The 57,671-nt window shown below is 60.0% G+C and carries 50 protein-coding genes and 2 tRNA genes (2 of these 52 only partly in view); 34 read left to right on the forward strand and 18 right to left on the reverse strand.

Features of this window, described 5'->3' with window-relative positions; genetic code table 11:
- A protein-coding gene (locus VOY09_RS06280) for a hypothetical protein (protein ID WP_322893544.1) crosses the window boundary here: on the reverse strand, positions 1-59 show its start. The gene continues 1,246 nt to the left of window position 1, outside the view; 59 of the gene's 1,305 nt are visible here — the first part of the coding sequence; its start codon is at positions 57-59; its stop codon lies off the left edge, out of view.
- A 254-nt stretch (positions 60-313) separates the two neighbouring features.
- Here VOY09_RS06280 and VOY09_RS06285 point away from each other — a divergent pair, with 254 nt between their 5' ends.
- Genes VOY09_RS06285 through der form a run of 3 tightly spaced genes read left to right on the forward strand, consistent with a single transcriptional unit; the run spans position 314 to position 3,777 of the window.
- On the forward strand, positions 314-973 hold the full coding sequence (locus tag VOY09_RS06285; RefSeq protein ID WP_322893545.1) for a tetratricopeptide repeat protein: 660 nt from the start codon (positions 314-316) through the stop codon (positions 971-973).
- Between the two features lie 17 nt (positions 974-990).
- Positions 991-2,286 (forward strand): PQQ-binding-like beta-propeller repeat protein, encoded by a 1,296-nt coding sequence (locus VOY09_RS06290; protein ID WP_322893546.1) that lies wholly within the window; start codon positions 991-993, stop codon positions 2,284-2,286.
- A gap of 48 nt (positions 2,287-2,334) precedes the next feature.
- Positions 2,335-3,777, forward strand: coding sequence for a ribosome biogenesis GTPase Der (der, locus tag VOY09_RS06295; RefSeq protein ID WP_322893547.1), 1,443 nt, complete (start codon positions 2,335-2,337; stop codon positions 3,775-3,777).
- Here der and VOY09_RS06300 read toward each other — a convergent pair.
- Positions 3,767-4,477 (reverse strand): hypothetical protein, encoded by a 711-nt coding sequence (locus tag VOY09_RS06300; protein ID WP_322893548.1) that lies wholly within the window; start codon positions 4,475-4,477, stop codon positions 3,767-3,769. The two genes, der and VOY09_RS06300, sit on opposite strands and share 11 nt — an antisense overlap.
- 118 nt (positions 4,478-4,595) lie before the next feature.
- Between VOY09_RS06300 and VOY09_RS06305 the strand changes: the two genes are divergently transcribed.
- Positions 4,596-5,756, forward strand: a complete 1,161-nt coding sequence (locus VOY09_RS06305) for a DUF2235 domain-containing protein (RefSeq protein WP_322893549.1) — start codon at positions 4,596-4,598, stop codon at positions 5,754-5,756.
- Here VOY09_RS06305 and serS read toward each other — a convergent pair.
- The gene (serS, locus tag VOY09_RS06310; protein WP_322893550.1) at positions 5,744-7,036 is read right to left on the reverse strand and encodes a serine--tRNA ligase; all 1,293 of its coding nucleotides are present in this window, start codon (positions 7,034-7,036) and stop codon (positions 5,744-5,746) included. The two genes, VOY09_RS06305 and serS, sit on opposite strands and share 13 nt — an antisense overlap.
- 250 nt (positions 7,037-7,286) lie before the next feature.
- Positions 7,287-8,546, reverse strand: a complete 1,260-nt coding sequence (locus tag VOY09_RS06315; RefSeq protein WP_322893551.1) for a pentapeptide repeat-containing protein — start codon at positions 8,544-8,546, stop codon at positions 7,287-7,289.
- A 194-nt stretch (positions 8,547-8,740) separates the two neighbouring features.
- On the opposite strand from VOY09_RS06315, the gene yajC reads away from it, so the two are divergent.
- The 10 genes from yajC to VOY09_RS06365 are packed head-to-tail and all read left to right on the forward strand — an operon-like array spanning position 8,741 to position 15,687.
- Positions 8,741-9,022, forward strand: coding sequence for a preprotein translocase subunit YajC (yajC, locus tag VOY09_RS06320; protein ID WP_322893552.1), 282 nt, complete (start codon positions 8,741-8,743; stop codon positions 9,020-9,022).
- A 22-nt stretch (positions 9,023-9,044) separates the two neighbouring features.
- Complete coding sequence (gene secD / locus VOY09_RS06325) at positions 9,045-10,706, forward strand: protein translocase subunit SecD (RefSeq protein WP_322893553.1); 1,662 nt, start codon at positions 9,045-9,047, stop codon at positions 10,704-10,706.
- 4 nt (positions 10,707-10,710) lie between these two features.
- Positions 10,711-11,679, forward strand: coding sequence for a protein translocase subunit SecF (gene secF / locus VOY09_RS06330; RefSeq protein WP_322893554.1), 969 nt, complete (start codon positions 10,711-10,713; stop codon positions 11,677-11,679).
- An 8-nt stretch (positions 11,680-11,687) separates the two neighbouring features.
- A complete protein-coding gene (locus VOY09_RS06335; protein WP_322893555.1) occupies positions 11,688-12,041 on the forward strand; it encodes an Mth938-like domain-containing protein in 354 nt (117 codons plus the stop codon).
- Entirely contained in the window at positions 12,042-12,656 is a 615-nt protein-coding gene (gene ccmA, locus VOY09_RS06340) for a heme ABC exporter ATP-binding protein CcmA (protein WP_322893556.1), read from the forward strand. It abuts the gene before it with no gap.
- A complete protein-coding gene (gene ccmB / locus VOY09_RS06345) occupies positions 12,653-13,309 on the forward strand; it encodes a heme exporter protein CcmB (RefSeq protein WP_322893557.1) in 657 nt (218 codons plus the stop codon). Before ccmA ends, ccmB begins: the two co-directional genes overlap by 4 nt.
- Before the next feature lie 42 nt (positions 13,310-13,351).
- Positions 13,352-14,080 (forward strand): heme ABC transporter permease, encoded by a 729-nt coding sequence (locus VOY09_RS06350; protein ID WP_322893558.1) that lies wholly within the window; start codon positions 13,352-13,354, stop codon positions 14,078-14,080.
- Complete coding sequence (gene ccmD, locus VOY09_RS06355) at positions 14,073-14,216, forward strand: heme exporter protein CcmD (RefSeq protein ID WP_322893559.1); 144 nt, start codon at positions 14,073-14,075, stop codon at positions 14,214-14,216. Before VOY09_RS06350 ends, ccmD begins: the two co-directional genes overlap by 8 nt.
- Positions 14,209-14,751 carry a DsbE family thiol:disulfide interchange protein gene (locus tag VOY09_RS06360; RefSeq protein WP_322893560.1) on the forward strand — a complete coding sequence of 181 codons (543 nt, stop codon included), beginning with the start codon at positions 14,209-14,211 and terminating at the stop codon, positions 14,749-14,751. Before ccmD ends, VOY09_RS06360 begins: the two co-directional genes overlap by 8 nt.
- A 12-nt stretch (positions 14,752-14,763) precedes the next feature.
- Complete coding sequence (locus VOY09_RS06365; RefSeq protein ID WP_322893561.1) at positions 14,764-15,687, forward strand: pirin family protein; 924 nt, start codon at positions 14,764-14,766, stop codon at positions 15,685-15,687.
- 14 nt (positions 15,688-15,701) lie between these two features.
- Here VOY09_RS06365 and VOY09_RS06370 read toward each other — a convergent pair whose 3' ends face one another.
- Positions 15,702-17,888 (reverse strand): fused MFS/spermidine synthase, encoded by a 2,187-nt coding sequence (locus tag VOY09_RS06370; RefSeq protein ID WP_322893562.1) that lies wholly within the window; start codon positions 17,886-17,888, stop codon positions 15,702-15,704.
- A 197-nt stretch (positions 17,889-18,085) separates the two neighbouring features.
- Between VOY09_RS06370 and VOY09_RS06375 the strand changes: the two genes are divergently transcribed.
- Together VOY09_RS06375 and VOY09_RS06380 are read left to right on the forward strand one after the other, a co-directional pair.
- A tRNA-Asp gene (locus tag VOY09_RS06375) sits at positions 18,086-18,162 on the forward strand.
- Positions 18,163-18,268: 106 nt separating this feature from the next.
- Positions 18,269-18,345, forward strand: a tRNA-Asp gene (locus VOY09_RS06380).
- 84 nt (positions 18,346-18,429) lie between these two features.
- On the opposite strand, the gene VOY09_RS06385 is transcribed toward VOY09_RS06380, so the two are convergent.
- Positions 18,430-19,506 (reverse strand): aldo/keto reductase, encoded by a 1,077-nt coding sequence (locus VOY09_RS06385; protein ID WP_322893563.1) that lies wholly within the window; start codon positions 19,504-19,506, stop codon positions 18,430-18,432.
- Between the two features lie 84 nt (positions 19,507-19,590).
- Here VOY09_RS06385 and VOY09_RS06390 point away from each other — a divergent pair, with 84 nt between their 5' ends.
- Entirely contained in the window at positions 19,591-20,244 is a 654-nt protein-coding gene (locus VOY09_RS06390) for a TetR/AcrR family transcriptional regulator (RefSeq protein WP_322893564.1), read from the forward strand.
- Between the two features lie 27 nt (positions 20,245-20,271).
- On the opposite strand, the gene VOY09_RS06395 is transcribed toward VOY09_RS06390, so the two are convergent.
- The gene (locus VOY09_RS06395; protein ID WP_322893565.1) at positions 20,272-21,645 is read right to left on the reverse strand and encodes a M20/M25/M40 family metallo-hydrolase; all 1,374 of its coding nucleotides are present in this window, start codon (positions 21,643-21,645) and stop codon (positions 20,272-20,274) included.
- 240 nt (positions 21,646-21,885) lie between these two features.
- On the opposite strand from VOY09_RS06395, the gene hemA reads away from it, so the two are divergent.
- The 8 genes from hemA to VOY09_RS06435 all read left to right on the forward strand — a co-directional run bounded on the left by hemA (position 21,886) and on the right by VOY09_RS06435 (position 34,569).
- The gene (gene hemA / locus VOY09_RS06400; RefSeq protein ID WP_322893566.1) at positions 21,886-23,109 is read left to right on the forward strand and encodes a 5-aminolevulinate synthase; all 1,224 of its coding nucleotides are present in this window, start codon (positions 21,886-21,888) and stop codon (positions 23,107-23,109) included.
- A 113-nt stretch (positions 23,110-23,222) separates the two neighbouring features.
- On the forward strand, positions 23,223-24,413 hold the full coding sequence (locus tag VOY09_RS06405; RefSeq protein ID WP_322893567.1) for a helix-turn-helix domain-containing protein: 1,191 nt from the start codon (positions 23,223-23,225) through the stop codon (positions 24,411-24,413).
- A 72-nt stretch (positions 24,414-24,485) separates the two neighbouring features.
- Positions 24,486-25,610, forward strand: a complete 1,125-nt coding sequence (gene ispG, locus VOY09_RS06410; RefSeq protein WP_322893568.1) for a flavodoxin-dependent (E)-4-hydroxy-3-methylbut-2-enyl-diphosphate synthase — start codon at positions 24,486-24,488, stop codon at positions 25,608-25,610.
- A gap of 31 nt (positions 25,611-25,641) precedes the next feature.
- Positions 25,642-26,787 carry a pyridoxal phosphate-dependent aminotransferase gene (locus VOY09_RS06415; RefSeq protein WP_322893569.1) on the forward strand — a complete coding sequence of 382 codons (1,146 nt, stop codon included), beginning with the start codon at positions 25,642-25,644 and terminating at the stop codon, positions 26,785-26,787.
- Entirely contained in the window at positions 26,784-27,953 is a 1,170-nt protein-coding gene (locus VOY09_RS06420; RefSeq protein ID WP_322893570.1) for an N-acetylmuramoyl-L-alanine amidase, read from the forward strand. The genes VOY09_RS06415 and VOY09_RS06420 overlap by 4 nt, the downstream gene beginning before the upstream one ends.
- A gap of 123 nt (positions 27,954-28,076) precedes the next feature.
- Entirely contained in the window at positions 28,077-30,593 is a 2,517-nt protein-coding gene (locus VOY09_RS06425) for a PBP1A family penicillin-binding protein (RefSeq protein WP_322893571.1), read from the forward strand.
- Between the two features lie 65 nt (positions 30,594-30,658).
- Positions 30,659-31,783, forward strand: coding sequence for a peptide chain release factor 2 (gene prfB, locus VOY09_RS06430; protein WP_322893572.1), 1,125 nt, complete (start codon positions 30,659-30,661; stop codon positions 31,781-31,783).
- A 128-nt stretch (positions 31,784-31,911) separates the two neighbouring features.
- Positions 31,912-34,569, forward strand: a complete 2,658-nt coding sequence (locus VOY09_RS06435; protein ID WP_322893573.1) for an autotransporter outer membrane beta-barrel domain-containing protein — start codon at positions 31,912-31,914, stop codon at positions 34,567-34,569.
- Between the two features lie 128 nt (positions 34,570-34,697).
- Here VOY09_RS06435 and VOY09_RS06440 read toward each other — a convergent pair whose 3' ends face one another.
- The 4 genes from VOY09_RS06440 to bcp all read right to left on the reverse strand — a co-directional run bounded on the left by VOY09_RS06440 (position 34,698) and on the right by bcp (position 37,943).
- Entirely contained in the window at positions 34,698-35,210 is a 513-nt protein-coding gene (locus tag VOY09_RS06440) for a polymer-forming cytoskeletal protein (protein WP_322893574.1), read from the reverse strand.
- Entirely contained in the window at positions 35,200-36,492 is a 1,293-nt protein-coding gene (locus VOY09_RS06445) for a M23 family metallopeptidase (protein WP_322893761.1), read from the reverse strand. The genes VOY09_RS06440 and VOY09_RS06445 overlap by 11 nt, the downstream gene beginning before the upstream one ends.
- 177 nt (positions 36,493-36,669) lie before the next feature.
- On the reverse strand, positions 36,670-37,464 hold the full coding sequence (locus VOY09_RS06450) for a ferritin-like domain-containing protein (protein WP_322893762.1): 795 nt from the start codon (positions 37,462-37,464) through the stop codon (positions 36,670-36,672).
- A gap of 11 nt (positions 37,465-37,475) precedes the next feature.
- Positions 37,476-37,943, reverse strand: a complete 468-nt coding sequence (gene bcp, locus VOY09_RS06455; RefSeq protein WP_322893575.1) for a thioredoxin-dependent thiol peroxidase — start codon at positions 37,941-37,943, stop codon at positions 37,476-37,478.
- A gap of 92 nt (positions 37,944-38,035) precedes the next feature.
- Between bcp and VOY09_RS06460 the strand changes: the two genes are divergently transcribed.
- The 5 genes from VOY09_RS06460 to lpdA all read left to right on the forward strand — a co-directional run bounded on the left by VOY09_RS06460 (position 38,036) and on the right by lpdA (position 45,876).
- Positions 38,036-41,323 (forward strand): AsmA-like C-terminal region-containing protein, encoded by a 3,288-nt coding sequence (locus VOY09_RS06460; RefSeq protein ID WP_322893576.1) that lies wholly within the window; start codon positions 38,036-38,038, stop codon positions 41,321-41,323.
- On the forward strand, positions 41,320-42,375 hold the full coding sequence (queA, locus tag VOY09_RS06465; protein WP_322893577.1) for a tRNA preQ1(34) S-adenosylmethionine ribosyltransferase-isomerase QueA: 1,056 nt from the start codon (positions 41,320-41,322) through the stop codon (positions 42,373-42,375). Before VOY09_RS06460 ends, queA begins: the two co-directional genes overlap by 4 nt.
- 81 nt (positions 42,376-42,456) lie before the next feature.
- Complete coding sequence (locus tag VOY09_RS06470) at positions 42,457-43,734, forward strand: MFS transporter (RefSeq protein ID WP_322893578.1); 1,278 nt, start codon at positions 42,457-42,459, stop codon at positions 43,732-43,734.
- A gap of 75 nt (positions 43,735-43,809) precedes the next feature.
- Positions 43,810-44,391, forward strand: coding sequence for a DUF924 family protein (locus tag VOY09_RS06475; protein ID WP_322893579.1), 582 nt, complete (start codon positions 43,810-43,812; stop codon positions 44,389-44,391).
- Positions 44,392-44,481: 90 nt separating this feature from the next.
- A complete protein-coding gene (lpdA, locus tag VOY09_RS06480; protein ID WP_322893580.1) occupies positions 44,482-45,876 on the forward strand; it encodes a dihydrolipoyl dehydrogenase in 1,395 nt (464 codons plus the stop codon).
- Positions 45,877-45,948: 72 nt separating this feature from the next.
- On the opposite strand, the gene VOY09_RS06485 is transcribed toward lpdA, so the two are convergent.
- Positions 45,949-46,800, reverse strand: a complete 852-nt coding sequence (locus VOY09_RS06485; RefSeq protein WP_322893581.1) for a DUF4394 domain-containing protein — start codon at positions 46,798-46,800, stop codon at positions 45,949-45,951.
- A 280-nt stretch (positions 46,801-47,080) separates the two neighbouring features.
- On the opposite strand from VOY09_RS06485, the gene uvrA reads away from it, so the two are divergent.
- Positions 47,081-49,945 (forward strand): excinuclease ABC subunit UvrA, encoded by a 2,865-nt coding sequence (gene uvrA, locus VOY09_RS06490; protein WP_322893582.1) that lies wholly within the window; start codon positions 47,081-47,083, stop codon positions 49,943-49,945.
- A 59-nt stretch (positions 49,946-50,004) separates the two neighbouring features.
- On the opposite strand, the gene mmsB is transcribed toward uvrA, so the two are convergent.
- The 4 genes from mmsB to VOY09_RS06510 all read right to left on the reverse strand — a co-directional run bounded on the left by mmsB (position 50,005) and on the right by VOY09_RS06510 (position 54,610).
- Positions 50,005-50,871, reverse strand: a complete 867-nt coding sequence (gene mmsB / locus VOY09_RS06495; protein ID WP_322893583.1) for a 3-hydroxyisobutyrate dehydrogenase — start codon at positions 50,869-50,871, stop codon at positions 50,005-50,007.
- 2 nt (positions 50,872-50,873) lie between these two features.
- A complete protein-coding gene (locus tag VOY09_RS06500) occupies positions 50,874-51,887 on the reverse strand; it encodes an enoyl-CoA hydratase/isomerase family protein (protein ID WP_322893584.1) in 1,014 nt (337 codons plus the stop codon).
- Positions 51,884-53,020: an acyl-CoA dehydrogenase family protein gene (locus VOY09_RS06505; protein ID WP_322893764.1), complete on the reverse strand. Its 1,137-nt coding sequence runs from the start codon at positions 53,018-53,020 to the stop codon at positions 51,884-51,886. Before VOY09_RS06505 ends, VOY09_RS06500 begins: the two co-directional genes overlap by 4 nt.
- A gap of 90 nt (positions 53,021-53,110) precedes the next feature.
- Positions 53,111-54,610: a CoA-acylating methylmalonate-semialdehyde dehydrogenase gene (locus VOY09_RS06510; RefSeq protein ID WP_322893585.1), complete on the reverse strand. Its 1,500-nt coding sequence runs from the start codon at positions 54,608-54,610 to the stop codon at positions 53,111-53,113.
- Between the two features lie 96 nt (positions 54,611-54,706).
- On the opposite strand from VOY09_RS06510, the gene VOY09_RS06515 reads away from it, so the two are divergent.
- The 3 genes from VOY09_RS06515 to coaD all read left to right on the forward strand — a co-directional run bounded on the left by VOY09_RS06515 (position 54,707) and on the right by coaD (position 56,626).
- A complete protein-coding gene (locus tag VOY09_RS06515; RefSeq protein ID WP_322893586.1) occupies positions 54,707-55,600 on the forward strand; it encodes a LysR family transcriptional regulator in 894 nt (297 codons plus the stop codon).
- Positions 55,601-55,633: 33 nt separating this feature from the next.
- Positions 55,634-56,068 (forward strand): CBS domain-containing protein, encoded by a 435-nt coding sequence (locus VOY09_RS06520; RefSeq protein WP_322893587.1) that lies wholly within the window; start codon positions 55,634-55,636, stop codon positions 56,066-56,068.
- Between the two features lie 63 nt (positions 56,069-56,131).
- The gene (gene coaD, locus VOY09_RS06525; RefSeq protein ID WP_322893588.1) at positions 56,132-56,626 is read left to right on the forward strand and encodes a pantetheine-phosphate adenylyltransferase; all 495 of its coding nucleotides are present in this window, start codon (positions 56,132-56,134) and stop codon (positions 56,624-56,626) included.
- Here coaD and VOY09_RS06530 read toward each other — a convergent pair.
- Positions 56,623-56,781, reverse strand: coding sequence for a hypothetical protein (locus VOY09_RS06530; protein ID WP_322893589.1), 159 nt, complete (start codon positions 56,779-56,781; stop codon positions 56,623-56,625). The genes coaD and VOY09_RS06530 overlap by 4 nt on opposite strands.
- 162 nt (positions 56,782-56,943) lie before the next feature.
- Positions 56,944-57,671, reverse strand: partial view of a type I glyceraldehyde-3-phosphate dehydrogenase gene (gap, locus tag VOY09_RS06535; RefSeq protein WP_322893590.1) — the 3' portion only. Its footprint extends 274 nt past the window's final position; the window shows 728 of its 1,002 coding nt (coding positions 275-1,002); its start codon lies beyond the right edge, outside the window — the gene reads right to left on this strand; the stop codon is at positions 56,944-56,946.

The raw sequence follows: 57,671 nt of genomic DNA on the forward strand, positions 1-57,671 counted from the left end.
TTGGCGGTGCGCAGGCCCTTGGTTTCCGTTGCGGTCAGCCGCCGTTCCGGTTTGGTCATGGGGCAGATCCTTTTGCGATTGTCAGGGCAATAGTTAACATGCCGCTGACAATAGCCCAGCCCGATCTGATCAAATAGCCGACAGCGGCGCGCCGGATACTCCATTGTTCACATTGTGGTCATATGAGCCCATCAACAGGCCGGATTCCGGCCAAGTCTTGCGGCGATCTGCGGTCTGCTCTTGTCCCAAGCGCGCGCTTCACGATATGAACGCGACAAACAGGGTGCCGCTTGGGCACAAATTGGGGGTCCGGGTGAGCGATTCAGACAGCTTTATCAATGAAGTCACTGACGAAATGCGCCGTGAAAAGCTGTTTGGCTATTTGCGCCGCTACGGCTGGATCGCGGTTGTCATCGTGCTTGGGATCGTCGGCGGCACCGCCTGGAACGAATACCGCAGCGCGCAGGACCGTGCCGCAGCAGAAGCAGCAGGCGATGCGCTGTTGACGGCCTTGGCAGAAAACGACCCCGCCGCCCGCGCGACTGCCATCGCCGATGTATCGGTCAGCGGCAATTCCGCTGTCATTACCGCGATGCTGACCGCCGCCACGCAGGAAGAGGCCGAAGATTTTGAGGCTGCCGCCGCCACTTTGGGTGATCTGGCCAGCCAGTCCGACGTGCCCGCGATTTACCGCGATCTGGCGGCAATCAAGGCTGCAATGATGCCGGTCGGCGATCTGCCGACCCGGTTGGCGGCTTTCGAGGCGCTGGCCCAACCCGGCCAGCCGTTTCGCCTGTTGGCGCTGGAACAGATCGCCTATCTGACACTGGAAAGCGGTGACAGCGCAGGTGCCATCGCCGTGCTGCGCCAGATCGAAGAAGATGCCGCCGTCACACGCGGCTTGCGCGAACGCGCGCAAACGCTGATCATCGCTTTGGGCCAAGAGCCTGCCACCGCGACGCAAACGCAATAAACCGGATTGGACCGACCATGAAACTCAGATCATATATCGGCGCTGCCGTGGTCCTGTCGGTTCTGGCGGCCTGTGGCGAAGAACAGGTGGTCCTGCCCGGCGAAAGGTATGACCTGCGCCCGACGGCGGCAACGATGAATCAGGCCGTGCCGTTCAGCCTGCCACAAGCACAGGCAAATGCCGACTGGACCCATCGCAATGGCAGCCCTGCGCATCTGATCGCGCATCCGGCGCTTGGCGCGGCGCTGCAACCGGTCTTTTCTGTTGATATCGGAGAGGGCGACAGCCGCCGTGCGCGGATCACCGGTGAACCTGTCGTGGCCGGTGGCGTGATCTACACCGTTGATGCCCGCGCGACTGTGACCGCGACATCAAGCAGCGGTCAGCGCCTCTGGTCGCGCAACCTGATCCCGGAACGGTTCAACCCGAATGCGGCTTCTGGCGGGGCCGTGTCATTCGGCGGCGGGCGGCTCTATGTCACCAACGCATTTGGTGAAATCACAACGCTCAACCCCGCCAATGGTGAGGTGATCTGGAACAAGAACCTGAATGCCCCTGTCAATGCGGCGGCTACCTTTAGCGGTGATCAGGTCTATGTGGTCGGGCGTGACAGTACAGCCTGGGCGCTTGACGCGGCCACTGGCCTGACCCGGTGGCAGCAAAGTGGCACGCCATCTGAAACGACATTCGGCGGCAGTGCCTCGCCTGCGGTGAGCGGCGACAACGTGGTCATCCCGTTCCCATCGGGCGAAGTGTTTGCGACCTCGCCGCGCGCGGGTGTGCCGCGCTGGAACAATGTCGTCTCTGGCGACCGTGTGGGCCGGGCCGTCAGCCTGATCAGCGATATCGCGGGTGGCCCGGTGATCGATGGCAACCGCGTCTATGTCGCGAGCTTCGGTGGACGCAGCGTCGCGTTTGATGTCACGGATGGCAGCCGTCTGTGGACCGCAGATGAAGGCGCTGTCGGGTCGATCTGGCCTGCAGGCGGGTCGGTCTTTTTGGTCAATGACATCAGCGAACTGGTCCGGCTTGATGCCAGCACCGGCGCACCGGTCTGGCGCACGGAACTGCCTGATTTCCTGGGTGAAAATACCCGCCGTCAGCGGAGCGTCGTGGCGCATTTTGGGCCCATTCTTGCCGGTGGACGCCTGATTGTGGCGTCGTCCGATGGCTTGATCCGGCAGTTTGACCCGACCTCTGGCGCGCTGATTGGCACCGTAGAACTGCCTGATGGGGCGGCATCCGCGCCGGTCGTGGCAGGCCAGACGCTCTATGTGATCAGCAAAACCGGGCAATTGCACGCTTTCCGTTGACGCGCGAATGGTGTAGCGGACGGGTTTAGACCCGTCTGGAGCCGTATCATGACCTTTACCCTCGCCATCGTGGGCCGCCCGAATGTGGGCAAATCCACCTTGTTCAACCGTCTGGTTGGCAAAAAGCTGGCTTTGGTCGATGATCAGCCCGGCGTCACCCGCGATCTGCGCGAAGGCGAAGGGCGGATCGCTGATCTGCGCTTTACCGTGATCGATTCTGCCGGTCTGGAAGAGGCGACTGATGACAGCCTGCAAGGCCGGATGCGCCGCTTGACCGAACGCGCCGTGGAAATGGCCGATGTCTGCCTGTTCATGATCGATGCGCGGGCAGGGGTCTTGCCCGCAGATCAGGTCTTTGCCGATATCCTGCGCAAGAAAAACGCCAATGTGATCCTTGCTGCAAACAAGGGCGAAGGCCGCGCTGCTGATGCCACCATACTTGAGGCTTATGCCCTTGGTCTGGGCGAGCCGATCCGCATTTCCGCCGAACATGGCGAAGGTATGGGCGAATTGATGGATGTGCTGCGTCCGATCGCCAATGCATTCGAGGAACGTGCCGCCCTTGACGCGCCCGAAGTCGATGTCGATGTGGGCGAAGATGACGAAGACGCCCCGCGCGTCCCGACCATCGCGAAACCCTTGCAGATTGCTGTGGTGGGCCGCCCCAATGCCGGCAAATCCACGCTGATCAACAAGATCATCGGCGAAGAACGCCTGCTGACCGGGCCAGAAGCCGGGATCACCCGCGACGCGATCTCCGTCAAGCAGGTCTGGGACGGCGTCCCGATGCGGATTTTTGACACGGCGGGGATGCGCAAAAAAGCGCGGATTCAGGAAAAGCTAGAAAAACTGTCGGTCTCTGACGGGTTGCGCGCGGTGAAATTCGCCGAAGTCGTGGTCGTGCTGCTCGACGTGGAAATCCCCTTTGAACAGCAGGATCTGCGGATCGCCGATCTGGCTGAACGCGAAGGCCGCGCCGTGGTCATCGCGGTGAACAAATGGGATACCGAAGACGACAAGCAGGATAAATTGCGCGAACTCCGCGAAAGTTTCGAACGCCTGTTGCCGCAATTGCGCGGCGCGCCTTTGGTCACGGTCTCGGCCAAGACTGGTAAGGGTCTGGATAAATTGCAGCAGGCGATCATGCGCGCGCATGACGTCTGGAACCGGCGTGTGACGACCGCACAGCTGAACCGCTGGCTGATCGGTATGCTGGAACAGCACCCGCCGCCCGCGCCCGGCGGCAAGCGGATCAAGATGCGTTATGCCACGCAGGTCAAGACCCGTCCCCCCGCTTTCGTGGTGATGACGTCGCATCCTGATCTGATGCCGGAAAGCTATAAACGCTATCTGGTCAATGGGTTGCGGGCTGATTTTGACATGCCAGGGACACCGATCCGGCTTTATCTGCGCGATCAGGGCGACAAGAATCCTTATAAAGACAAGAAATCCTCGCAGCCCTCGCGCCTGTCAAAACACCTCAAGAAATAGGGCGGCCCGCGGTGGTGATCGTGAGCAAGGTCATCACCGCGATCCCGCCACCGGCCAGCAGGCTGACACCAAGCTGGCCCATGCCATTGGCCATGATAATCGCGAATAAGGCCCAGATTATGGTCAACCCATAGCCCGGCGCCCGGCTGCGGATCTGCACGAAAGCCGCCACGCCAAGTGCTGCGATAATCCCCAGATAGGCCCAGCCAAGCGCGCCCATCAGCACGCCGTAACCCGCCGCCGTGCTGCCGAGCGACACGAAAGATGCCGCCGTCAGCCAGCCGGCATAGACCGACACTGGCGCGCGCAGCCAATACCGATCCGCCCGTGGCGCTGCCAGCACCGCTGCAATTGCCGCCGCTGCCATCGCGAAGATCAGCACGGTCGCCCAGATCGCATTCATATTCGCCACCGCCAGCCATGGCGTGCCAAGGGCGAGGCTGATGATCAGCGGATCACGCACCTTGTTCCATGATTTGTTGCGCGGACGTTTCCAGATCCCGTAAATTGCCGAAACCAGCAGCCAGCCATAGATCAGCCCCCAGATCGCGAAAGCATAGCCCGCAGGTTGAATCGGCGGGTCGATCTGGGGAACAGGCAGTTGATCCGCCCGAAAGCCCGAAAACGGGCTGGTGAAATAGGGTGAGACCACGAAGGTCACGGTGAACAAAAGGGTCAAGACCGCGCGTATATTTTTCATATTTCTACCATACCATGCCCGTCAAAGTTGAAAAGGCCCCAAAGACAGGTCGCAGCACATAGACTTGTCGTGCGGGCAATTTCGCGCAAGATGTCATTAACCTGAACGGGAGCAAGCCATGAAACGCATCGCGATCTTTTGTGACGGCACGTGGAACCGCGATGATGCGCCTTATCCGACCAATGTGCTGCGGTTGGCGCAGGCGGTCAGGCTGACGGCCAGTGACGGGCATAAACAACAGGTCTTTTATATCGCCGGTGTCGGGACGGGCCGTGGCTCGAACTGGCTGGCGCGGGTGATCGACCGTTTCGCTGGCGGGATTCTGGGCTGGGGCTTGATCGAAAATATCGCAGATGCCTATCGGTCGCTGATCTTTTGTTATGAGCCGGGGGATGAGATTTACATCTTCGGCTTTTCGCGCGGGGCTTATACCGCGCGGTCCTTGGCCGGATTGCTGCGGTCTTGCGGCATTCCGCCCCGTGAAAATGTCGCGCAGATCGGCGCGGCGATCACGCGCTACCGCTCACGCGATCCCAACACCCGTCCCGATGATCCTGACAGTTTCCTGTTCCGCTCTGATTTCGCGCCTTTCACCGCGACGAGCGAGGCCGAATGGCAATGGCGGCTGAAAACAAGGCCGCAGATGTGCGTCAAGCTCGCGGTGAATTATCTGGGTGTCTGGGATACCGTCGGGGCTTTGGGGGTGCCGGGCTATTGGTCGGCTGCACCTGTCCTGAACCGCAAACATCAATTCCATGACGCCGATCTGTCGCGCATGGTCAGCGCCGCGCGCCATGCCGTCGCTATTGACGAAAGGCGCCGGGCCTTTGCGCCGGCGCTGTGGTCGGACAAGCTGGACGATATGAATATCAAGGCATTGGGCGCTGATCCTGATCTGCCGCTTGATCCCGCTGGCCGTGACGCCTGGCCTTACCGGCAGGAATGGTTTCCCGGCGATCATGGCTCGGTTGGTGGCGGCGGTGACACTCTGGGATTGTCGAGCTTTACCTGCGACTGGATCGCGCAAGGGGCGATCCGGGCCGGGCTTGATCTGGATGACCGGCATCTGGCTGCGATCCGCGCCAGCCAGAATATCCGCGCATCGCTGGTCAACCAGACAAAAGCCGGCTTGCTGACAAGGATCCTGCGTAAGACTGCCGCAGACCGTGACGGGCCGGATCGGCTTGCCGATCTGAGCGATGTGGCGATCGCGCGATTGGCAAAGGATCCGACCTATCAGCCGCCGACGCTCAGTAAGGTGATCGATCAGGCGAGGTGACCCTGCGCATCGATCCTTGCCTTGCCGCCCAGATAAGGATGCAGCGCGGCGGGCAGATCGACAGACCCATCCTCCTGCTGACCATTCTCGACCACCGCGATCAATGTCCGGCCCACGGCCAGCCCTGATCCGTTGAGCGTATGGACAAATTCTGGCTTACCGCCGCCAGCGGGCCGGAACCGCGCATTCATCCGCCTTGCCTGATAATCGCCACAGACAGAGATCGAGCTGATCTCGCGGTAGGTGTTCTGCCCCGGCAGCCAGACCTCGATATCATGGGTCTTGGTGGCACCCGCGCCCATGTCACCGGCGCAAAGCACAACCGTGCGATAGGGCAGTTCCAGCTTTTCCAGCACGGTTTCGGCGCAACGTGTCATGCGGTCATGTTCGGCAGCGCTGGCATCAGGCGTCGTGATGCTGACCATCTCGACCTTCTCGAACTGATGCTGGCGCAGCATGCCCGATGTATCACGCCCCGCCGATCCGGCCTCCGAGCGGAAACAGAGCGTATGCGCGACATGGCGACGGGGCAGGGTGGTTTCATCCACCGTGTCACCATTGACGATATTGGTTAGCGTGACCTCTGCCGTGGGGATCAGCCACCAGCCATTGGTGGTCTGATACGAATCCTCGCCGAACTTCGGTAATTGCCCGGTGCCATACATCATCTCTTCGCGCACCATCACCGGGGTCAGCGTCTCTGTCAGCCCGTGTTCATCGACATGCAGGTCCAGCATGAATTGCGCCAGCGCCCGGTGCAGCCGCGCGACAGCGCCCGACAACAGCACGAAACGGCTGCCCGACAGCTTTGCCGCCGTCTCGAAATCCATTCCCGGCCTGATGCCCGCAATCTCGTAATGCTCCACCGGGGTGAAGGCGAAATTGCGCGGATTGCCGTAGCGGCGGATTTCGACGTTATCCGCCTCATCCTTGCCATCGGGGATGCTCGGGTCCGGCAGGTTTGGCAGGGTCGCCAGCAGGTCTGTCAAAGCCGCATCCTGCGCCTTGGCCTCGTCATTCATCGCCGCGATCTGCGCCTTGCTTTCGGCCACAATGCCACGCAACCGCGCAAATTCCGCCTCATCGCCACGCGCCTTGGCGGCGCCGACCTCTTTGGAGGCTTTGTTCGCCTCGGCCTGCGCCGTCTCTGCCGCAAGGATCAGCTTGCGTCGCGCCTCATCCAGCGCAAGAACCTGTGCCGCCACCGGGGCCAGCCCGCGACGGGACAAAGCCGCATCAAACGCATCCGGATTGTCGCGGATCAAACGGATATCATGCATGGGTCAGGTCCTTGGCTATTTGCTTGGCGGCACATATGCCGCATCTTGCGCGCAGAGGAAAGTGGGAGCGCCGTCGCCGACACGCGGGAAGGCGATCAGAGGCCAGCGATGGGCAATTTATGCCAGCAACGGTGGTCGGACATGATTGCTTGCCACAGCACTTGCCAATCGCCGCCCCGGGGGGCGGGTCGGCGATGGCGCGGCGGCCTGCGGCCTTGATTCCGCGCCGGGGGACATAATCGTAGGTCTCTCAATTTTCCCAATATGGCCACTTCTGAAGATCAAGGTCTCGGTAAAGCCGTGCCAGATACGACATGGTTGCCATGTCCTCATGGTTATGTGGAGACCAATACTGAAAACCGGTTGCTACTAGGCTTTCAACCAGTTGTTTTTGGGCTGGGGTCAGCGTTTCCTCATCCAGATAAAACAAGTTTGCCGCTCTACTCCTGTCTCGCTTGTTTGGCATCACCGATAAACTCTCAAGTGAATGTTTAGTGTCCGCAGTTCCAAACGTGGTTGCTAGTTCTTCCGGCTCGCCAAGGTAGTCGATTGCGCTTATATCAGCATTGATGAATGTCATTCCCTTGAAATTCGCCAAATTGATTGAATAACACATACCCCCTGAAATTGGCTCTGGGCGGTTAAGAATGCAATGATCTAGCTTCGCACCAGTCATGTCAGCCTTGGAAAAGTCACTAAAGTTCAGAAGGCAGCCGCGCAAAAGTGCACCGTTCAGGTCTGTACTCCTAAATCGCGCGGCCTCTATGCGAGATTGTGAAAAATCGGCGGCAAAGAAGTTCCCAGATGTAAAGTCAGCACCATCAAGGTCACACCTTCTTAAGTCTAAACGCCACTTTCCTGGGTTCGTCTCGCGCGCGATCTCATGCACCTGACCAATCGCAGTGATCGCTGCTTGTTTGTCGATCCTAGGAATTGCTCTGGTGAACGGCACTGTCGAAGGATCAAGGTCTTTCACTGGAAAAGTGCCACGCAAATATGCAGATAAAATCCTGACGACCCTTAGTGCCTCTCGCGGCTGCTCTTTCGATAAGTCCGTGAGCCGATCAATAGCGGCAGCCCGGGTGACAAGATCATCTTCCCAATAGGTAAGGACTCGTTTCGACTTTCCACTACCAGTAGCCCGCGTCACCTGCCGCCGCGATGCCAGATCAGTCGCCGCAGCATTGATCTTGTCGTTGAACAGCGCCTCTACTGCCGTGTTGGCCTGCTGGGCTGCTACATAAGACCGCCAGACCAGAAATGGGCCACCCAACAGCGCGACGAGGACAAGGCCGATGTTGCGGATGCCTTCGCCATTGGGATCGTCACTGACAAGGGCCACGAAGAACAGGATGAGCGTCCAGCACGCAGCAATAACCAGCAAGGATGAGAACAGAACACCCAGAAAACCAAGGAACCCACCTAAAGGGCGTGCGTTCAGCCAATCGAAAGTCTGCCGCAATGCCAACCAGTCCAATAACGTAGGCTGCCTTTGATCGTTCCGGGGCATCATTGTTCCTCGCTACACCACGCCCCCACACCCTGCCGTGAAAATAGCGCCAATAGAAGCCTCCCCGATTGCATCACACCCGCCCTTGCCCCATATGGCAGGCATCACTGGCCCTTGTTGCAAATCAGCTTTGCAGCTTTTAGGGTCTCGCGACTGACGGGCGGGACAGCCCGGACCAACACAAGGGATTTGAGATGAGACCTGCCGACCTGATTATGTTAGTCCTGATCTTCGGGATCATGTATTTCCTGCTGATCCGGCCTCAGCAAAAACGGCTCAAGGAACATAAGGCCTTGCTCGCCGGTCTGCGGCGCGGCGATCAGGTTGTCACCCAGGGCGGGGTCATCGGCAAGATCACCAAGGTCAAGGATGAAGTCGAAGAGGTCGAGGTCGAAATCGCCACCGGCGTCAATGTCCGCGTCATCAAGGGCACCATCGTCTCTGTGCTGAACAAGACCGAACCGACCAAAACCTGACGACGACCCATAAGGCCGCATCATGCTGACCATTTCCTACCCCAAGCAGATCATGATCTGGCTGACCGTTGTGGTCGGCCTGATGCTGGCTTTGCCAAACGGATTTTACGGGCGCGTTGAAACCGCCAATGACGCGCGGGCCACGATTGCAAGCGGTCAGACCAATGCGGCTTTGGAAGAAGATGCCAGCGCCTGGCCATCGTTTCTGCCGTCCAATCTGGTCAACCTCGGCCTTGATCTGCGCGGCGGCGCGCATCTGCTGGTCGAGGTTGCGGTGGACGATGTGCATGAAGCCTTCCTCGAAGGGTTCTGGCCACAGGTGCGCGATGTGCTGGCGGCCGAACGCGACACGCTCGGCTTTGTGACCCGCGAAGAGGGCACGCCCAATGAATTGCGGGTACGTATTTCCGAAGCTGCAGGTGCCAACCGTGCCTTTGAACTGGTGCGCGGACTGGGCCGTCCGGTCACGTCTTTCACTGGTGCTGCCGCGTCCAATATCGATGTGCGGCTGGATGGCAATCTGCTGATCATCACACTGAGCGAGGCGGAAATCGCCGCGGTCAATGAACGCACCATGCTGCAAACGCTGGAAATCATCCGTCGCCGGATTGATGAGGTCGGCACGCGCGAACCCACCATCCAGCGCCAAGGTGCGGACCGTGTGCTGGTGCAGGTGCCGGGCGTGGGATCTGCGCAAGAGGTCAAGGATCTCTTGGGGACCACCGCGCAGCTGACCTTTAACCCGGTTGTCGCACGCACCACGGATGCCAACGAATCTCCCGGCACCGGCAATTTTCTGGTGCCATCGCTGGATGAACCGGGCGTGTTTTACATCCTTGAGCGCCGTCCGGTCGTGACGGGCGAACAATTGGAAAATGCCCAGCTTGATTTCGACCAGAACGGGCGCGCGGCTGTGGGCTTCCGGTTCAATACCTCTGCCGCGCGGACCTTTGGCGATTACACGCTCGATAATATCGGATCGCCCTTCGCCATCGTGCTGGATAACGAGGTGATCTCTGCCCCGACCATCCAAAGCCATATTCCGGGCGGATCGGGCATCATCACCGGCAATTTCACCACGGAAGAGGCGACCAATCTGGCCGTGCTGTTGCGCGCGGGTGCCTTGCCTGCGGAACTGACCTTCTTGGAAGAACGCACCATCGGCCCCGAACTGGGGCAGGATTCCATCGATGCCGGGAAACTGGCCGCAGCGGTCGGTGGCCTGCTGGTCATCCTGTTCATGGGGCTGACCTATGGTCTGTTCGGCTGGTTTGCCAATATCGCGTTGATGATCAACATGGGGCTGATTTTCGGGGTACTTTCGCTTGTTGGCGCGACGCTGACCTTGCCCGGCATCGCGGGGATCGTGCTGACCGTTGGCATGGCAGTGGATGCCAATGTGCTGGTGTTCGAGCGAATCCGGGAAGAGTTGAAAACCGCCAAAGGTCCGGCCCGCGCGATTGAGCTTGGCTATGAACGCGCGCTTTCGGCGATCATTGATGGCAATTTCACGACCTTCATGACAGCGGTGATCCTGTTCGCCTTGGGCTCTGGCCCGGTGCGCGGTTTTGCGATCACCTTGGGGCTGGGGATCATCACCTCTGTCTTCACCGCGATTTTCATCACCCGCTCGCTGATTTCCATCTGGTTCGCCTATCGCAGGCCCAAGACAATCGAGGTATGATTCCATGCGTTTGCGGCTGATCCCGGACGAGACCAATATCAACTTTTTCCGCTTCGCCCCGGTGACCTTCGGGGCCTCTGCGGTGATGGTTGTCCTGTCGGTCGTCGCATTTTTCACCTTTGGCCTGAATTTCGGCATCGATTTTCGCGGCGGCACCTCGATCCGTACCGAAGCCAGCGAAAGCGTGGATATCGCGGCTTATCGCGCGGCGCTGGACCCGTTGGGCCTTGGCGATGTGAGCATCACCGAAGTCTTCGATCCCAGCTTTGGCGATGACGAAAATGTCGCGATGATCCGGATTCAGGCGCAGGACGGGCAGGAAAGCATCCCGCCCGAAACCATTGCGGAGATTCAAGAGGCGTTGCGCGGCACCGCCCCAGACATCACCTTTCCATCGGTTGAAAGTGTCGGGCCGAAAGTATCCGGCGAATTGATCCGCACCGCCATTCTGGCGGTTCTGGGCGCGCTCGGCGCTATCGTGGTCTACATCTGGCTGCGCTTTGAATGGCAATTCGCTGTCGGCGCTGTGGCCGCGCTGATCCATGACGTGGCGCTGACGATCGGTATTTTCGCTGTGCTGCAAATCCGGTTTGATCTGCCGATCATCGCGGCTTTGCTGACGATTGTGGGCTATTCGATCAACGACACGGTCATCGTCTTTGACCGTGCCCGCGAGAACCTGCGCAAATATAAATCCAAACCGCTGATCGATGTGCTGAATATTTCCGCCAATGAAACGCTCAGCCGGACGATGATGACATCGCTGACCACGCTGATCGCGCTGATCGCGCTTCTGGTGCTGGGCGGTGACGTGATCCGTGGCTTTGTCTTTGCCATCGCCTGGGGGATCATTGTCGGGACCTATTCCTCGCTCTATGTTGCCAAGAACATCGTGCTGATGCTGGGCGTCAAGCGCGACTGGTCCAAGAAAGACCCCTCTGCCGGCACCAAATACGGTCATATCGACAGCTAAGGCTAATCATGCGCCTGAACGAGATCACCTATAGTAACGCCGTCCCGATTGATGGCTATGGGCCCGGCTTTTTCCGCATCGGCGGCAAGGTCATGCGCGGTCCGGTGCTGGTGTTCCCGACAGGTGTTGTCGCTTGGGACGGTTTCACCGACAGCGCCGCCATTCTGGAACGCGCGGCTGACGTCGATGTTGTATTAGTCGGCACCGGGGCGGAAATCGCGCATCTGCCGGTGGATTTCCGTGAGGTATTGGAAGAGGCCGGTATCGGCTTCGAAAGCATGGCATCCCCCGCCGCCTGCCGCACCTACAACGTGCTGCTGTCAGAGGGTCGCCGCGTTGCGGTCGCCCTGATCCCGGTCTGAATGCTGCACGTCACAAATCTGGGCTGTGCGCGCGGCGGTGCCGCGGTCCTGAGTGATGTGAGTTTTCAGCTTGGGGCAGGGCAGGCGCTGATCCTGCGCGGGCCGAACGGGATCGGCAAGACCACTTTGTTGCGCACATTGGCGGGACTGCAACCGGCGCTGTCGGGTGAGGTGACAATGCCCGAAGACAGCGCCGCCTATGCGAGCCACGCAGATGGGGTCAAGACCGCGCTGACAGTGACAGAAAATCTGCGCTTCTGGGCCGCGATTTATGGGCTGAAATTTGACCCCGCGATCCTGACCCGGTTCGATCTGGCTGATCTGCGTGACCGTCAGGGCGGCACGCTGTCAGCCGGGCAGAAACGCCGCCTAGGCCTTGCCCGCCTGGCGGTGATCGGGCGCAAGATCCTGTTTCTGGATGAACCCACCGTGTCACTCGACACTGGCTCTGTCGCGATGTTTGCGCGTTGGTTGCAGGATGATCATCTTGCGCAGGGCGGCATCGCCATTATCGCCACCCATATCGATCTTGGCATCGACGCCCCCGCGCTGGACCTGACGCCGTTCAAATCCGCCCCCGGCACCGGCGGCGGCACGGATGAGGCATTTCTATGATCGCCCTGCTGAAACGCGACCTCGCTTTGGCGCTGCGTGCTGGCGGCGGTTTTGGCTTCGGCCTCGCCTTCTTCCTGATCGTCGTCGTGCTGGTCCCGTTCGGTGTGGGGCCAGAGGCGGATATCCTCAGCCGCATCGCGCCCGGTATCCTCTGGGTTGGCGCGCTGCTGGCGGCACTCCTGTCGCTCGACCGCATCTTCGCGCTGGATTTCGAGGATGGGTCGCTGGCATTGCTCGCCACCTCGCCATTGCCGTTGGAGGCCGCGGGGTTGGTCAAAGCCAGCGCCCATTGGATCACCACCGGATTGCCGCTGACGCTGGCCGCGCCCTTCCTCGGCTTCCTGCTGTCGATGCAGAGCGAGGCTTACAGCTATCTGCTGGTCTCCCTGCTGATCGGCACACCGGCCTTGTCGATGATCGGCACCTTCGGTGCCGCGCTGACTGTGGGCCTGCGCCGGGGTGGGTTGCTGCTGTCGCTTTTGGTGCTGCCGCTTTACATCCCCACCCTGATCTTCGGGGCAGAGGCGGTGCGCTTGGGCGCAGCGGGGCTAAATGCCAGCGCGCCGCTGATCTTGCAGGGGGGCATCACGGCCGGATGCTTTGCCATCCTGCCATTCGCCACTGCGGCTGTGTTACGCATCAATCTGCGGTGATCGGGGATTGAGGCAGATGTGTCAGAAGGATAGGTAAGCGTCATGTCGATGTGGGAATATGCAAATCCAAGGCTGTTCATGCGCTGGACCCGTCCGGTCCTGCCGTGGAGCTTTGCTCTGGCGGGTCTCTGCCTTGTGGTGGGGCTGATCTGGGGGTTTTTCTTTACCCCTGATGATTTTCGCCAGGGATCGACCGTCAAGATCATCTATCTGCATGTCCCATCCGCGCTGATGGCAATCAACGCATGGATCATGATGCTGGTCGCCTCGCTGATCTGGGTCGTGCGGCGGCACCATGTCTCGGCCCTTGCGGCCCGGGCTGCGGCCCCGGTCGGCGTGGTGATGACGCTGATCGCGCTCTTTACCGGCGGCATCTGGGGGCAACCGATGTGGGGCACCTATTGGGCCTGGGACCCACGGCTGACGTCGTTCCTGATCCTGTTCCTGTTCTATCTGGGCTATATCGCCCTGTGGGAAGCGATCGAAGACCCGGACACCGCCGCCGATCTGACTGCGATCCTGTGTATCGTCGGATCGATCTTCGCGATCCTGTCGCGCTATGCGGTGTTTTTCTGGAATCAGGGCCTGCATCAGGGCGCATCCTTGTCGCTGGATGCGGAAAAGAACGTGGCTGATGTTTTCTATTTCCCGCTCTTGGTCTGTATCGCAGGCTTTGTTTTGTTATTCTTCGCCCTGGTGCTGATGCGGACGCGGACGGAAATCCGCGCCCGCCGGATCAAGGCCCTGCAAGCAAGGGTGGTTCATGCCTGATCTGGGAAATTACGTCGTCGAAGTCACCGCCGCCTATATCGTCAGCATCGCGCTGCTCGCGGTGATCGTAGGGTTAAGCTGGCGGCGCTATATCCGCGTGCGCGCCGCCTTGGAACAGATTGAAAAGAATGGCTAAAATATCGCCTCTTATGATCGTGCCTCCGGTCATTTTTGCAGCCTTCGCGGGCCTCGCGTTGGCAGGTATCCTGCGCGATAATGCGGATGAGCTGCCCTCGACCTTCGTTGGCCAACAAGCGCCGGTTGTCCCGGCAGAGGCGGTCGAAGGGACCATGCAACTCACCGATGCCGATCTGCGCAGCGGCGAGGTGACAATCGTCAATTTCTGGGCCAGCTGGTGCCCGCCTTGCCGTGCGGAACATCCGATCCTGCTGGATCTTGACGCCCAGGGCTACCGGGTCGCGGGCATCAACTTTCGCGACCAGCAGGCGCAGGCCAGCGAATATCTGACCAATTACGAAGACCCGTTCTTTGCCACCGGTTTTGATTTGCGCGGCAGATCGGCGATCGACTGGGGCGTGACAGCGCCACCCGAAACCTTCATCGTGGATGGTGACGGCACAGTCCTGTTCCGTTTCGTCGGCCCGCTGGTCGGGTCGGATTATGAACAAAGGTTCCTGCCCGCCCTCGCGCGCGCCACCGGGGCCGAATAGGAAGGACAGCGGATGAGCTGGAACCCCGCCCTCGACCCCGATTGCCCCACAGGGGATGCCGTTGACGCGATTGAAACCGTGATCGTGCCGCGCGCCCGCGATATCGGCGGGTTCGAGGTCCGCCGCGCCTTGCCCGCGCCGCGCCGTCAGATGGTCGGGCCTTTCATCTTTTTTGACCAGATGGGCCCGGCGGAATTTGTGACCGGGCAGGGGATCGATGTGCGCCCGCATCCGCATATCGGCCTTGCCACCGTGACCTATCTGCATAGCGGGACGATTCACCACCGCGACAGCCTTGGCACGGATCAATGGATCAACCCCGGTGCGGTGAACCTGATGCTGGCAGGCCATGGCATCACCCATTCCGAACGCACCGATGGTGCCGCCAGTCACCGGCTGTTCGGCATTCAAAGCTGGATCGCCCTGCCCAAAGGGGCCGAAGATGGGGCCGCCGCCTTCATCCACGCCCCTGCCGCCGACCTGCCGCTGCTGCAAGGCGAAGGCAAAGAGGTCCGGCTGATTCTTGGTGATGCTTACGGCGCGCGCGCCCCGGTCCAGACGCCGTCTGAGATGTTCTATCTCGATGCCGCCCTGCAACCGGGCGCATCCATCCCTTTGCCTGACAACCACGAGGATCGTGGAGCCTATGTGCTGGAAGGGTCCGTCACGATTGCGGGGCAAGTGTTCGCGGCCGGACGTATGATGATCTTCCGCCCCGGCGACCGCGTCAGCATGAAAGCAGGCGACCAAGGCGCGCGCGTCATGCTGCTGGGCGGGGCCACGATGGAAGGGCCGCGCTATATCTGGTGGAATTTCGTGGCCTCCTCCCGCGAACGGATCGAGGAAGCGAAAGAGGCCTGGCGCGCAGGCGACTGGGAAAACGGACGCTTTCAATTGCCGGTGGGTGACGATGCGGAATTTATTCCGCTGCCGTGACCACACCCGACCTGTCAGTTCAGGATCGACAGTAGATTTGCGTAGTCATCGGTCCAGATCCGGCCACCGTCATCTTGCAGCACCTGCCATTGTTCAGGCTGGATGAAGCCGGTCAAACTTGCCGCATCTTTTGCCATGACCACCACGGTAGACGGGCTATGCGTCGGATCATCCGGCCTACTTGGGTCGTGCTGGATCATCGCCATCAACCCAAGCGCTGCCGCACTGCGGCCCAAGGGGCGCGCGATATCGAAATACCGGTTCGAGATATGCAGCACAATCACGCCATCCGCGTCGATCCTGTCACGATAAAGCGCGATCGCTTCGGTTGTCGTCAGGTGAACCGGCACGGCATCGGATGAATAGGCATCGATCACAAGCACATCGAAGTCTTTCTCAGCCTGTTGGTCCAAGACCACCCGCGCATCACCGATATGGGTCGGCGCCTCTGGTGCGCAGGACGACATGAAGGTGAATAGATCGGCGTCTCTTGCGATACTGTCCACCAACTGGTCGATTTCGTAAAAATCCCAAGTCTGACCGGGCTGCGCATAACAGGCCAGCGACCCGACACCTAGACCCACGATGCCAATCTCGCCCGCCGCTCTGCCATTTGGGGACGTCATGATCTGCGCCATCGGACCAGCGGGGTGATAGTAATAGAGCGGCTTAGGCCGCGCGCCGTCGTTCAGATCGGCCAGCTGCTGCGCGCCGTGGATCGTCGTGCCGTTGGAATAAAACCGCAGTCCGGCTTGATCATAGATTCGGTGCGACCCGAAAAAGCTGCGGTCCTGAAAAACCAAGGATTGCGTCTGCACAAAGGGGCCGACCAACAGCAGGATGGCCAGCACGATGACCTGTTGCAGTGGGCTGCGGCGCAGCCAAGCCAGCATCAGCCCCAGAAAAATAAAATGCAGGACATAGATGTAGCGGTCATCACTCACCGGAAAGCGCAGCATGATCAGCACCGGCACCAGGACGATGGCGGCAGCGACCAGCGCTTGCGCCAGCCGGCGCACCGTCATTTGCCAAGCCCCGGCCGCCAGAATGAGCAAGGCCAGCAGGATGGTCACCCGTCCTTCCTGCAGATCGGCGAACACCACCGGCGCGATCAGTGAATTGAACAGCCCGCCCAAGGCGCCGCCCAGCGACATGGTGACATAGAACAAGGTCAGATGGGTCTGATCCGGCCGCGCCGCGTAGAGACTGCGATGCGCTTTCATCGCGACAAAGACGAAGCCGAGCAAAATCACCAGCGTCAGGATCAACGTGATGATCGACAAGGACCGGAAGGTAAAGATTGTCGCGAAAAAGGCGAGGCTGATCACAAAGGCCAGATCGATCACCCTGTCGCTGAACAATGGCCGGTTGGTAAAGGTCAACACGAATGTCAGCAGATAGAGCGCCAGCGGCACAACCCAGATTAGTGGAAAAGACCCAAGATCGGTGCTGATCTTGCTCGTCACCGCCAGCATCAGGGATGATGGCACGAAGGCAAGGATCAGCCACCATGCATAATGCCCCCATCCCGGCGCGCCGGTCGCGCGGGATGCTGACCTTTCCGCGGCCCCTTTGCGCGCGGCCAGACCACTGAGCGCAAGAAACAGGCCCAGAATGACGAAACCACCCGCCCAGCCGTTCCCGATCTGGCGCGCACCCAGCATTGGTTCCGCAATCAATGGAAAGGCCAGCAGCGCGATGAGTGATCCCAGATTTGACGCGCCATACAGGAAATAAGGATCATCCGCTGAAGGCCCGCCGCTTTTCGCATACCAGCTCTGGATCAGGGGCGCATTGGCCGATAGCACCGCAAACGGCATGCCGACGCCGAAAGCAAACAGCGTCAGCGTTTGCAGGGCGATGGGCTGGTCGGAATCAAACTGCCAGCCAGCTGTGATCGACAATGGCAGGAACGTCAGCGCAATCGCCCATAGCATCAGATGCAGCCCGATCTGCACTGCGACCGGCAGGTAACGTGTCGACAGATGCGCATAGAGATAGCCCAGAATCAGCACCGTCTGAAAGAACAGCATCGCCGTGGTCCAGACTGCTGGCGCACCACCGACATAGGGCAGCACGATCTTAGTGAACAAAGGCTGGACGAAAAACAGCATCGCGGCTGACAGAAAGATCGTCATGGTAAACAGCACAGGCACCAGATGGGTGCTACGCTGCGGTGCGGATTGTGCCTGTTGCGTCATGATAGCTGCCGGTTTGCCTATTGCGGCAGGTTAAACGCGGCAATTATGGCAGGATTAGGAACAATTGCTGCCCATGGTCAGGCATGTTTTTTCCGGCATGACAAAGATAATGCCGCAGAAGGCGCAAGACCGCTTGACGGGGTCCGCCGCCACACTTAGAAGCGCCACACCAGCAGAGATGCTGGGAAAGCAGATGCGCGGTTGTAGCTCAGTTGGTTAGAGTACCGGCCTGTCACGCCGGGGGTCGCGGGTTCGAGCCCCGTCAACCGCGCCACTGCATTTCTCCAAAAACGACCAGAACATGCCGCGCCAAAAAGCGCGGCATTTCGTCTTTTTGCAATTGACGCCCTAAGCATCCGCGATTATCCCGCCCCTCACGCGCGGTTGTAGCTCAGTTGGTTAGAGTACCGGCCTGTCACGCCGGGGGTCGCGGGTTCGAGCCCCGTCAACCGCGCCATTTTTCCAAGTTAGTTGTATGAGCAGGTACCGGGTCAGCCGATTTGCATCGCACGCTGACCGGTAGCCCGGATCAGTGTTGCTGTTATTCAGCCCAGCCGGTCACATCATGGCCGCCGTAGATCATCTTCCGGATCATCTTTGTGCTCAGGTTTGCGGTGAACCCACCCGCCTGTGCCGAGACCTGATCGAGTCGGTGCATCTGGTCGCCCGTCAATTTCACATCTGTCGCTGCGATGTTGCCGGTCAGCTGCGCCACGCTGCTGGCACCGATCAGTGTGGATGTCACCCCGCGCTGCGCGATGATCCAGGCGAGCGCGATCTGCGCAGGGGTGTGATCCTGTTCGGTGGCGATCTCTTTCAGCACTGCCAGAATGTCCCAGTTGCGATCACTGAACTTGCTGTCGCCAAAAGGATTCGCACCGCTCAACCGGCCGGTGCCGGAGGTATCGTCGCGCTTGTATTTCCCGGTCAGAAAACCACCGGCAAGCGGGCTCCAAGGCATCACGCCCATACCGCCTTCGCGGGCGGCGGGGATATGTTCGGCCTCGATGTCGCGTGCGACAAGGGAATATTCCACTTGTATCGCGATCGGCCCCGGCACGCCGCGCAATTCGGCGATGGTTGCCGCCTTCATCGCCAGCCATGCGGGCATGTCGGAGAAGGCGTAATGGCGGATCTTGCCGCTGCGGACCAGATCGCCAAGTGTCTGGACGATTTCGCCAACCGGCGTGACACCGTCCCAGATATGCATCCAGTAAAGGTCGATGTAATCGGTCCCCAGACGCTGCAGTGACGCATCCAGCGCGCGGTGGATGTTCTTGGCCCCGGCACCGCCGGCATGGGCATTGCCCGCGCGATCCTGATTGGCCGCAAGCGGACTGCGCGAGCCGTTGAAGCCGAATTTTGTCGCCAGCACGATATCATCGCGCGACCCGGTGTCCTTGATGAACTTGCCGACGAATTCCTCGCTGACACCGCCGCTGTAGATATCCGCCGTATCGACAAAATTGCCGCCCGCGTCGCGATAGGCGTCGAAAATGGCGCGCGATTCTGCCTCATCCGCGCCCCAATCGCCGGGGCCAAAGGTCATGGTGCCAAGGCACAAAGGGCTGACAACGAGGCCGGATCGGCCGAGGGCGCGGTAATGGGAAAGGGACATGATGGCTCCAATGTTTTATAGTGAACGATATGAAACCTATCCCCCGCTTGCAGGCGGACGTCAATGACTTTATTAGTGGTCACTATGAAACATGAAGCAACCCACCCGCGCAAGACCGGACGCCCGCTGTCCTTTGATCGTGACGATGTTCTGAACAAAGCCATGCTGACGTTCTGGCAAAGCGGCTATGAAACGACCTCGATCTCCGATCTGACGGCAGCGATGGGGGTGACGGCACCCAGCCTTTATGCCGCCTTTGGCAACAAACAGCAGTTGTTTCTGGAGGCGATGCGCCGCTATGCGGGTGATCCTGTGGCCTTGGAACAAGACATCACTGCCGCGCCGACAGCGCATGACGCTGTTGCCGCGATGCTGCGCCGGGCGGCGCTGCTATATACCGGTGAGACGACACCCCCCGGCTGCCTGCTGGCCAGCGCTGCCGCGACAGGGTCACCCGACGCGGCAGAGGTGCGCGCCGCGGTCGCCGCTGAACGGCGCGCAATCCGCGACATGATCCAGCGCCGGATCGAGGTCGATATGGGGAGGGGGCTGCTGCCATCCGATACCGACCCCGCGCCGCTGGCCGATCTTGCAATTGCTGTGATGCAGGGCATGTCTGTTCTGGCGCGTGATGGTGCGGATAGGGAGCGACTGCTGGCTGTCGCTGAGACGGCTATGCTGGGGTGGCGGGTGCCTGCGCGCACACACCCTACCGACATTTCCATGCATCACCCGTAGGGTGCGTGCGGGCACGCACCCCCCGCATCAAGCCGTCATTTCATGCAGAATCCGCGCCCAGGACCGGATGCCTTTGTGAAAGGACGACAGGTCGTATTTCTCATTGGGGGAATGGATCTGGTCATTATCCTTGCCAAAACCGATCAGCATCGCATCCATGCCAAGGATATCCTTGAAATAGGCGGCAATCGGGATCGATCCGCCAGAGCCGACATAGGCCGCCGCATTGGGCCATTCATCTGACAGCGCTTTGCGCGCTTGATCAAAGGCCGGGTGGGTCGTGGTCATCTGTCCGGCGGCGCTGGCACCATGCGGTGCAAATGTCACGCTGCAATCTGCGGGGATCATGTCCTGCACCATTTTGCGGAATGCGTCGCGGATCGCCAAAGGGTCCTGCGTGCCGACGAGGCGGAACGAAATCTTCGCATGGGCCTCTGACGGCAGCACGGTCTTGAACCCGTCGCCGGTATAGCCGGACCACATGCCGTTGACCTCACAGGTCGGGCGCGACCAGATCATCTCCAACGGGCGGCGGCCCTTTTCACCGGCGGGGATAGACAGGCCGACGTCACCCAGAAACGCCGTTTCGTCGAATTTCAGATCATCCCAGGCCGCAGCTAGTTCATTCGACAGCTCTGGCACGCCGTCATAGAAACCCGGTACGGTGATCCGCCCGTCCTCATCATGCAGCGCCGCGATCACCTTTGCCAGCACACGCGCCGGGTTCATTGCCAAGCCGCCATACATGCCAGAATGGAGGTCCTTATTCGGGCCTTTGATGGTGATCTCTTCACCCAACAGTCCGCGCAATTGCGTGATGATCGCGGGCGTGCTGTCGCCATAAAGCCCGGTATCGCAGATCAGTGCGATATCGGCGGTCAGTTCCTTGATATTGTCTTTCATGAAGGGGACCAGCGATGGGGAGCCTGATTCCTCCTCGCCCTCAAAGAACAAGGTGATATTGCCGGGCAGGGTGCCATGCACGGCTTTCCAGGCGCGGCAAGCCTCGACAAAGGTCATCAGCTGGCCTTTGTCATCCGATGTGCCACGGCCCCGGATCACTTTTCCGTTGGGCGTTTCCTCGACCTGCGGATCAAACGGATCGCGGTCCCACAGGTGCAGCGGATCAACGGGTTGCACATCGTAATGGCCATAGAACAGCACATGCGGACCGTCGCCGCCGCTATGCGCGACGACCATCGGGTGGCCGGGGGTTTCGCGTTTTGAGGCGGTAAACCCCATCGAGATCAGATCCGCCACCAGCCAGTCGGCGGCCGTGTCACAATCAGCTTTATAGGCTGGATCAGTCGAAATTGACGGGATGCGCAGCAATTCTTTCAGCCGTTCGACAGATTGCGTCAGATCGTCATCAATGCGGGCAAGGACGGGTTCAAGGGTCATGGATGGGCCTTTCATTTATCATCACGCGCAGGGTTGACCTGTTCGCGGGCAAGGTCAATGGCTGGCGGCGGGATAGGTTGATCCAGATCATGGCACCCGCCCAAGGCGTGGATTAGACGCAACCGGGCAGGGGGCGACAGTTTGTAGCGTCTTGCCCGGGCGCGATCTGCCCTATATGCAGTTTAGAACGATTCAAGGCGCCGCCAAACCGGTGCCCTGACCTAAGAAAAGGACGAATTGGTGGATTATAACGCCCAATTGGATATCGCAATCAACCGCTTGCACGAAGAAGGCCGGTATCGGACCTTTATTGATATTGAACGCAAGCGCGGTCAGTTTCCCCACGCGACCTGGGTCAAGTCCGATGGGTCCGAAACCCCGGTGACGGTCTGGTGCGGCAATGATTATCTTGGCATGGGCCAGCATCCGGTGGTTCTGGCTGCGATGCATGAGGCGATTGACGCCACCGGCGCAGGCTCGGGCGGGACACGCAATATCTCTGGCACCACCGTATATCACAAACGGCTTGAGGCTGAACTCGCCGATCTGCATGGCAAGGAAGCCGCGCTTTTGTTCACCAGCGCCTATAACGCCAATGACGCCACGCTCAGCACTCTGCCGAAACTCTTTCCTGGGCTGATCATTTACTCTGACGCGCTGAACCATGCCTCCATGATCGAGGGCGTGCGGCGCAACGGCGGGGCCAAGCGGATTTTCCGCCATAACGATGTGGCGCATCTGCGCGAATTGCTGGCGGCGGATGATCCGGCTGCGCCGAAACTGATCGCGTTTGAGTCGATCTATTCGATGGATGGTGACTTCGGCCCGATCAAGGCGATCTGCGATCTGGCCGATGAATTCGGCGCGCTGACCTATTGCGATGAAGTCCATGCCGTTGGCATGTATGGCCCGCGCGGTGGCGGTGTGGCGGAACGCGACGGGCTGATGCACCGGCTCGATATCATCAACGGAACATTGGCCAAGGCTTATGGCGTGGTGGGCGGCTATATCGCCGCTTCGACCAAGATGTGCGATGCGGTGCGGTCCTATGCGCCCGGGTTCATCTTTACCAGCAGCCTGCCACCGGCAGTCGCAGCGGCGGCGGCGGCATCCGTGGCGCATCTGAAAACCGACCAGGCCTTGCGCGAACAGCATCAGACACAGGCGAAAATCCTGAAACTGCGGCTCAAAGGATTGGGCTTGCCGATTATCGACCATGGCAGCCATATTGTGCCGCTGATTGTGGGTGATCCGAAACACACCAAGAAGTTGTCTGATATGCTTTTGTCAGAATTCGGCATTTATGTGCAGCCAATCAATTTCCCCACCGTGCCACGCGGCACCGAACGGTTGCGGTTTACCCCGTCGCCGGTGCATGGACCGCGTGAAATGAATGCGCTTGTCGGCGCTTTGGATGGTTTATGGTCACATTGTGCGCTGAACCGGGCTGAGTTGGCGGGTTAACGCTTATTGCCGATGTGCAAGCGCAGCGCCGTCATGCTATTGCTTTGCAAGGCGATCCTGTCGAATTGATTCGGGCGACAGGGTGCCTTGGGCTCTAAGCGACGGGACTGTCGATGATCGGAAAGACCTTCAGGCGTGCCAGCGCGGCGGAGGACGTTCAAGCCAAAGGGTTTGACGACTACGAGTTGCGTCTGGGCGACCTTATGCGCGGTGAACGTGCAACCCTTGGGAAAAGCCTGCTCGATGTGCAGCGCGAATTGAAGATCAAGGCAGCCTATATCGCGGCAATTGAGAATGCTGATCCCTCTGCCTTTGACACGCCAGGGTTTATTGCCGGTTATGTGCGGTCCTATGCGCGCTATCTGCGGATGGACCCGGATGCAGCCTTTGCCAGCTTTTGCAAGGAAAGCGGTTTTGTCACTGCCCATGGCATGTCCGCTGAAGCCTCATCCTTGAAAAACCGTACCGCTGATGTCAGCCGGATGCCCGCGGGCAAGGACATCTTCCTGTCGTCGCGTACGCCGTTCATTCCGGCAAAGGAATCGATTTTCGCGCAGATCGAATTGCGCGCCATCGGTTCGGCGCTGGTGCTGATCGCCATGATGGGCGGTCTGGGCTATGGCGGCTGGACTGTCCTGCAAGAGGTGCAGCGGGTCCAGTTTGCGCCTGTCGAACAGGCTCCTGTTGTGGTCTCTGATCTCGACCCGCTGGCAGGCAGTGCCAATGTGATCGAAACCAGCGACGCGCTTGGTGGCATGATGCTGCCCGCGCCAGAGGCGCTGGACAGGCTTTACCGCCCGCAGGCGCTTGACGTGCCGGTGCTTGTTGCGCGCGATACGCCGATTTCGACGTTGAACCCGCAGATGATTGGCGCTTTGGCGCCTGAGGCGCAGGGGTCCCCCGTGCGCGAAGTCGCGGAAACCGATGCCGAGATCGTGAGCCCCAGCATTCAGGTCGTCGAACCGCCGGTCGCAGAGGTGCAATTGGTCGCGGCCCGTCCCGCTTGGGTACGTGTGCAGGCCGCCGATGGCGTCGTCCTGTTTGAAGGGATCATGGAGCCGGGCCAGAATTTTACCCTGCCTGCCACCGAAGAACCCGCCACCCTGCGCGTGGGCGAAAGCGGCGCGATGTATTTCGCCGTGAATGGCACCCATTACGGCCCTGTCGGGCAACGTGGTGTCGTGACTTCGAACGTCGTTCTGTCTGCCGATAACCTGACTGAAAGCTACGCGCTGGCCGATCTGGAAAGCGACAATGATCTGGCCGAAATCGTCCGCGTGGCCGAGGCTGTGACCGATCAATAGACGCAGCCGCTTGCCCCGCGCGGGTGGGCGGCTTAGGTTGCGGGTGAACCGCAATCTGCTGAAAGCGATCCGATGTCTTTGAACCATATCCGCCCTTGGCGGAATATCGAACGCCGCAAATCCCGTCAGATCATGGTCGGCAATGTCCCGGTCGGTGGCGATGCCCCGATCACGGTGCAGACCATGACCAACACCCTGACCACCGACATCAAAGGCACGATTGCGCAAGTGCAGGCGGCAGCAGATGCAGGTGCGGATATCGTGCGGATTTCGGTGCCAGATGAGGAATCTTCGCGTGCGTTGATAGAGATCGTGCGCAATGTCTCGGTCCCGATCGTGGCGGATATCCATTTCCACTACAAACGCGGGATTGAGGCGGCAGAGGCGGGGGCAGCCTGTCTGCGCATCAACCCCGGCAATATCGGCGACGAACGCCGTGTGAAGGAAGTGATCCGCGCCGCGCGTGACAATAATTGTTCTATCCGCATCGGCGTGAATGCCGGATCGCTGGAACGGCATCTGCTGGAAAAATACGGCGAACCTTGCCCCGATGCGATGGTGGAAAGCGGGCTGGATCACATCAAAATCCTGCAGGACAATGATTTCCATGAATTCAAGATTTCCTGTAAAGCCTCTGACGTTTTCATGGCCGCAGCCGCCTATCAGCAACTGGCCGAGGCGACCGATGCCCCGATCCATCTGGGCATCACAGAGGCGGGCGGTCTGATCAGCGGCACCGTGAAATCCGCCATTGGCATGGGCAATCTGCTCTGGGCCGGGATCGGCGACACGATCCGCGTCAGTCTTTCCGCCGATCCGGTGGAAGAGGTCAAGATGGGGTTCGAAATCCTCAAATCCCTTGGCCTGCGCCACCGTGGCGTGAACATCATTTCCTGTCCGTCTTGCGCGCGGCAGGGGTTCGATGTGATCAAAACGGTCGAGGCGCTGGAAAAACGACTGGAACATATCAAGACCCCGATGTCGCTGTCGATCATCGGCTGCGTGGTGAACGGACCGGGCGAGGCGCTGATGACCGATGTCGGATTTACCGGCGGCGGGGCAGGGTCCGGCATGGTCTATCTGGCGGGCAAGCAGAGCCATAAGCAATCCAATGAAGACATGATCGAACATATCGTCGAACAGGTCGAAAAAAAGGCGGCAGAGATCGCCGCAAGGGACGATTTGGCCGCCGAATAAGCCAGACGCGGACGCAGGAACGAGGCAGAGCATGCGACACGCAAACCGCGGCGACGTGGACCCATTCATCGTCATGGATGTGATGGAGGCCGCCCGACAGGCAGAGGCCGCAGGCCGCCACATCATCCATATGGAAGTCGGCCAGCCCGGCACCGGCGCGCCATCCGCCGCGCGTGAAAAGCTGATCCGGGATATGGCCGAACCCCTTGGCTATACCGTGGGCCTTGGCCTGCCGGATCTGCGTGCGCGCATCGCGCAGCATTATGGCGATTGGTATGATCTGGACCTTGATCCGGCGCGCGTCGTCATCACTTCGGGCGCATCGGGGGCCTTCCTGCTTGCGTTCTCCGCCCTGTTCGACAACGACGAACGTGTGGGCCTTGGCACGCCTTGCTATCCGTCCTACCGGCAAATCCTGCGCGCTGTCGGCCTGACCCCGGTCGATATCCCCACCAACCTCGCCGACCGTTTTCAGCCGCAACCCCATCATGTCGCTGAACATGATCTGGCAGGGCTGATCGTCGCATCCCCGGCCAATCCCACCGGCACGATGCTGGAAGCCGCGCAGATCAAGGCGCTGGCCGAAGCTTGCGCCGCCCGCGATGCCGCCTTTATCTCGGATGAGATTTACCACGGCATCGACTACGATCTGCGCCCCGTCTCCGCGCTGGAAGTCACGGATGAGGTTTATGTCGTGAATTCCTTTTCCAAATATTTCTCGATGACCGGCTGGCGCGTGGGTTGGATGGTGGTCCCGCAGGATCACGTCCGCCGGATCGAACGGCTGGCGCAGAATATGTTCATCTGCGCGCCCCATGCCGCGCAACGTCTGGCCCTTCATGCAATGGATTGCGCGCCCGAACTCGACGCCAATAAAGCCGTCTATGCCGCCAACCGCCAATTGATGATCGACGGTCTGCGCGCGGCGGGGCTGGGGGCTTTTGCACCACCCGATGGGGCATTCTACATCTATGTCGATGTGTCCGCCTATACCGATGACGCGCGCCAGTTTGCCGCTGATATTCTGGATCATGCCGGTGTCGCTGTCACGCCCGGCCTCGATTTCGATGCCGCGCGGGGGCACCACTGGTTGCGGTTTTCCTATGCGCGCAGCACAGCGGATATCACCGAAGGTCTGGCCCGCATCGCCCGTTTCATGCAGGTGCGGCAGGCATGATCCGCTGGCTGGCCGCGTTTTTGCTGCTGGCCAACGTGGCCACTGGGCAGGCACTGCTTGATCCTGACAGATCCAGCATCCGCGACGGCTGGCGTTCTGTCCAGATCGACCTCGGTCTGTCAGAGATCGTGCCTTACCGCGTCTTCACCTTGGATGATCCGCGTCGTCTGGTGCTGGATTTCGAAGGGCTTGATCCGGGTGGGATCGATATCGCAGCCCTCGATGCGGCCCGCAGCATCACCGATATTCGCTTTGGTCCCTACCGGCCCGGCTGGACGCGGATGGTGCTGGACCTTGCCCAACCATTGACGCTGACGCGTGCGGGCATGACAGCGGGGCCGGAAGGTGCCAGCCTGTCGGTCCGGCTGAACCGCAGTTCTGCTGCGGAATTTGCCGCGCGTGCCGGTGCACCGCCTGATCCGGGCTGGGATGCGCTGACGCAAGAGGCGCTGACGGGTCTGGATGATACCGACGAGAACAGCTTTGTCGTTGTCCTTGACCCCGGTCATGGTGGTATTGATCCCGGCGCAGAGCGCGGCGGCGTGACAGAGGCCCATCTGATGCTGCGCTTCGCCAATGAAATCGCGGACAGGCTGCGCGCGCTTGACGGTGTCGCCGTGGTGCTGACAAGGTCCGACGACAGTTTTGTTCCGCTTTACGCCCGGATGACCATCGCCCGTGCCGCACGGGCGGATCTGTTCATCTCGCTCCATGCCGATGCGCTGGAACAGGATAATGCCTGGGGGGCGTCGGTCTATACTTTGGCGGCTGACAGTGGCGATCTGGCGATGCAGCGGTTGGTCGAACGGCATGAACGCGGTGACCTGCTGGCGGGCGTTGATCTGGCGGTGACAGATGACCGCGTCGCGGGCGTGCTGATGGATCTCGCGCGCCAGTCCACCGCCCCGCGTGCGGCCAGTTTTGCAGACCGGCTGGTGACGGAACTCGCTGCGCAAGGCGTGCGGCTGAATTCGCATCCGCGACGGACAGGGCGGTTTTCGGTTCTGCTTGCTGCTGATTTCCCGTCTGTTCTGATTGAGGCCGGGTTTTTATCCAACACCGAAGACCGCACAAATTTGACCAACCCATTGGCACGCGCGACGTTTGCCGACGCAATCACAGCCTCCGTGTCCGGCTATGTGAGCAATTCGCCAACAAAACGCTGACTCGGATCAGTCGATTGTGATCACCAATGCGGTGCAATGCCGCCAATTGTGCCAAAGTGCTTTTGACGATGAGCCGGTCAGCGCCTATAAGCACGAGGAATCCTGAAAGGACAAACCTCACCCGTGCTGCGCTTTATTTTCTCATTCTTCGGCGGAATTTTCACCTTTGTCACCATGTCGATGATCATGGCGGCGATCGTTGTGGGCGGCGTGATCTATGTCTATGGCCGCGATCTGCCGTCTTATGAGACTTTGTCGCAATATACCCCTAAGACGATCAGCCGCGTCTATTCCCGCGAGGGTGAGATTATCGATGAATTCGCTGTAGAACGCCGCTTATTCACCCCGGCAGAGGATATTCCTGATCTGGTGAAGAATGCCTTCATCTCGGCCGAAGACAAGAATTTCTATACACACCAAGGGTTTGATGCGACCAGCATGGTCTCTGCCGTCGTCGATGCCGTGCAGTCTCGGGGCGAGGAAATGCGTGGCGCCTCGACCATCACGCAGCAGGTGATGAAGAATTTCCTGCTTGACGGTTCCCGCTCTGCAGAACGCAAAATCCGCGAAATCATTCTGGCGGTGCGGATTGAACAGGCGATGTCCAAGGACCGTATCCTTGAGCTTTACCTGAACGAGATTTTTCTGGGCCAGAATTCCTTTGGCGTCACCGCCGCCGCGCTGACATATTTCAACAAACCGCTCACCGAACTGACGGCGGGCGAGGCGGCTTATCTGGCGTCATTGCCCAAATCGCCCAGCAACCGCCATCCGGTGCGCGACCGTGACGTGGCCTTGTTCTGGCGTGATAACACGCTGCGGCTGATGCATCAGAATGGCTATATTGATGAGGCCACCTTGCTGGCGGAAACCGCAGCACCGCTTTTGTCCGTGCAAGGCGGCGATTACGATGATTTCCGCTCGACCTTGCCCGACCGGGATTATTTCACCGATGAAATTCGTCGCCAGCTGAGCCAGGATTTCGGGCAGGATGAATTCTTTTCCGGCGGTCTGGCGATCCGCGCGACGGTTGACCCTGAATTGCAGGTCACCGCTGCGCATTCGTTGCAACAGGCATTGGAAGAATTCGACCGCAGCCGTGGCATCTGGCGCGGCACCGGCCTGACTATCCCGACCGAGGCATTGGCCGAGGAAAGCGCCTGGCGCGCCGCTTTGCGCAGCACCGATGTGGCGCGCGACATTGATCTTGTTGCGCAATGGCACCCTGCCGTGGTGCTGGATGTGGCCGAGAACAGTCTGCGCCTTGGCATCGAAGGGGTGGATGAGACGGACGCCGAACCTTTCACCGTGCCGCGCGATGATATCGCATGGATGCGCGGCAGTTTCTTTGACAATTTCACCCCCGGCGATGTGGTTCATGTCCGGCGCATGCAGCAAGATGACGGCAGCTTTGTCCGCTGGACCCTGCGGCAGGTGCCAGAGGTGCAGGGCGGGTTCATGGCGATGGACGTCAACACCGGCCGCGTGATCGCGATGCAGGGCGGGTTCAGCTATCAGGCCTCGGTCTTTAACCGCGCGACACAGGCGCAGCGCCAGCCGGGGTCGTCGTTCAAACCGTTCGTCTATGCCGCAGCGCTCGATTCCGGTTATTCCCCGGCGACCATCGTGGTCGATGCGCCGATCGAGATTATGACGCCGCAAGGCATGTGGCGGCCCACCAATGCGTCTAACCAATTCTATGGCCCGACACCTTTGCGCACCGGGATTGAACGGTCGCGCAATCTGATGACGGTGCGACTGGCCCAAGAGGTCGGGATCGAGCGTGTGGCCGAATATGCCGAACGTTTTGGTGTTTATGACCGGATGAACCCCGTGCTGGCGGCATCATTGGGGTCCGATGAAACCACCTTGTTCAAGATGGTCGCGGCCTATGCGATGTTCGCCAATGGTGGCGAACGGGTCGAACCTACGCTGGTTGACCGGGTGCAGGACCGTTTGGGCAATACCGTCTATCTGCACGACGAACGACAATGCCCGGATTGTGCGAATACGTCACTGCCAGCGGGGCAGGCGCCTGATATCGTGTCAAACCGCACCCGCGTGATGAACGAAGTCACCGCCTATCAGCTGACCTCGATGATGCAGGGCGTGGTTGAACGCGGCACGGCGGCGGGGTCCGTAAATCTGCCCGCGCAGATCGCTGGCAAGACCGGCACCACCAATGACAGCAAGGATGTCTGGTTTGTCGGCTTTTCATCCAATATCGTCGCAGGCTGTTACATCGGCTATGACAATCCGCGCAGCCTTGGCTCGGGTGCGTCTGGTGGCGGGATGTGCGGCCCGGTGTTCAACCGCTTCATGAGCGAAGCGATTGAAACCTATGGCGCGCCGGATTTCACCGTGCCAACAGGGTGCGAATTCATCAAGATCGACCGTTTCACCGGCGCGCGCCTGCCCAATGAAGCCTCGGGCGATACCGTCGTGTCCGAATGTTTCCGCGCAGGGGAAGAGCCTGTCTTTGGCATCACCTATGACGGTGGCTTTGCCATGGCCGCTGATCTGCCGCTTTATGATGAAGTCCCGCGCGTGTCGCGCGAGGTGACAACATCCAGCGGTGGCACTGCCACGGTCGGTGACCGTGCTACCTTTGGCACCTTGTCGTCGGGCGGTCTTTACTGACCGCCTTGCCGCTGGCCTTTGCGGGTTGTAAGACCACACAAATCCAAACAGAACAGGTGCCCCCTATGCGCGCTGAAACGCAGAACAATATCGATGCGATCCAGAAATCGCTGAACCTGCTGGCGCAGCGGATGGATTACGAAACCGCCCGCTACCGGCTGGAAGAATTCGACGCAAGGGTCGAGGACCCGACGCTCTGGGATGATCCGGAAGCGGCGCAAAAGCTGATGCGCGACCGGCAGGTGCTGGTCGATACGCTCGCCATGCATGACAGCATCAAACAGGAACTCGAAGACAATATCGAACTGATCGGTCTGGGCGAGGCCGAAGATGACGCCGATATCGTCACCGAGGCCGAAGACGCCCTGAAAGCCCTGCGCGAGAAAGCCGCCCAGAAAGAGCTTGAGGCGCTGCTGGACGGTGAGGCCGATGCCAATGACACGTTCCTTGAGGTCAACGCAGGGGCCGGTGGCACCGAAAGCTGTGACTGGGCCAATATGCTGTCGCGGATGTATGTCCGCTGGGCCGAGAAAAAGGGCTACAAAGTCGAATTGCAATCGATGCAATCGGGCGATGAGGCCGGGATCAAATCGGTTACCTATAAGATCATCGGCCATAATGCCTATGGCTGGCTGAAATCCGAAAGCGGTGTGCATCGTCTGGTGCGGATTTCGCCCTTTGACTCAGCGGCGAAGCGGCACACGTCATTCACCTCGGTCAAGGTCTATCCTGTCGTCGACGACAATATCGAGATCGAGGTGAACCAAAGCGACATCCGTCTGGATACCTACCGGTCATCCGGCGCGGGCGGGCAGCACGTCAACACCACCGATTCCGCCGTGCGGATCACCCACTTTCCCACTGGGATCGTGGTGACCTCATCGGAGAAATCGCAGCACCAGAACCGCGATATCGCGATGAAGGCGCTGAAATCGCGGCTTTATCAGCTGGAACTTGATAAACGATCCACGCTGGTCAATGAAGCGCATGAAAACGCGGGCGACGCTGGCTGGGGGAACCAGATCCGGTCTTATGTGCTGCAGCCTTACCAGATGGTCAAAGACCTGCGCACCGGCTTTGAAACCTCCGACACCAAAGGCGTGCTGGACGGTGATCTGGACGGGCTGATGGGTGCGACTTTGGCGCTGGATATGTCCGGCAAAGGGCGCGACAGCGGTCACGCGGACTGACCTCGCCGCCAGTCGAAAAGACTGATCACTCCGAATCAGCAGCGGATTTCAAACAAAGGTGCGTTTGTCACATCACCTTTGTGTTTGTTTTTTATGGCGGGGGGACCTGATGAATAAAAGGAGTCCCCATGTCGTATTTTCACACCTCAACCGCAATTGTCGCCGCGATGACCGCGTTGCAGGTCTTTGCAGCGCCAGCCTATGCCGATTGCGTTCCGGGCGGGGATGCTACCAATCCGACGCTGACGTGCACCGCCAGCGATACGGGCAATATTAATGATTCCCGCGACAATCTTGCGATCACGGTCGAAAGTGATGCGGAACTTGTCCGTGCAAACGGTCGCCCCGTCCAGCTTGATGGGTCGGATCAATCAGTGCTCAACAACGGTTTGATTGAAAGCGGCAATGATGATGCGATCCGTGGCCAAGGCGCAAACCTGACGATCACCAATGCTGGTACGATCCGTGGTGGTGACCGGGGTATCCGGCTTCAAGACGATGCCAATGGGTTCACCCTTAACAACCTTGCCACCGGCCGGATTTTCGCGGAGGCGCAGGCCGTGCGACTCGATGAAGATAACCCGCTCGCGAACGCGATGATCACCAATGACGGCCTGATCCAGAGCACCGATGGCCGCGCGATCCAGACCCGTGGTCCGGGTGGCACCGTGATCAACCGTGGCACCCTGCGTGGCGGCGAAGAGGTGATCGAGGCGCGCGAGGAGTTCACCCTGGAAAACCGCGGCCTGATCGCGCTGAATGGTCTGGATTGGGATGCGGCAACGCGCACCTGGACCAACAACGGCGCCACCTCTGACGAAGACGGTGTGCAATTCGCCAGCGGCAGAGCCGACAATTACGGTGTTATCCTTGGGACTGATGACGGCATCGACATTGACGAGGGCGTGATCCACAACCATGAGACGGGCGTGATCATCTCGACTGGTGCTGCGAACGATTCAGAGAACGGGGGCAGCGGCATCGACCTCGACGGCACGTTTGAACCGACCGTGGGAGCTGCCCGCGCCTCTGGCCAGATGACCATCATCAACGACGGCTATATCGAAGGGGTGCGGGCCATCGGCGTTGCCGACGGTCATGCCTCGCCGGTGACGATCCGCAACAGCGGCACGCTGCGCGGCCGCTCCGATGTTGCAGTCTCGCTGGGGGCAGGAAGCAAGGCAATGATCACCAATGACGGCCTGATCCAAAGCACCGGGGGCCGGGCGATTCAGGCCCGTGCTCCGGGGACCATTGTGACCAACCGCGGCACCTTGCGTGGTGGCGAAGAAGTTGTCGAAGCCCGCGAGGATTTCACCCTGGAAAACTACGGCACAATCGCGCTGAACGGTCTGGACTGGGATGCGGCAACGCAAAGCTGGACGAATACTGGCGCGACATCTGATGAGGACGGCGTGCAATTCGCCAGCGGCCGGGCGGACAATTACGGTATCATCCTTGGCACTGATGACGGCATTGATTTTGACGAGGGTGAGATTCACAACCATAAAACCGGTGTTATCATTTCGACCGGTGCGGCGAATGACCCGACGAATGGGGGCAGTGGTATTGACCTTGACGGAACCTTTGAGCCGACAGTCGGGTCCGACCGCGCCTCTGGTCTGGCGACTATTGTCAACGAAGGCTATATCGAAGGTGTCAACGCCATCGGCGTTGCCGACGGCCATGCCTCACCCGTGACGATCCGCAACAGCGGCACATTGCGCGGGCGGTCCGGTACCGCGATCAGGTTGGGTTCTGGCGACGACACGCTGGAACTGGACGGCGGGCGCATCATCGGCACGGTTGATCTGGGCGGTGGCACCAACACCTTGCGCCTGCTCAGCGCGGATGCGGGCATTGTGTCTTTCGCGCAGGCACCGCAAGTGCTTGACCTGAGCGCCGCAGGTGGCGCGGCACTTTTCGCAGGCACCACGCTTGTGACGGCGGAACCAAAGGTGTTCAGCACGGCGGACCGGCTGTTTTCCGACGCGGCCCTGTCACTGTCACAGGTCGCCTTGGCGCAGCAGAACGGGTCAGGCTGGTGGGTCGCGGGTGCTGTGTTGTCCGAAGACGATGACCGCGCCGGTGCGATCACCGTGGGGCGCGATTTCGGGACTTTCGGCGTTTTTGTCGCTGCGAACAGGGCCAATGCCGATTCGGTCGATGCCGAGCATGAAATTGACATGACCGGCACGAGCGTCGGTCTGCGCGCCGGTTACGACCTTGGCCCGAACACCAGCATCAGCGGTGCGGCCTTCGCCGGCCAAAGCCGGATGGAGATGACCAGCCCCGCCCTTGCCAGCGGTTCGGGTGAAAGCGATGGCATGCATTACGGTCTGACCGCGCGCGCCGCCTATCGCATCTCTGCAGAGGCCGCTGGCGGCGCGTTCGGCTATGACCTGACCGGGCAGGCGGGCGTCGTGGCCAGCAGTTTTGACAGCTTCGCAGTCTCCGGTCTTGGTGGGGCCAGCTTTGACAGCCGTGATACCAACACGAGTTTCGCCTCGGTCGAGGCGGGGTTGCTGGTGTCGATGGCGGGCGGGACGACCTTGCGTCCGTTCATCGGGGCGCATGTGATCCGCGACAGCAACAGCGATGTCACCATGTCGCTGAACAATGCATCGACCAGCTTTGGCGTCGCCGATACTGATCGCAACTTGATCAGCCTTGGTGCCGATCTTGGCGGCAGCAACGGCGCGCTGCGCTGGAATGCGCGGGCGGAAGCGCGTTATGACGAAGATGACAATGTGCAGGGCCTGTTCAGCGTTTCGATGAAGTTCTGACCATAGAGATCGGACAGCCTGTCATGATGTCATGACAGGCTGTCTTGTCGTCGCACCCAATCTCTGTTGTTCGACCAACGCAAAAGGGCGCCCCGAGGGACGCCCTTTTTCAACATCTGCCGACGAGATCAGACCTTGTCGGTTTCGATCTTGGGTTCGGTGACCGGCATGGTTGGCATCTTTTTGCCATTGGCGGACAAAGGATCATCCTGCCGCTGCACGGAGCCTTCGAAATGCGCGCCGGATTCGATGGCGATGGTCTTGTGGATGATGTCACCTTCGACCCGCGCGGTCGATGTCAGGCGGACCTTCAATCCACGCACCCGGCCAATCACGCGGCCATTGACGACAACGTCATCGGCGACAATTTCGCCCTTGACGGTGGCGCCTTCGCCGACGGTCAGCAGATGGGCGCGGATATCGCCATCAACCTGACCTTCGATCTGAATATCGCCGGTTGTTTTCAGATTGCCGGTGACCAATAGATCCGAGGACAGCACCGATGCCGGTGGCTTGGCCTTTGGAGGCGACGCTTTGTAGTCAGTCGCGATATTGCCGGTTTTGCTGGCATCCGCAGTTGCGGGTGCAGGTGTTTCGGCCGCCTTTGGCCCGGGCTCATTGATTTTGGATTTAGAAAACATTCTGTCCAGCTCTTATGTAAGTCATCGGATTGACGGGGTTGCCATTAACACGCACCTCGTAGTGAAGGTGGGGCCCGGTCGATCGACCCGAATTCCCCATAGCACCAATTCTCTCGCCACGCGATACCCTTTGGCCGACCTTCACGTCAATCGTGTTCAGATGCGCAAAGCGGGTTTCGATACCAAAGTCATGACGGATCTTGATCAGACGACCATAGCTCGACAGCCAGCCCGCATGGATCACGACGCCATCCGCCGTGGCATAAAGCGGCGTGCCGACCGGCCCGGCGAAATCTGTCCCCGCATGCAACCGGCCCCAGCGCTGACCATAGCCTGATGTCATGCGGTAATTTGACCGGACGGGCATTGCCAGCGGCAGTTTATCCGCCGCCAGACGGTAAAGGTTGATCGTATCCATCGACGCCAGAATCGCATTGGCACGTTCGCTGTCAGGGTCCGGTTCGCCGCTGCCGGTGGTGAATTGCATCGGCATCAGCGGGCCACCGGTGCCGGAATAGCCGCGCCGCACCTGTTCGATCAGAGTGTCAGGGTTCATACCCGCCGCGCGGAACATATCATCCAATGGTTCGACCGACACCATCATCGCCTCTTCCAGCTGGCGGAAAATCTGGTCGTTGCGTTCTTGTAGCAAGCGCAGTTCTAACTGCATCTCGGCGGCCTGTTCGATGGCGAATTCTGCATCGGCGGCGATCTGGTCGCGTTCGGCGGCGGTTTCGGCCAAGGCTTCGGCCAGCAGGTTCACGGTGCCGACGGCCTCATCCGGCATACCGTTCGCCACACCGTTTTCGCCATTTTCGGTCAATGTAGCGACCTGTTGGCGGGCTTCTTCGCGGGCTTTCATCGTGTTGCGCAGGGTGGATTGCACAACCTCCATGCCAGTTTCCAGCTCGCGCCGCTTTTCTTCGGTCGCGAGCAGTTCTGATTGCATGATCGAGATCTGCTCTAGCGCCGTTTCGAACCGTTCATGGGCCGAGGCTGCCTCTGCCGCGCTATTGTCGCGATCCTCCGACAGGCTGTTCAGCCGTTGTTCATAGGTCCATTGATAGCGTTCGGCCTGGGCGCGGAAATTGCCGGCACCGATCGAATCCATCAACAGGATCGCCGTCGCCATGATGGTCCAGCCGACCACGATGATACTGCCGGTCCAGGCAACAAGCTGCGCTTCAGAGGTCAGACGGATGAACCGTGTTTCACTATCGGATCGCAGGAACAGACGTTTTTCGGGAAACCACCGCTCCAGCGTGGCATGGATCGGTTTCATCAGTCGAGAACGCACCAGTTATCCGCCTATCGTCATTTCTTGCTGCCGGATTGAAGTACCGTCAGTGATCATCATCTGTTAGCCACCAAAAGACGGTGTCGCAACACAGAATGCCGAAATTATGGCGCGATCCCTCTAACGCGCCAATCTTGCGCGAGGTTCCGCCGAAAAGTGAATTTAGCGCGACTGTTGCGCCAGCGGCCAATAGAAATCCGGCGGGATCCCGGCCTCGGCGCGTTTCTCTTCGTTGAAAGGCGGCTTCAGCGCGCCATGAAAATAGCGCCCGACAAGATCATGGAACAGGATCACCGGATCCAGATCATGCCGTCCACACAGGAAATGAAACCATTTTGACCCATAGGCGACGTGATGCACCTCTTCGGCATAGATCACCTGCAAGGCGTCAACCACCTGCGCCTGTCCGGCGTTCTCAAAAATCGCGATCATGCCGGGGGTCACATCCAGCCCGCGTGCCTCCAGCACCATCGGCACCACGGCCAGACGGCCCATCAGGTCGCTGGCGGTATCGGTCGCGGCCTGCCACATGCCGGCATGGGCGGGCAGAGCGCCGTAATGGCTGCCCGCTGCCTCAAGACAATCGCACATCAGGTTGAAATGTTTTGATTCTTCATCCGCCGCTTTCACCCAATCGTCATAGAATCCCATGGGCATGCGGGTGTCGGTGAACCGCGCAATGATATCCCAATGCAGATCGACCGCATTGAGTTCGATATGCGCCACCGCATGCAGCAAGGCGATCCGCCCTACCTCCGTGCTGGATTTACGCTGCGGCACGTCGCGCGGGGCCAGCAACGCGGGCAGGTCAGGCCGCGCCGGGTGCAGCGGCGGTGTGGCGTCACCTATTTGCACCGCATCACCCGCCGCGCGCGCGGCCTGCCATGTGGCCGCATAGCGGCGCGACAGGGCGGTTTTTTCGCGGCCATCGGCGGTATTCAGCACCGCGACGGCCATTTCCGCCAAGGTCAAAGCGCGCGCACCGCGTCCAGCACAGCCTCGACATGGCCCGGCACTTTCACCTTCGGCCAGACCTGCGCGATCTTGCCATCCGGTCCGATCAGGAATGTCGCGCGTTCGATCCCCATATAGGTCTTGCCATACATGCTCTTTTCAACCCAGACGCCATAGCGTTCGCAGACATCGCCGTCCTCGTCCGACAGCAGGGCGATTTTCAGATCATGTTTGGCGATGAATTTGCCATGTTTGGCGACAGAATCCTTTGACACGCCAAGGATCACCGCGCCCGCAGCGGTAAAATCATCGACACTCTCGGTGAAACCGATGGCTTCCTTGGTGCAGCCGGGGGTGTCATCCTTGGGGTAGAAATAAAGCACGACTTTCTTGCCCGCAAAATCCGACAGATTGACAGTCTCGCCGCCGTCGCGTGGTAGGCTGATGTCAGGCGCGGTTTCGCCGATCGCTGGATGGGTCATGGCAGATCCTTTATGCTAAGGTTTTGTTTGCTTCTTTTTAGTCCCATAGTGGCAAAGATAAAGGGATGCGACAGCCCAGAGGCGCAGATAGATTGCCAGAGCAAGACCAAGAACAGGCACCCACCCCCGTAAAACGCCCAAGGCGCGCTGGCTGGATCGCCTTGCGTGGGCTGGTTTTGCTGTGTCTCGCGCCGGTCATCTTTGCCGCCGCCGCCGCGATCATGCTGATCGAGCGCGATATCACCGCACCATCCTGGGTCACGCAACTGGTGCAGGACCGTGCCGCTGTTGTGCTTGACGGCGGCAGCCTGCGCTTTGGCGCCATTTCGATGCGGATCAGCCGCGATCTGCGTCCGGCGATCCGGCTGATTGACACCAGCGTCCTTGACCGCGACGGCGGTCTGGTCACCCGCATCCCGGTGATCGAGGCTGATCTGTCCCCGCGCGGCGTGATCCTGCAACGCAGCCTGTTGGTCCAGCAGGTCCGCGCGACCGGGGCGCAGGTCAATCTGCGCCGTGCGGCTGACGGCAGCCTCAGTTTTGCGCTGGGGGCGGGCAATGCAAGGCGCGCGCGCAACATGCCGGAACTTTTGGATCAGATTGATCTGTTTTTTGAAACTCCGGTGCTGGACGCCTTGCGCAGCGTCACCGCAACCGGGCTGATCGTGAATTTCGACGATGCACGCGCCGGGCGGTCCTGGACAGTGGATGATGGTCAGCTCGCGCTTGACCTGCGTGGCGGGCAGACGCAACTGGATGCTGAATTCGCGCTGTTGTCAGGCCGGGCAGAGGTATCGACCGCCGTCATGTCCTATACCAGCCCGCGCAACAGCCGGGCATCGCAATTGGCGCTGACCATCACCAATATCGAGGCGGGCGATATCGCCGCACAATCACCCGCGCTGAACTGGCTGCGCGATGTCAACGCGCCGCTATCGGCTGTGCTGCGCACCGAACTTGACGCTGATGGCGCGCTGGGGCCGTTATACGCAACGCTGGAAATCGGCGCGGGCGTGCTGCAACCCAATCCCGCCGCTGAGCCGGTCAGCTTTTCCGATGCCAAAGCAAGCTTGCGTTATGATCCGGTGCTGGATCTGATTCAGTTCAGCGATATCACCGTGCAATCCGACTGGGGCAGCCTGCGCGCCAGCGGCGACGCTTACCTGCGCGAGATCGAGGCCGGTTTGCCGCGTGCCCTGCTTGCACAACTGCGGCTGCGTGATGTCGCGTTGAACCCGCCCGGCCTGTTCGACACGCCCCCGCTGATCGCGGCCGCGAATGTGGATTTGCGGCTGCGGCTTGATCCATTTGTGGTCGATATCGGTCAGGCCGTGGTGATCGATGGCCCCAGCCGCTTGCAGGTGCAAGGCCAGATCGCCGCGACCGATGCAGGCTGGCGGATTGGGCTGGACAGCCAGATTGATCAGATCGCGCCGGACCGGCTGCTTGACCTTTGGCCGAACGGGTTCCGGCCCGGCACCCGCAACTGGATGACCAACAATGTGCAGACGGGGCGATTGACGGACCTGCGCTTTGGCCTGCGCCGCGCACCGGATGGTGCGACAGATGTGGCCGGGAATTTCGCTTTTGACGGCACTGCTGTGAGCGTCATGCCCGACCTGCCTTTGGTCACGGATGCGACAGGGGTCGCCAGCCTGATTGATCACCGTTTTGTCGTGACGGTGGACGAGGGGCTGATGACCGCACCCGAAGGCGGCGAGGTGGTGATGAACGGCAGTTCCTTCGCGATTGAGGATCTGCGCCAGCGCCCCAGCCCCGCGACTCTGACCCTCCATTCCGAAAGCAGCCTGCCGTCCTTGCTGGCGTTGATCAACCAGCCGCCCTTTGGCTTCATGGACCGTGCCAATCTGCCGGTGACCTTGGCCGATGGCACCGCGCGCAGCCGCGGGATCGTCACCATGCCGCTGTCGATGCGCCCGCCGCGCGATGAGGTGCGGTTTGATTTCGACGTTGATCTGGCTGGTGTCAGCAGCGACGTGCTGGTTCCGGGACGTGACCTGACCGCCTCAGCGATGCAACTGGCGGTGAATGATGCCGGCCTCACAATCGCGGGGCCGGTCCAGCTTGATGGCGTGCCTGCCGACGCGATCTGGACCCAGAGCTTTGGTCCCCCCGATCAGGCCAGCAGCCTTTTGCAAGCCGAGGTGACCCTGTCGCCTGACGCCTTGCGCGCCTTCAATATTGCGCTGCCCCCCGGCATGATCACCGGCGAAGGGCGCGGGCAATTGCAGGTCACCCCACGCCGCGGCGCGGCGCCGCAATTTGTACTGACATCCGATCTGCAAGGCCTGCAGATTGCCATTCCGGCGGTCAGCTGGTCCAAAGGCGCGGGCACCACCGGGGATCTGCGGATCGAAGGCACGCTGGGGGCGGTGCCCGTCATCTCGCGCCTCAGCATCAGCGGTGGTGGTTTGCAGGCCGAAGGGCGTATTGATCTTGCCGCCTCGGGTGGGCTTGAGCGCGCGGTCTTTTCGCGGCTGCGCATCGGCGATTGGCTTGATGCGCCGATCACCCTGCGCGGGCGCGGCGCGGGCCAACCCCTTGGGGTGGAAATCGGCGGTGGCATGCTGGATCTGCGCCGCGCGCGGTTTGGCGGCGGGGGTGATGGCGGGGCAGGCGGCGGGCCGGTGCAGATCGTGCTGGACCGCCTGGTGGTCACCGAAGGCATCACGCTGACTGATTTCCGCGGCGGTTTCACCACGATGGCGGGGTTCACCGGGCAGTTCAGCGCCTTGGTCAATGGTGCGGCTGCCGTGACCGGCACGGTCGCCCCGCGTAACGGTCGCTCTGCCGTGCGGCTGCGCAGTGATGATGCCGGTGTTGTATTACAGGCGGCTGGGTTTTTCCGCACCGCCCTTGGCGGCGCGCTGGATCTGACCCTGCTGCCAGCAGGTGGTGAAGGTACGTTCGACGGCACTGTTGCGGTGCGCAATCTGCGGGTGCGTGATGCGCCGTCGATTGCGGCCTTGCTCGATGCGATCAGCGTCGTGGGGCTGATCCAGCAATTGGACGGGCAGGGGCTGTCGTTTGACACGGTCGATGCGCAATTCCGCCTGACACCTGACCAAGTCATCGTGACGCAGGCCTCTGCTGTCGGTCCGGGGCTTGGCATCTCGGTCGATGGGATTTACACGCTGGCCTCCAAGCAATTTGATTTACAGGGTGTCGTGTCGCCGTTCTATCTGGTCAACAGCATTGGGTCTTTCCTGACCCGCCGTGGCGAAGGGCTGATCGGCATCAGCTTTACCATCGCGGGCACCAGCGATGCGCCCCGCGTGGGCGTCAACCCGCTGTCGGTGCTGACACCCGGTATGTTCCGCGATATTTTCCGCCGCCCGCCACCGGAACTGACACAATGAAACTCAGCGATTTCGACTTTGACCTGCCTGATGATCTGATCGCCACGCGGCCCGCGCGGCCAAGGTCATCTGCGCGGCTGCTGCTCGCGCAGGGCAATGCAATTGCCGACAGAACGGTCACCGATCTGGTCGCGATCCTGCAACCGGGTGACCGGCTGGTGCTGAACGACACCAAGGTGATCCCGGCCCGCCTGTCCGGTACCCGCGCGCGGTCCGGTGATGCGGGCGAGACCGAGGCGCGGATCGAGGTGACCTTGCTGGAACCGCAGGCCGATGGGACTTGGTCGGCGCTGGTCAAGCCCCTGAAAAAGGTCCGCGATGGCGAGATGATCCGGTTTTCCGCTGACCTGTCTGCGACCATGATCAGCCGCGCGGATGGGCAGGCGATGCTCGCCTTCAACCTGACTGGCGATGATTTTGATGCCGCGTTGAACGCCGTGGGGGCAATGCCCTTGCCGCCCTACATCGCGGCCAAACGCCCCGCAGATGCTGCCGACAAGGATGATTACCAGACCTATTGGGCGCGCCATGCCGGTGCAGTCGCCGCCCCCACCGCATCGCTGCATTTTGACGGGCCGTTGTTGCAGGCGCTTGCCGCGCGTGGCGTCACCATGACCTATGTCACCTTGCATGTCGGCGCGGGCACGTTTTTGCCGGTCAAGGTCGATGACGTGCGTGACCATAAAATGCATGCTGAATGGGGCGAGGTCACCGCACAGGCCGCGAGTGAGATCAACGCCACCCATGCCGTAGGCGGGCGCGTGATCCCTGTCGGCACCACAGCACTGCGGTTGATCGAATCTGCCGCAAAGGACGGGCAACTGCACCCCTGGACCGGCCCGACCGATATTTTCATCACCCCCGGTTTCCGGTTCCAGATCGCCGATGGGTTGATGACCAATTTTCATCTGCCCAAATCCACGCTGATGATGCTGGTGTCCGCCATGATGGGGGTGGACCGGATCAAGGCGATCTATGCCCATGCCATTGCGGAACGCTATCGGTTCTTCTCTTACGGCGATGCGTCGCTTTTGTTGCCTGACCCAGCGTGATTGTCATCCCCGCGACGTTGCAATCGGTCTAAGGACGGGTCACACGGCGGCAAAGACGGCAGCACCCGGAAGGGAAAGAAGATGTTTCAGGTTTTGTCAGGCTCATGGGCGCTATTTCTGGGCATGTTCCTGTTGATGGTCGGCAACGGCCTGCAGGGTACGCTGCTCGGTCTGCGGGGCGAGCTGGAAGGCTTCAGCACGCTTGCGCTGTCTTTCGTGATGTCGGCCTATTTCATGGGCTTTTTGTTCTCGTCGCGCTTCACCCCTGAACTGATCCGCCGGGTCGGGCATGTGCGGGTCTTTGCGGCGATGGGGTCGATGATCTCGGCGGTGCTGATCCTTTATCCGACGCTGGTCGATCCGATTGCCTGGACCATCGGGCGGGTGATCATCGGCTTTTGTTTCTGCGGCGTCTATATCACCGCCGAAAGCTGGCTGAACGATGCCTCCAGCAATGCCAATCGCGGCAAGGCTCTGTCGCTTTACATGATCGTGCAGATGGGCGGGATCGTCACCGCGCAATTCATCGTCAGCCAGGGTGACGTGTCGGGCTATGTGATCTTTATCATCCCCTCCGTCCTCGTCTCACTGGCCTTCGCGCCGGTCCTGCTGTCAGCGCGCCCGATGCCCGCCTTTTCCGCCACCAAACCGATGAAGATCGCGGCGCTGATCAAGACATCGCCGCTGGGCTGTGCAGGCATGTTCCTGCTGGGCGGGGTCTTTGCCGCGCAATTCGGCATGTCGGCGGTTTACGGCAGCCGGGTGGGTCTCAGCGTCGGGGAAATCTCATTCTTCATCTCGGCGATCTATGTCTCGGCTTTAGTGCTGCAATATCCCATCGGCTGGCTGTCAGACCGGATGGACCGCCGGGTGCTGATCATCTGGATCGCGCTCTTGGGCGGGCTGGGGTCGCTGATCGCCTTTCTGATTCCCGGTTACTTCGTGCTGATCATCATCAGCGGCGCCATCGTCGGCGGCACATCGAACCCGCTTTATGCGCTGCTGATCGCCTATACAAATGATTACCTTGAGAAAGAGGATATGGCCGCGGCCTCTGGCGGTTTGCTGTTCATCAACGGTCTGGGTGCAATCATGGGGCCGCTGATCGTCGGTGTGATGATGGATGCTATCGGAAACAATGGTTTCTGGCTGTTCACCGCCCTGCTGATGCTGAGCCTTGCCGCCTATGGCATGCTGCGCGCGACACAGCGGGATCGTGGCGCGATGGATCTGGATCAGGTGCCCTATGCGCCGGTTTCGGCCAGCTCTTCCGCCGTGGCGGTCGAGGTCGCGCAGGAAGCCTATATCGACGCGCAAAGCGAAGACACAGCTGTGCAGAGTGGCGAAAATCGGAACTGATCGGCAGGAAACCCTTGTCAGGTCAGGGTTTCTCTGTTTCGGTTGACGCTAGGGGATGCGCGGGGAGGAATTGCAATGTCGCAAGCAGATGAGGTGCTGGCCTTCTGGCTGGATGAATGCACGCCCGCGGATTGGTATAAATCCGATCCCGATTTTGACGCAGAGATCAAAGACCGCTTCCATGATCTGTGGGTCTCTGCAACCGAAGGATCGCTGGGCCTCTGGCTGACCCATGCATCGGGCACACTGGCCTATATCATCCTGACCGATCAGTTTCCGCGCAACATGTTCCGGGGGCAGGGCAAGGCTTTCGCCACGGATCTTCTGGGCCTTGCCGCCGCCAAGATGGCGATTGACCGCAATTGGGACATGAAGATCGCAGAACCCGCACGGCAGTTTTTCTATCTGCCCTTGATGCATTCCGAAACGCTGTCCGATCAGGACCGCGCCGTGCGGCTGATCTGGACGCGGATGCCCGAAACCGGCCATAACAACCGCGATCATGCCTGCGCACATCGCGCCGTGATCCGCGATTTCGGGCGGTTTCCGTATCGCAATGAGGCCCTTGGCAGGCGCACATCACCGGCAGAACAGGCGTTTCTTGACGATGGCGGCTATATGGCCGCCCTGCGCGCCGTGCAAAAAGCCGAGACCTGACCCCGCAGACTGGCTGCTATGAGTATCAGTCACTAGAGGTCGCGGAGAAAATGGTTTAATGGTGAACTATCTTTATCTGGGAGGGCCGACATGGCTGCGAAGAATTTTGATCTGATCGTGATCGGGGCGGGCCCCGGCGGCTATGTCGCGGCGATCCGTGCGGCGCAACTGGGCAAGAATGTCGCGATTGTTGAGCGTGAAAATCTGGGCGGCATCTGCCTGAACTGGGGCTGTATCCCGACCAAAGCGATGCTGCGATCCTCTGAAGTGTTCCACCTGATGCACCGCGCAAAGGAATTCGGGCTGAGCGTCGACAAGGTCACCTATGATCTGGACGCTGTCGTCAAACGCTCTCGCGGCGTGGCCAAGCAGATGGAAGGCGGGGTCAAGCATCTGCTGAAAAAGAACAAGGTCACCGTCTTCATGGGCGATGCGACGATCCCCGCCAAAGGCAAGGTCGCCGTCAAGACCGAGGCAGCCACCGAAGAATTGACCGCCAAGAACATCGTGCTGGCCACTGGTGCCCGCGCGCGCAACCTGCCGGGGCTTGAGGCGGATGGCGACCGTGTCTGGTCTTACCGCCATGCTCTGGTGCCGCCACATATGCCCAAAAAGCTGCTGGTGATCGGATCGGGTGCGATCGGGATCGAATTCGCCAGCTTCTATAACACCCTTGGCGCGGATACGACCGTGGTCGAAGTGCTGGACCGCGTGCTGCCGGTCGAAGATGCCGAAATCTCTGCCTTTGCGAAAAAGCAATTCGTCAAACAGGGCATGAAGATCATGGAAAAATCCGTGGTCAAACAGCTTGACCGCGGTAAGGACAAGGTCACCGCCCATATCGAAAGCGGTGGCAAGATTGAAAAGATCGACTTTGACACCGTGATCAGCGCCGTCGGCATCGTCGGCAATACCGAAGGGCTGGGGCTGGAAGAACTAGGCGTCAAGATCGACCGCACCCATGTGGTGACGGACGAATATTGCCGCACTGGTGTGGATGGCCTCTATGCCATCGGCGATATCGCCGGTGCGCCGTGGCTCGCGCATAAAGCCAGCCATGAAGGCGTGATGGTCGCCGATCTGATCGCAGGAAAACATGCGCATCCGGTGAAACCCGAAAGCATCGCAGGCTGCACCTATTGCCATCCGCAGGTCGCGTCCGTGGGCTATACCGAGGCGAAGGCGAAAGAGCTGGGCTATGACATCAAGGTCGGCCGCTTCCCCTTCATCGGCAATGGCAAGGCAGTGGCTTTGGGCGAACCCGAAGGCATGGTCAAAACCATCTTTGACGCGAAAACCGGCGAACTCCTCGGCGCGCATATGGTCGGCGCGGAAGTCACCGAACTGATCCAGGGCTATGTGATCGGACGTCAGTTGGAGACAACGGAAGAAGATTTGATGAACACTGTCTTCCCGCATCCGACCCTGTCGGAAATGATGCATGAAAGCGTGCTCGACGCTTATGACCGCGTCATTCATATGTAAAAGAAATGGCCGCGCTGATGCGCGGCCATTCTCTGCCCGGCCCCAAGGGGACGGAAAGCCGGGCGGGGGGACTTAGTCAGCCAGCATCGCGGCAAAGCCGTTATAGCCCATCGCGCCCAGATCGGCCTGCATGGTCAGCGCGCCGGTTTCCAGATCAACGGCGTAGATGCCCGAAGTCTCAGCACCTTCCATCATCAACACGGCATAGGCCATGTTTTCGCCTTCCGCAGGCGAGATGATTTCCAGATCGCCCATCGCGCTGATATCGACCGCTTCACCATCAAGGGTCAGCGCGGCCACTGTCGTCAGCGTGCCTTCGTTATTAGCCAGGTTGGCCAGCGCATTGGTTTCGGCATCCAGCACATATTGCAGCGTTTCAGAGGCTGTCTCGCCTTCAATCGCATTGGTATAGGCGCTGGCGAAAACCGCAGGCGTCATCCCGGCATTGTCGTCACCTTCGGCATAGAACATGTCGGTGAAACGCAGGACGGAATTGGCGCGCTCATCATTGTCGCCGAAACCCTCGGGGAAATAGACATGGTTCGACCCGTCTGTCGCCACAATCCGCACCGCATCGATGTTGTTGTTGAAATCAAACCCGACCATGGCACCTTCGGTGATACCGACATTTTCGCCGATCAGGTTTTCGGTCGCTGTCAGTTCCCCGGATGCCGTGTCGATCGTGTAAACTGCACCATTTGGCGCAATCCCGATCAGATCGCCGGTCACCGGGCGATAGGCAATCGCGCCAAGAATACCGGAAAGCGTGACCGTCTCGCCGGTTTCCATCAGGCCGGGCAGGGTGACAAGGCTGGTGCCGTCAGCGCCAAGTGCGTAGCCAGTGACGGCAGGGCTATGGTTGTCGGCAAAAACGGGCGCGCCAAGCAGGGCAAGCGTGGTGGCGGAAATCAATGTCTTTTTCATCGCATGATCCTTTTCAATTGGGTTGGCAAAATGCCTTGGATAAGCTAACAGATGGAGTCTAAGTCATTGTTTGTAAACGCATTAAAACTTAATGTGATAGCGAAACTATCGTGCGTCGCGTCTCGTGTATGCAAACTTGCGCCCTGATCCGACTGCTCGAATTTCGGGCGACAGTGCTGCGCCCCCGGAATAATTTTGCAAATGTTCCGTTAATGTTCTAGATCGGCACTGGTAGTGGCGGCAGCCACGACTATGTCATGCATGTTGCCTGGGGGTCAGAATGGCTGAGCTGAAACATATCGAAGTGCGCGGCGCGCGTGAACATAACCTCAAGAACATCGACGTGGACATTCCGCGCGATCAGCTTGTGGTGATCACCGGCCTGTCGGGGTCGGGCAAATCCTCGCTCGCTTTTGATACGATCTATGCCGAAGGGCAGCGGCGCTATGTCGAATCCCTGTCCGCCTATGCGCGGCAATTCCTTGATATGATGGAAAAGCCTGACGTCGATCACATCAGCGGCCTGTCCCCTGCCATTTCCATCGAACAGAAGACCACCAGCAAGAACCCCCGGTCCACTGTCGGCACGATCACCGAAATCTATGATTACCTGCGCCTTTTGTTCGCCCGCGCTGGCACGCCCTATTCCCCCGCCACGGGCCTGCCGATTGAAGCGCAGCAGGTGCAGGATATGGTCGACCGCGTCATGACCCTGCCCGAAGGCACGCGCGGCTATCTGCTCGCCCCGATCATCCGCGACCGCAAAGGCGAATACCGCAAGGAATTCCTCGATCTGCGCAAACAAGGGTTTCAGCGGGTCAAGGTGGATGGGCAATTCTATGAATTGGACGAACCGCCGACATTGGACAAAAAATTTCGCCACGATATCGACGTGGTCGTGGACCGGATCGTCGTGCGCGAAGGTCTGGAAACCCGGCTGGCCGATTCCTTCCGCACCGCCCTTGATCTGGCCGATGGCATCACCGTGCTGGAAACCGCACCGGGCGAGGGTGAAGGTGAACCCGAACGCATCACTTTTTCCGAAAAATTCGCCTGTCCGGTGTCGGGCTTCACCATCCCCGAAATCGAACCGCGCCTGTTTTCCTTCAACGCGCCTTTCGGCGCATGCCCGGATTGCGACGGGCTGGGGGTGGAATTGTTCTTTGACGAACAGCTTGTCGTCCCCGATGTGACACTGAAGATCGCCGATGGTGCGCTGGCCCCATGGCGCAAAGGCAAATCGCCCTATTTCCTGCAAACTATCGAAGCCATTGCGAAACATTACGGTTTCAACAAAAACGCCCGTTGGAAAGACCTTGACCCCAAAGTGCAGGAGGTGTTCCTGCGCGGCTCCGGCAAGGAAGAAATCAAATTCCGCTATGACGAAGGCGGCCGCGTCTATCAGGTTGAACGCCCTTTCGAAGGCGTGATCCCGAATATGGAACGCCGCTATCGCGAGACTGACAGTAACTGGATTCGCGAAGAATTCGAAGCCTATCAGAACAACCGCCCCTGCGGCACCTGCGGCGGCTACCGCCTGCGGGCCGAGGCGCTGGCGGTCAAGATCGGTGGCAAGCATGCCGGGCAGGTTGTGCAGCTGTCGATCAAGGAAGCCTATGATTGGTGCCTGACAGTGCCGGATAATCTGAGCAAACAGAAAAACGAAATCGCTGTCGCGATCCTCAAGGAAATCCGCGAACGGCTAGGGTTTTTGAACAATGTGGGCCTCGAATATCTGACACTGGCGCGCAATTCCGGCACTTTGTCGGGGGGTGAAAGCCAGCGGATCAGGCTCGCCAGCCAGATCGGGTCGGGCCTGCAAGGCGTGCTTTACGTGCTGGACGAACCCAGCATCGGCCTGCACCAGCGCGACAATGACCGGCTGCTGACGACGCTGAAAAACCTGCGCGATCAGGGCAATACCGTGATCGTCGTCGAACATGACGAAGAGGCGATCCGCGAGGCTGATTATGTCTTCGACATCGGCCCGGGGGCAGGTGTGCATGGCGGGCGCGTGGTGGCCAAAGGCACACCAGCCGAGATTATGGCGGATGAAAACTCCATCACCGGCCAATATCTGACCGGCAAACGCGAAATCGCCGTGCCGAAAACCCGCCGCAAAGGCAAAGGTAAGAAACTGACCGTGGTCAAGGCGACGGGCAATAACCTGCAAAACGTGACAGCGGATTTCCCGCTGGGCATGTTCGTCTGTGTGACCGGCGTATCGGGCGGCGGCAAATCCACGCTGACGATCGAAACCTTGTTCAAAAACGCCTCGCAGAAACTTAACGGCGCGCGGCAGGCCCCGGCGCCCTGCGAGACGATCAAGGGGTTCGAACATCTCGACAAGGTCATCGACATCGACCAGCGCCCGATTGGCCGCACCCCGCGATCCAACCCCGCGACCTATACCGGCGCCTTCACCCCGATCCGCGACTGGTTTGCAGGCCTGCCAGAGGCCAAGGCGCGCGGCTATAAACCGGGGCGGTTCAGCTTCAACGTCAAAGGCGGACGCTGCGAGGCCTGTCAGGGCGACGGCGTGCTGAAGATCGAGATGAACTTTCTGCCCGATGTCTATGTCACCTGCGAAACCTGCAAGGGCGCGCGTTATAACCGCGAAACCTTGGAGGTGAAATTCAAAGGCAAAAGCATCGCCGATGTGCTGGATATGAACGTGGAAGAGGCGCAGGAATTCTTCACTGCCGTGCCGTCGATCCGTGAAAAGATGGATGCGCTGATGCGCGTCGGTCTGGGCTATATCAAGGTCGGCCAACAGGCGACGACCCTCTCAGGCGGCGAGGCGCAGCGCGTGAAACTGTCTAAGGAACTGGCGAAACGCTCCACCGGCCGCACGCTTTATATTCTGGATGAACCGACAACCGGCCTGCATTTCGAAGATGTGCGCAAGCTGTTGGAAGTGCTGCATGAATTGGTCGATCAGGGCAATTCGGTGATCGTGATCGAACATAACCTCGACGTAGTGAAAACTGCCGATCATATCATCGATATTGGCCCCGAAGGCGGCGATGGCGGCGGACGGATCGTCGCCGTCGGCACACCGGAACAGGTGGCCGAAGTCGCGGAAAGCCATACCGGGCGCTACCTCAAACCCATGCTGGTGCCGCGCAAAGTGGCGGCGGAATGACCGCCCCATCCTTTGGATGGGACGGGCCGCCGGCGGGAGTATTTGCCGGAAATAAGAAATTACGGGCGCTGCCGCGCTGTGAACCGTGGCAGCATGGCAGAGAAATCGCGGCCACGTCCGTCTTCGGTTTCGACGAAAGCGGTGTAAAGCGCCGTTGCCGCTTGTCCCATCGGCGTATCCGCATCGACGGCGGCAGCCGCTGTCTGGCTGAGCCGCAGGTCTTTCAGCATCAGTTCGGCGGCAAAACCGGGTTTGTAGTCATTATCCGCCGGGCTTTGCGGCCCGATCCCCGGCGCCGGGCAATAGCTGTTCATCGACCATGACGCGCCGGATGATGTGCTGACGACGTCAAACATTGCCTGCCGTTCCAGCCCCAGTTTATCGGCCAGGGCAAACGCCTCGCAGGTCGCGATCATCGTGACGCCGAGGATCATGTTGTTGCAGATTTTCGCCGCCTGCCCATTGCCCGCGGCCCCACAATGCACCGCCTTTTGCCCCATGATCTCGAACAGGGGTTTGACCTGATCGAAACCCGCCAGTGGCCCACCCGCCATGAAGGTCAGCGTGCCATTGGTTGCCCCGACAGTCCCACCAGAGACCGGCGCATCCACTGCCAGCAGCCCATGTGCCTCTGCCTTTGCTGCGACCGCGCGGGCGCTGTCGACATCGACGGTCGAGCAATCAAGATGCACCGCGCCTTGTTTCATCGCCGGATGAATTTGCGCCGCCACCGCGCGCAGGATTTTGCCATCCGGCAACATGGTGATCACCACATCGGCGTCCCGCGCGGCATCTTCGGCACTGTCCACCAGTGTCAGCCCGGCAGGCCTTGCCACCGGGTCAAACGCCACGACATCATGCTGCCCTGTCAGATTGGCCGCCATCGGTGCGCCCATATTGCCCAGCCCGATAAAGCCGATTTTCATATTCAATCCTCCCAGATCAATGCATCTGTGCCCAAGGGGGCGGTCATTCTGGCGACATCCTCTGACCCGTAATCCTGCCATTTCGGCGCACGGTCCTTGTCGATGATCGCGGCGCGGATGCCTTCGATGAAATCGCCCTGTGCTGCGGCGCGGAAGGTGTAGCGGTATTCATGGTCGAGCGCGGTTTCGATCTGCGGGTCTGCCCTGACCGTTGCGATGATCTGCACGGCCACCGCCATCGCCAGCGGGGCATTCGCACCGATCAATTTGCGCGCCTTTTCAGCGGCAGCGTTTGGCGCAGCAGTCAAGGTGCGGTGAATGTCATCAATCGTCGCACCGTTGAAGATGGTATCAATCGCGTCCTGCCATGCAGCAAGATCGCTTGGTGGGGCAGGGGGCGCCTTGATCGCATCCAGATCACCCGCCATCAATCCGCCCTTCACCGCATCCCACTCCTGCGCCGGAATGAAATGATCCGCGAACCCCGCGAATATCGCATCGCCCGCATCCATCCGATCCCCGGTCAGCCCCAGATAGGTCCCGACATAGCCCGGCGCGCGGGCGAGGAGCAGCGAGCCGCCGACATCCGGCACCAGCCCGATGCTGCATTCGGGCATCGCGATCTGGCTGTCTTCGCACACGATCCGGTGGCTGGCGTGGCAGCCGATGCCGACACCGCCGCCCATGGTGAAACCGTGCAGGAAAGTTACAACGGGTTTGGGGTAATGATGCAGCTTCCTGTTCAGCCGGTATTCATCGCGCCAGAAGTGCTGGCCATAGGCGTAATCACCGCGTTTCGCCGTCGCATACATCTCGGCGATATCGCCACCGGCGCAAAAGGCGCGGTCACCGGCACCGTCGATCAACACCGATGCCACATCGGGGTCATCGCGCCACCGGTCCAGCGCGGTCTCAATCGCCAGACACATTTCCCAGGTCAGCGCGTTCAGCGCCTGTGGCCGGTTCAGCGTCATCCGCCCGGCGCGCCCTTCGGTACGGATCAGCACATCATTCATCGGATCAGCGCGCGGGCGGTGATCAGGCGCATGATCTCATTGGTGCCTTCCAAAATCTGATGCACCCGCAGATCGCGGACGATTTTCTCGATCCCGTAATCCGCCAGATAGCCATAGCCGCCGTGCAATTGCAGGCATTGATCGGCGACCATACTGCCGGTTTCGGTGCAAAGTTTCTTCGCCATGGCGCAGAATTTCGTTGCATCCGGGGCACCCGTGTCCAGCTTCCACGCTGCCTGCCGCAGGAATGTCCGCGCCGCTTGCAAGGCAATCTCGGCATCCGCCAGCCGGAACTGCAGCCCCTGAAACTGGTCTATCGACTGCCCGAATGCCTTGCGGCCTTTCATATAGGCCAGCGTCTGATCCAGCGCGCATTGGGCCGCACCTATCGAACAGGCCGCGATATTCAACCGCCCGCCGTCCAGCCCAGCCATGGCATAGGTGAACCCGCGGCCTTCTTCGCCCAGCAGATTGCCCAAAGGCACAGCGCAATCATCCAGTTGCACCTGCCTTGTGGGTTGCGACCGCCAGCCCATCTTGTTCTCCAACCCGCCAAAGGACAGGCCGGGGGCGTCGCCTTCGACAATAATCGCGCTGATGCCCTTTGGGCCGGCGTCACCGGTGCGGGCCATGATGATATAGGCATCGGAATAACCTGCGCCGGAAATGAACGCTTTCGTTCCGTTCAGCAGATAGTTTTCATTGCTGCGGCTGGCACGGGTTTTCAGCGCCGCCGCGTCAGAGCCCGACCCCGGTTCGGTCAGGCAATAGGACAGGATCAGGTCCATCGACAAGGCCGGCGGCAACAGACGGGCGCGCAGATCGTCGGAGCCATAGCTGTCGATCATCTTCGCGCACATGTTGTGGATTGATAAAAACGCCGCAACGGAGGCGCAGGAGTATGACAAAGCTTCAAACACCAGCGTCGCATCCAGCCGTGACAGACCGGCACCGCCATTCTCGTCCGACACGTAAAGCCCGCCGAAACCCAGCGCGGCCAGTTTTGGCCACAGCTCTTTCGGGATCGTGCCCTGGCCCTCCCATTCGCGCGCGAAAGGCGCGATATGCTCTTGTCCGAAGGCAAGCGCCATATCGAAAATCGCGGATTGCTCCTCGCTCAACGCAAAATCCATCATGCCCCTCCCGGAAATGAACGAATGTTAAATTATGGCGCGCGGCGGATCGGTTTGGCAAGGCCGCTGATACGGCCTTGCCCTGCGTCATTATTCCATCAGGGGGATGGAGAATTCGCCACCTTCTTTGATCCCTGACGGCCAGCGCGATGTGACCGTCTTGGTGCGGGTGTAGAATTTGAACGCATCCGGCCCGTGCTGGTTGAGATCGCCGAACATGGATTTCTTCCAGCCGCCAAAGGTGTGATAGGCCAAAGGCACCGGGATCGGCACATTGATGCCGATCATGCCAATATTCACACGATTGGCGAAGTCACGCGCCGCATCACCGTCACGGGTAAAGATCGCGGTGCCATTGCCGTATTCATGGTCCATCGCCAGACCCAAAGCCTCTTCATAGGTCTGGGCGCGCACGCAGGTCAGGACGGGGCCAAAGATTTCCTTGGTGTAAATGTCCATATCCTTCGTGACATGGTCGAATAGATGCGGGCCGACAAAGAAACCATCCTCATAACCCTGCAGCTTGAAATCACGGCCGTCGACGACAAGCTCTGCGCCTTGGGCGATGCCGCTTTCCACCAGTTTGAGGATATTGGCCTTGGCCGCTGCCGTCACAACCGGCCCGTAATCCACATCATTGCCCGATGTATAGGGGCCGACCTTCAGCGCCTCGATCCGAGGGACCAGTTTTTCAATAAGGCGGTCGGCGGTTTCCTCACCCACCGGCACCGCGACGGAAATCGCCATGCAACGTTCGCCAGCGGCACCATAGCCTGCGCCAATCAGCGCATCAGCGGCCTGATCCAGATCGGCGTCGGGCATGATGATCATATGGTTCTTGGCACCGCCGAAACATTGCACGCGCTTGCCAGCGGCACAGCCACGGCCATAAATATATTCCGCAATAGGGGTAGAGCCGACAAAACCGATCGACTGGATCACATCATGGTCGATGATCGCATCCACGGCCTCTTTATCGCCATTCACGACCTGCAGGATGCCCTTGGGCAGGCCTGCTTCCTCCATCAATTCAGCCAGCATCAGCGGCACGGACGGGTCACGTTCCGATGGTTTCAGAATAAACGCATTGCCGCAGGCAATCGCAGGGGCGAACATCCACATCGGGATCATGGCTGGAAAGTTGAACGGGGTAATCCCTGCGGTCACACCCAACGCCTGTTTCATCGAATACATATCAATGCCGGGGCCGGCGCTGTCGGTGAATTCACCTTTCAGCAATTGTGGCGCGCCGATGCAATATTCGACAACCTCCAGCCCGCGCTGCACATCGCCTTTGGCGTCGGGCAGGGTCTTGCCATGTTCGCGGGACAAAGCCTCGGCCAGCTTGTCCATATCGCGGTTCAGCAGGCCGACAAAGGCCATCATCACCCGCGCCCGGCGCTGCGGGTTCACAGCGGCCCATTTCGGCTGGGCTTCGGCGGCAATCTGCACGGCCTTGTCCATTTCGGCGGCATTTGCAAGCGGGACACGTGCCTGCACTTCGCCGGTGGCGGGGTTATAGATATCGGCAAAACGGCCCGATGTGCCTTTGACATGCGCGCCGCCGATGTAATGAGTCAGTTCTTGCATAGGATACCTCCATTGGTTGGTGGCACTATAGGCTTGCGTTTTTGCAGGTAAAAGCGGCAATATATCAAAACCATTTTGCAATAATGCAGGACTCTGATGGATAATTGGGATGACATGCGGGTGTTTCTGGCCGTGGCGCGGACCGAAAGCCTGTCAGCCGCGGCCCCGCTGACGAAAATGGACCCTGCCACCCTGGGTCGCCGGATCGCGCGGTTGGAACGCAATCTGGGTGCGGCGCTGTTCGTCAAATCCCCGCAAGGCTATGCCCTGACCGATCTGGGCGAGAGGATGCGCGACCGCGCCGCCGATGCGGAAACGCAATTGTCGCTGGCGGTTGAGGAATCGCGCGGCACCACCCATGCCCTGACCGGCCAGATCCGCATCGGCGCGCCGGATGGGGTGGCGAATTTCCTGCTACCGCAGGTTTGTGCCGCGCTTCAACGCGACAACCCCGATCTGGAAATGCAGGTGCTGGCACTGCCCCGCGTCGTCAACCTGTCGCGGCGCGAGGCCGATATGGCCATCACCGTCAGCCTGCCCGCCGCCGGGCAATTGATCGTGCAAAAGATCACCGATTATCAGTTGCATCTTGCAATGCGCAAAGATGCCGCCCCGGTGCATACAATCGCAGAGCTGAAAACCCGCGCCATCGTCGGCTATATCCCTGATATGATCTTCGACAAGGAACTGGATTATCTTGGTGATCTGGGGGCAGGGGGCGTGCAGCTCGCCTCCAACTCCGTCGCTGTGCAATTGCAGATGATCCGCCAATCCGGCATCGGCATCGTGCATGATTTCGCACTGCCCTTCGCGCCGGAACTGCGGCGTATCCTGACCGAAAAAATCGCGCTGAAACGGTCCTTTTACCTTGTCTGGCATAAATCCGCGCGGCAATCCGACCGGCTCAGCCGGGTCGCGCAGGCGATCAGCGACGGCATCAGGGCCGAGGTCGCGCGTCTGGAACGCTTGACAGAGGACCCATTGATTTGACACGCTGATAAAACGGCCATTGGGGGGGACATCATGATCGTCGCGCAAATCCTGAAATCGAAAATCGATATGGGTGTGGTATCCGTCAAGCCAAGTGACAGCGTCTCTTCTGCCGTCGCTTTGCTCTCGGAAAAGCGGATCGGCACCGTGGTCGTCTCCAGAGATGGCACAACGCTCGACGGCATCCTGTCCGAACGCGATATCGTGCGTGAATTGGGCAAGCGCGGTGTGGATTGCCTCTCCGCCCCCGTGTCCGAGATGATGACCGCGAAACTGACCACCTGCACCACTGGCGACAGCGCGGATAAAGTGCTGGAAATGATGACCGAAGGCCGGTTCCGCCATCTGCCGGTGATGGATAATGGCCAGATGATCGGCCTGATCTCCATCGGTGACGTGGTCAAGGCGCGGCTCTTGGAACTGTCGATGGAAAAAGACGCGCTGGAAGGCATGATCATGGGGCATTAGCCCCGTTGCATTCCGCCGCCCGATGCTGTTTCTAACGCGCAATAATATTTCAAGAGGTGCGTCATGCGCGTAGGTCTATATCCCGGCACATTCGATCCGGTCACTTTGGGGCATATCGACATCGTGCGCCGTGCCGCGACATTGGTGGATCGTCTGGTCATCGGCGTGGCGATCAACCGTGACAAAGGCCCGTTATTCAGCCTCGAAGAACGTGTCGCCATGGTGCAGAGCGAATGCGTCCCGCTTGGCGCAGCCGTCAATTGCGAGATTGTCGTGCATCCGTTCGAAAATCTGCTGATCGACTGCGCCCGCGATGTCGGCGCCGGGCTGATCATCCGGGGCCTGCGCGCCGTGGCTGATTTTGAATATGAATATCAGATGGTTGGCATGAACCGCATCCTCGACGATTCAATCGAGACGGTGTTCCTGATGGCCGAAGCCGAACATCAGGCGATCGCATCAAAACTGGTCAAGGAAATCGCAAGGCTCGGCGGCGATGTGTCGAAATTCGTCACACCCGCCGTGAATAGCGCGCTGAAAGACCGGCTGCGGCCTTAGCCGTAAATCGCCTTGCTGGCGATCTTGGCCGCATCTTCGCGAAACAGACCCAGATCGATGGCCACATCCTGCGGCATGCTGGCGATTTCGTTTTTCAGCCGCAGATAGGCGGCACGTTTCTGCACGGCTGTGCGGACTTTGGTCAGGACTTTCATGTTTTGCTCCTTAGGTTCAGCATTTCTGTTGATCCATAAATAGCAATGCTGCATCGCAGCACAACTGCCGGAACGGTCACGCCGCTATGCGAATCCTGCATGGCGAGCGGGCATGAAAAAACCGGCCTCGCAAGGCCGGTTCTGATCTGCAAAAAGGCTGGCTTACAGCAATTTCCCCATCGCCACGGCCGTATCAGCCATGCGATTGGAAAAACCCCATTCATTGTCATACCAGCTCAGGATACGGACCATATTGCCGTCCAACACCTTGGTCTGATCCAGATGGAAGATGGATGAATGCGGATCATGGTTGAAATCAGAGCTGACCATCGGCAGATCGGTATAGCCGAGAATACCTTTCAGCGGGCCGTCAGCCGCAGCGATGATCGCCGCATTGATCTCTTCCACAGTCGTGTCGCGGCTGGCCTCAAAGGTCAGATCCACCACCGACACATTCGGCGTCGGCACCCGGATCGCGACACCATCGAGCTTGCCGTTCAACTCTGGCAAGACCAGCCCCACAGCCTTGGCTGCCCCGGTTGATGTCGGGATCATCGACAAAGCCGCAGCGCGGGCACGATAGAGGTCCTTGTGCATCGTATCCAGCGTCGGCTGATCGCCGGTATAGCTATGGATCGTCGTCATGAATCCTTTGGTGATGCCCACCGTATCATTCAGCACCTTCGCCACTGGCGACAGGCAGTTCGTGGTGCAGGAGGCGTTGGAAACGATGATATCCTCCGCCGTCAGCGACTGATGATTCACCCCGAAAACGACAGTCTTGTCCGCATCCGTGCCCGGAGCCGAAATCAGCACACGCTTGGCGCCGGTCGACAAATGCGCCTGACAGGCGTCTTTGGAGGTGAAAATCCCGGTGCATTCCAGCACGA

Origin of the sequence: Yoonia sp. 67-2 (assembly GCF_035117555.1) — a bacterium.
Taxonomy (GTDB): Bacteria; Pseudomonadota; Alphaproteobacteria; order Rhodobacterales; family Rhodobacteraceae; genus Yoonia.

Coding starts and splice junctions, on each gene's coding strand:
- secD (WP_322893553.1), top strand. CDS start 9,045: ATGCTGACCATTTCCTACCCCAAGCAGATCATGATCTGGCTGACCGTT.
- VOY09_RS06420 (WP_322893570.1), top strand. CDS start 26,784: ATGATCCGCTGGCTGGCCGCGTTTTTGCTGCTGGCCAACGTGGCCACT.
- der (WP_322893547.1), top strand. CDS start 2,335: ATGACCTTTACCCTCGCCATCGTGGGCCGCCCGAATGTGGGCAAATCC.
- VOY09_RS06405 (WP_322893567.1), top strand. CDS start 23,223: ATGATCGGAAAGACCTTCAGGCGTGCCAGCGCGGCGGAGGACGTTCAA.
- VOY09_RS06450 (WP_322893762.1), bottom strand. CDS start 37,464: ATGGCCGTCGCGGTGCTGAATACCGCCGATGGCCGCGAAAAAACCGCC.
- VOY09_RS06530 (WP_322893589.1), bottom strand. CDS start 56,781: ATGAAAGTCCTGACCAAAGTCCGCACAGCCGTGCAGAAACGTGCCGCC.
- uvrA (WP_322893582.1), top strand. CDS start 47,081: ATGGCTGAGCTGAAACATATCGAAGTGCGCGGCGCGCGTGAACATAAC.
- VOY09_RS06500 (WP_322893584.1), bottom strand. CDS start 51,887: ATGAATGATGTGCTGATCCGTACCGAAGGGCGCGCCGGGCGGATGACG.
- VOY09_RS06290 (WP_322893546.1), top strand. CDS start 991: ATGAAACTCAGATCATATATCGGCGCTGCCGTGGTCCTGTCGGTTCTG.
- VOY09_RS06390 (WP_322893564.1), top strand. CDS start 19,591: ATGAAACATGAAGCAACCCACCCGCGCAAGACCGGACGCCCGCTGTCC.
- VOY09_RS06300 (WP_322893548.1), bottom strand. CDS start 4,477: ATGAAAAATATACGCGCGGTCTTGACCCTTTTGTTCACCGTGACCTTC.
- VOY09_RS06305 (WP_322893549.1), top strand. CDS start 4,596: ATGAAACGCATCGCGATCTTTTGTGACGGCACGTGGAACCGCGATGAT.
- prfB (WP_322893572.1), top strand. CDS start 30,659: ATGCGCGCTGAAACGCAGAACAATATCGATGCGATCCAGAAATCGCTG.
- VOY09_RS06505 (WP_322893764.1), bottom strand. CDS start 53,020: ATGGATTTTGCGTTGAGCGAGGAGCAATCCGCGATTTTCGATATGGCG.
- VOY09_RS06440 (WP_322893574.1), bottom strand. CDS start 35,210: ATGTTTTCTAAATCCAAAATCAATGAGCCCGGGCCAAAGGCGGCCGAA.
- VOY09_RS06520 (WP_322893587.1), top strand. CDS start 55,634: ATGATCGTCGCGCAAATCCTGAAATCGAAAATCGATATGGGTGTGGTA.
- VOY09_RS06315 (WP_322893551.1), bottom strand. CDS start 8,546: ATGCCCCGGAACGATCAAAGGCAGCCTACGTTATTGGACTGGTTGGCA.
- VOY09_RS06515 (WP_322893586.1), top strand. CDS start 54,707: ATGGATAATTGGGATGACATGCGGGTGTTTCTGGCCGTGGCGCGGACC.
- ccmD (WP_322893559.1), top strand. CDS start 14,073: ATGCCTGATCTGGGAAATTACGTCGTCGAAGTCACCGCCGCCTATATC.
- bcp (WP_322893575.1), bottom strand. CDS start 37,943: ATGACCCATCCAGCGATCGGCGAAACCGCGCCTGACATCAGCCTACCA.
- yajC (WP_322893552.1), top strand. CDS start 8,741: ATGAGACCTGCCGACCTGATTATGTTAGTCCTGATCTTCGGGATCATG.
- VOY09_RS06360 (WP_322893560.1), top strand. CDS start 14,209: ATGGCTAAAATATCGCCTCTTATGATCGTGCCTCCGGTCATTTTTGCA.
- ccmA (WP_322893556.1), top strand. CDS start 12,042: ATGCTGCACGTCACAAATCTGGGCTGTGCGCGCGGCGGTGCCGCGGTC.
- VOY09_RS06475 (WP_322893579.1), top strand. CDS start 43,810: ATGTCGCAAGCAGATGAGGTGCTGGCCTTCTGGCTGGATGAATGCACG.
- ccmB (WP_322893557.1), top strand. CDS start 12,653: ATGATCGCCCTGCTGAAACGCGACCTCGCTTTGGCGCTGCGTGCTGGC.
- mmsB (WP_322893583.1), bottom strand. CDS start 50,871: ATGAAAATCGGCTTTATCGGGCTGGGCAATATGGGCGCACCGATGGCG.
- VOY09_RS06435 (WP_322893573.1), top strand. CDS start 31,912: ATGTCGTATTTTCACACCTCAACCGCAATTGTCGCCGCGATGACCGCG.
- VOY09_RS06415 (WP_322893569.1), top strand. CDS start 25,642: ATGCGACACGCAAACCGCGGCGACGTGGACCCATTCATCGTCATGGAT.
- coaD (WP_322893588.1), top strand. CDS start 56,132: ATGCGCGTAGGTCTATATCCCGGCACATTCGATCCGGTCACTTTGGGG.
- secF (WP_322893554.1), top strand. CDS start 10,711: ATGCGTTTGCGGCTGATCCCGGACGAGACCAATATCAACTTTTTCCGC.
- VOY09_RS06485 (WP_322893581.1), bottom strand. CDS start 46,800: ATGAAAAAGACATTGATTTCCGCCACCACGCTTGCCCTGCTTGGCGCG.
- VOY09_RS06365 (WP_322893561.1), top strand. CDS start 14,764: ATGAGCTGGAACCCCGCCCTCGACCCCGATTGCCCCACAGGGGATGCC.
- VOY09_RS06510 (WP_322893585.1), bottom strand. CDS start 54,610: ATGCAAGAACTGACTCATTACATCGGCGGCGCGCATGTCAAAGGCACA.
- VOY09_RS06445 (WP_322893761.1), bottom strand. CDS start 36,492: ATGAAACCGATCCATGCCACGCTGGAGCGGTGGTTTCCCGAAAAACGT.
- VOY09_RS06395 (WP_322893565.1), bottom strand. CDS start 21,645: ATGACCCTTGAACCCGTCCTTGCCCGCATTGATGACGATCTGACGCAA.
- VOY09_RS06385 (WP_322893563.1), bottom strand. CDS start 19,506: ATGTCCCTTTCCCATTACCGCGCCCTCGGCCGATCCGGCCTCGTTGTC.
- VOY09_RS06470 (WP_322893578.1), top strand. CDS start 42,457: ATGTTTCAGGTTTTGTCAGGCTCATGGGCGCTATTTCTGGGCATGTTC.
- queA (WP_322893577.1), top strand. CDS start 41,320: ATGAAACTCAGCGATTTCGACTTTGACCTGCCTGATGATCTGATCGCC.
- serS (WP_322893550.1), bottom strand. CDS start 7,036: ATGCATGATATCCGTTTGATCCGCGACAATCCGGATGCGTTTGATGCG.
- VOY09_RS06350 (WP_322893558.1), top strand. CDS start 13,352: ATGTCGATGTGGGAATATGCAAATCCAAGGCTGTTCATGCGCTGGACC.
- ispG (WP_322893568.1), top strand. CDS start 24,486: ATGTCTTTGAACCATATCCGCCCTTGGCGGAATATCGAACGCCGCAAA.
- lpdA (WP_322893580.1), top strand. CDS start 44,482: ATGGCTGCGAAGAATTTTGATCTGATCGTGATCGGGGCGGGCCCCGGC.
- VOY09_RS06370 (WP_322893562.1), bottom strand. CDS start 17,888: ATGACGCAACAGGCACAATCCGCACCGCAGCGTAGCACCCATCTGGTG.
- VOY09_RS06335 (WP_322893555.1), top strand. CDS start 11,688: ATGCGCCTGAACGAGATCACCTATAGTAACGCCGTCCCGATTGATGGC.